This is a genomic window from Fibrobacter sp. UWS1, from assembly GCF_002300445.1.
Classification (GTDB): Bacteria; Fibrobacterota; Fibrobacteria; order Fibrobacterales; family Fibrobacteraceae; genus Hallerella; species Hallerella intestinalis.
Genome location: NZ_NSGW01000001.1, coordinates 1787247 through 1844216, shown reverse-complemented (window position 1 = coordinate 1844216; position 56970 = coordinate 1787247). Strand labels below are relative to the sequence as shown.

The window sequence follows — 56970 nt, the reverse complement described above, 5'->3', positions numbered from 1 at the left end:
CCACTTTTAGAGGAGAACCCTTATGAATCAATCCGCGGAATCAAACGCATTTAAAGTCGGTTTTTTTGTCGATGGCTTTACTTTGCGCAAAGTCAATGAATACTACCGCAATCAAGTCCCGGAATGCAACGGCATCAATTTATTGGGGCTTAAAAATTGGGCGGCTGCCCAGGCAAGTCGTTATTTTTGGGCGGGGCGTTCCATTGAAATGATGTCGCATTATTATCATCCCTATCGCAATCCCGAAGAGGACAACGATTTTCGTCATCGCGGAATGATGTTCTTTTCGGGGGAGCTTGCCAAAGCCGGTTTTGGCGTTCATTTTGCCGAAGTGAATTATGTGAAAAACCTGTGCCCCAACATGGCTCTGAAAGAAGACGTGTTACTTTATGCGCAATACAAGCAGCTGGACGCCTTGATTCTTGCCAGTACGCAGGGGCAGTTTGCGGGCCTTCCCGAACGGCTTGCCCGAATGAATGTCCCCACTCTTCTTTTGGGCTGGAACTTTACCTATTGCAATCAGAACCGCGAGGTCCATTGGCATACGGACAAGGATTTGCGCCGGGAATCGACTTACTACATTCCGATGGAACGGGTGATGGAAAAAAATAGAGCCAGCAGAGATGTGCTGACTCGAGAGTTGTTTTTGTCGCCTAGGGGAAAAGCTACAGCTTGTCGCGGAGTTTCTTCTGGTTTTCCGAAAGGAATGTCCAGGTTAGCTTGACGCCCATAAACCAGGTGTCGCCGTTGTTGTCCGGTTCGCCGAGAAGATAGCCTTCCACGTCAAATTCGTTGAAGCGGATAACGCGGTAGCCCGCATAAGCACCGATGGAGAACGGGTCCAAATCGACTCGCAGTTCGAGTTGGGTGTTGATGGTGGGCGAGAACACGCTGTAATAGCGATTGCGCACGGTTACGGTATCGCCGTCTTCGGTTCTGAAGGCGTAGTTGGAACCGAGGTGGATGTTCAACAGGTTGATGCCGAAGCCGACGGAGGGAATCAAATTGATGATGGTGCTTTCACCGAAGAGCTTCCAGCCGAACATCCAGTCGATGCCGTAAGAGAACCATTTGATATCGTAAAGATCGTGGCCGCTGCTGTTTTTGCTCGCCGGTTTTTCGGAAACTTGGGTGGGCATGAAGTTGATGTCGAACCAGGTCAGGAACTGGTGGTATTGCGCACCGACTTCCACGTGCAGACCGAGATAGTAATCGTTGAAATGCTCGTATTGGGAAATCGAACCGTCCTTTTCAAAAACGGTGACGGTCGAGGTGTCGTCTTCGACTTGATATGTTTCCAGATGCCCGAAATTTTTGCTGAACAGAATTTTGTTCAGGTAATTCGCATAGGCACTGCGCATTCCCCGGTAGTCCGCGTTAATGGAAATGAATCCGCGGATGTCGTGCTTTTCATAAAAGCCCTCTTCGGGTTCGGCAAATACGAAAGACGTTATCGCACAAAGAGTTGCGACAAAAAGGGTAAGGGAAATCTTTCTGTTTTTCATGTTGCTTAAAATAGCTTAAAAATTTTACATGGAGATATTTTTTCTAGGAATTTTAATCGGAAAAGGCAAAGCCCTTTCTGGATTTTGATATGTTTGGCGCATGAAAATGAGACGGATAACGCTGATTGGGCTTTTTTTCTTGGTAATGGCCGTCGTCATATGGGTTTGGGGCTTGCCGGGAGAAAGACGGGCTGATGCGAAAAATCGGGCCTATGCAGAAAGTGCCGCTTTGTCTCTTTCTTATGCGGCGAATTTTGGAGTGGATTCCTGCGGCGGTTTTCGGATCCTGTGGGTGCGAAACGGAAAAATGCCTCCTTTGCGCTGGCTCTTGCGGGATTCTCTTTCTCCGTCGAATGTGCCGCCGGATTTGGCGGAGCTTCCGCGTCTTGCGCTTCCCGTTGAACGGATGACGATACTTTCTTCGACCTATCTTGGATACCTTTCCGCATTGAAGGTGCCGGAGCGGATTGTCGGTGTGGATTCCAAAAAATACATTGCGGATTCGGCCTTTTACCGTCGAGTGGACTCTTTGCGGGTGAGCGAAGTCGGTGAAGGCGTGGAACTTTCTCCCGAAAAAATATACGGGCTGCGCTCCGATGCCATTTTTGCATTTTCGACAGGCGAGACAATTCACGATGCGTACCCCAAGCTTTCGCAGTTAAAGATGCCGGTCGTATTGACTTCGGAATGGCGGGAAAAACATCCGCTCGGCAAAGCGGAATGGATAAAGTTCTTTGGCGTTCTGACCGGTCGCGAAGCTCTGGCGGATTCCCTTTTTTCTCAAAGCGAAAAAAAATATTTGGCGATTAAAGGCCGGCTGGATTTGTTGAAAGACTCGGAAAGGCCCGTTGTTTTCACGGGAACGCCGTCTTCGGGAAGCTGGCTCGCTTCTTCGGGAAACAGCTTTATGGCCGCGCTTATCCGGGATGCGGGAGGGATCTATCTTTGGCGGTCGGACTCGGCTTCAGAAACGCTTTCTCTGCCTTTTGAAAGGACTTTAATCGATGTGCAAAAAGCGGATGTGTGGATCAATGCGGGCGGATACGCGACTCTCGACGAAATCAGCGCAAACGAGGAGCGGATTCGGCTTTTTCCCGTGTGGAAATCCGGTGAAATTTACGGTTATGATTTGCGAAAAGGGCCTGCGGGCGGGTTGGATTACTACGAAAGTGCGGTGGTAAAGCCGGATTCCTTGCTGCTGGACGTGGCGAAAATTCTACATCCAGCTCTTTTTCCGGGGATCTCTTCCAAATGGTATCGTAAACTTTCTAATATTTAATTTGATATGATTGGTCGTTCTGGTATTGGTGATTGGATCTCGGCGTCTTATGAAATGGAGAAACCGTTCCTTCAGCAGATTCCGCGTGAATCCGCCGATTTTTTCTTGTTGAATTCCCAAATTCGGGAATACGAAGCGGGAGAAGCGATTATTGTCGGTGGAGAAATGGGAGAAACGTTTTGCGTGTTGCAGAGCGGTCGCGCCCAGATTTGCGGTCGGATGTTTGCGGACGGCAGCTACAATGTCATCGCCTGGTTGGAAACGGGCGCTTGCTTTGGGGAAATATCGATTCTTTGCAACGAGCCAATCAACAATACGGTGATTGCTGCCGAGGATTGCACGGTGCTGCACCTCCCGCGGGAAGCGTTCATCAAGTTCTTGGAAAAAAATCCGAGCATTGTCGTCTGCCTGTATAAAATTGCGGCGGATCGCTTGCGGGCAAAAAATCAGGCCTTGGACGAATTTGAAAGCCTGTCTCTTTTGGCGAGCGCACGTGTTTTGCCTTTTATCGATTTTGCCCAGACGTTGGAAAAAAGCCGCATTACGGGAACGGTGCTTTTGGAATGCGAAGGCGTTTCGGGCTTTATCGCCTTTAGGGACGGTCGGATTTGCTGTGCGAAATGCGGACGCTTGACCGGGCCGGACGCTTTGGAAAAGATGCTTTCTTGGGACGACTCGGCTCTGTTCAAATTGGACACGCATCTGATGCCGGACGCTGTAAACATCAATCAACAGGCCGATACGACGAGTTTAATTCTGGATGCCTTGCGCAATATCGATGAAAAGCAGCTCCAGCAAAAAAATCAATAAAACAAACACAAAGGAAAAATCGTATGAATTATGCAGACGCTGGTGTTTCCCTTTCTCGTGCAGACGAAGCCATGGTCGGCGTGAAAAAGTCGGTTCGTTCTACGTTCAATGCGGGCGTTTTGGGCGATGTCGGCAATTTTGGCGGACTCTTCACCCTGAACCATTTGGGCCTGAAAGATCCGGTTCTGGTCAGCTCCGTCGATGGCGTTGGAACCAAGCTCAAGGTCGATATCGAAATGGGAACGCACACGTTGCCTGGACAGGACATTGTGAACCACTGCTGCAACGATATTCTCGTTCAGGGTGCGCGTCCGCTCTTCTTCCTCGACTATGTCGCCATGGGTGCTCTCGACCCGCAGGTGATGACAGGCATAGTGGAAGGTATGTCCAAGGCTTGCTGCGAAAACGATATGGTCCTTATCGGTGGCGAAACGGCGGAAATGCCGGGCATGTACGCAATCGGCGACTACGATATTTCAGGCACGATTGTCGGTGTTGTCGAACGCGAAAATATCATTGACGGTTCTCGCATTCATCCGGGCACCAAGATTTTGGGACTTCCTTCTACAGGATTGCATACCAATGGGTATTCGTTGGCCCGCAAAGCGCTGTTTGAAGTGGCGGGTTACAAGGTGGATTCTCGCGTGGAAGGCCTCGACAAGACAATCGGCGAAGCTCTCACGGTGCCGCACCGCAGCTATTACAAGAGCCTGATCGAACTCACCGATGCTAAAAAAATCGACGGCCTTGTCCATGTGACGGGTTCGGGTTTCCAGGGAAACATCCCGCGGATTCTTCCTGCTGATGTGGACGTGGTCATTGACCGCACTTCTTGGGAAGTTCCGGCGATTTTCAAAATCATCCAGCAGGCTGGCAGTGTTGAAAAGGATGAAATGTATTCGACTTTCAATATGGGAATCGGGATGCTCGTGTTTGTCGATGATGCGAACCTGGCGGACGTGGAAGCCCATCTGAAATCGAAGAACGAACCGTTCTACCATGTTGGCGAAGTGGTGAAAGGAACGAAAAAGGTTCTCTTCCGCGACTAGTTTCGGGATTTCGAAAGCATAGAAGAAAGGCTCCCATTTTTCGGGAGCCTTTGCTGTTGTAAAAAATCCTTTCGGAATCATAGATAAAGGCTATTTTTAAGAAAATCGTTCCACACTTAGCTTGGAATGACCGGAAAAAGTTATACTGACGCAACTAGTGGCTTATTACTTTTAAAGGAGGAACAGGCAATGCTCAAACCCGCAAATAAAGAAGAACTGAAGAGAATCATCAAAAACCGCATTCAGACAGAGGGAATCAAATGCGATCTGAACGACATTGACGTTTCGGACATCACGGACATGAGCGATATGTTCAGTGGAAGTCGGTTTGAAGGCGAGATCGCCTCGGCAATGTAAACATGCGAGCATGTTTACGCTGCACTCGGCTCACGGTCATTGCGCAACCCCCAAAAGGTAAAACAATGGCAAAAATCTACAAGCCGAGAGTCGCGAGCAAGCTTGCTTGCTCATGACCGAGGCGCAGAAATATAAATCACGAAGTGATTTTCGATGGCCTACAGGCGTGACTTCAAGGACCTCGAAGACGTGCGGGAGGCCGTTTTCAGGTACATCGAGCTGTTCTACAACCGCAAAAGACTCCACAGTTCGCTCGGGTACATGACCCCGGTCGAATATAGGCTGTCAAAACAGGCTGCCTAGACCACAAGGGTATACCACTTAACAAGAAAAAAGGATATATTTAGTCCTCCCTTAAAATCCCGCCCAGCCCGCATAACTATTGGGAAAAATTGATTTCTACCCTGTGAAAATATTGCAAGGTTTTCTAAAATATGACTGAAAACCTTGCAATTTTTCCCATGTATAGACCTCCGAAATCCCACGCACAGACAAGCCTTTTCTGTTCCCTTGAGGAGCAGTTGAACCACAAGCATCCCCTTTACGTTCTTGCGAACAAGATTGACTGGAACAAGTTCGAGACCGAGTTTTCGAAACTGTTTGACGACAAAATGGGTGCGCCGAACAAGCCGATCCGTCTCATGACCGGGCTCATCATCCTGAAGCACATCCGCAACGTATCGGACGAGTCCGTCGTGGAGCAGTTCCAGGAAAACGCCTATTACCAGTACTTTTGCGGAGAACGGTTCTTCTCGACGGAGCAACCCTGCGACCCGAGCGAACTTGTCCACTTCCGGCATAAGATCGGCGAGGAAGGCTTGGACATGATCCTCAAGGAAAGTATCCTCGTCAACGATGACCACGATAAACAAGGACCGACAGGATGCGGCACGGTCTTTCTTGACACGACCGTGCAGGAAAAGAACATCACGTTCCCTACAGACGCCAAACTTGCGAACAAGATAATAGATCAGGTGCAGAAAATTGTGGAAGAACGCGGCCTTCCGCAGAGACAGTCCTACAAGAGAACCTTGAAGAAGATTCATCGTGACCAGCGTTTCCGCAATCACCCGAAAAACGCCAAAAAGGCTCACAAGGCGGATCGCAGGCTGAAGACAATCGCGGGACGGCTCGTCCGTGAATTAGAGCGAAATCTCGCCAGCAAGAACTTGTTGAACACGTACAAAGGAAAAATCGAGCTTTTCAAAAAAGTTCTGGCACAGAAGAAATGCGACAAGGACAAGGTCTATTCGCTTCACGAACCCGAAGTAAAATGCATCGGCAAGGGCAAGGAACACAAGAAATACGAGTTCGGCAACAAGGTGTCAATCGCCCGGAGCTACAACGGTATCATTGTCGGCGCGGTCTCGTTCCGGGACGAGTATGACGGACATACGATAGACGATACGCTTGACCATGTTGAACAAATGCTTGGATTCAGGCCGAGCCGGGCCGCATGCGACCGAGGCTACCGCGGACAAAAGGAATCCGGAACGACAAAGATCGTGATACCGGACGTTCCGAAGAAAAACGCGACTTACTACCAGAAGAAAAAGGCTCACAAGCTTTTTTGCAAGAGGGCTGGCATCGAACCAATCAATGGTCACTTGAAGAGCGACCACCGCATGGGTCGCAACTTCTACAAGGGAATCTTTGGCGACATGCTCAATGCAAAGCTTGCAGCAGCGGCGTTCAACTTCAAGAGGGCCATGAGGCGCTTTTTTGTCCTGTTGGAATGGCTATACTGTTGCTTCCTTTGCCGGGAAGGGGTGAATAAAAACGGCGAACCTCCTTATCCTGCGCTCGCGAAGTGACTTTTTAAGGGTCAACTAATTATGAAACCATCTATAAGCGAACTTTACCAGGCTTTTGCAGATTTAACACTTGCTTTTAACCTTTTGCCAAATCCGGATATTTCCGTTATTGGTGTTGGCTGGTTTTTGGGCCTTGTGTTTCTTTTCTATATGATTTTCCCTTGATTTGCATTTTTGTTGCAAACTAAAAAACGCGCATGGTTCGCCATGTTATTGTCGATTGTCTTCCATGTAATTCTTGTGCGTTATTTCTTGACAAACGAGTTCTGTACAGCAAGTCAGATTAGCAATGCTCGCCATAATATGGTGTTCAGTTTTCCCTTTTTCATGGCCGGCGGCTTATTGTACTTGTACAAGGATAAACTGTCATTTGAAAAGTTTAGCAGCAAGGTCATTCTTCTTTTGGTGGCTTGCGCAGCAACAATCATTTACTTTACACCGTGGGCACCTAAACCCTTTGGCGAAAAATTTTTATGGATTGGTATAATATTCATACTGTGGATCATGTATGCCATGCGGCAATTTTCAGGCAATATGTCCGCTCGGTTAGTTTAGTTTAAAGTTAGTATGTCATACTGCTTTTTGCAAGTGGATTCGATGTTTTAGGCTGACGGTTTCATCAATTTTGTAGAACTTTCTCCTTCCCCCAAAGCGTTCAGGATGCAGTTCCCTGGACCTTTCCAGCAACGCATTTCTGCGGTCTAGAATCTCCTGGTGGTAGCCAAAATGAACGGCGCACGGCGGCAGCAAATCCAGTCCGGAGTGCAGATGTTCGTTGTTGTACCAGTCCACAAATTCCACGACAAATCGTTCTGCGTCCTCGATAGTCATGAAGTATTCCGGATATACCACACGACTTTTCATCGTAGCAAAAATGCTCTCGGCAAAGGCGTTGTCGTTACTCGTATGCGGCCGGCTATGGCTTGACATCACGTGGGCCCGCCTTGTCCTTGGGGTGGCGCACCCCGGCAATTTTCAGGCAATATGTCCGCTGGTCTTCTTGATATTCTTTAATGCTTTTTTCTCTATAAAAAGACTCCGATATTATACTTGGAAAATCTCTGCTTGAAAGTTTCCGTTGCAATCGAATAAAACTTTTTGGGGCTTGACGATTTCATTATGGGGACATTTGTCAATCATCTGTTGCCAAAAAAATTTGTATGCGTTAATTTGAGAAGAAGGATCTTTATGATTTATGAAGTCGTCAAAAAAAGTTTTTGCGTCGTTTCGCAGTCCATGCTGATTAATTGTATGCATGATGGAGGCAATCATGAGTTGGTCTGTGGAAACGAGAATTGGCTTGTCTAATTTCTCAATGAGTCTGGTTTCTTTTGCATTTATTTTTTGTATTTCTTGGTTGCTAAAGCGATTATGAATCTCTTCGACAAAAATAGATTTGTTTTTTGAGGAATCGTCTATTAGAGTAATGGGTCCTGTTTTAAGTTTATAATTGATAAGTGTTCCGTATTCTTTATGTCTTATCCTGTCTATCTTTTCATATTCGTTGGAGAAAATGGATTCTGCTTCAATATTTTGCACGATATAGTAATCAAATCCGAAGAATGAAATGAAAATAGAATCATTTAAATCTAATGGATAGGATACTTTCCGTTTCTTGGATGTGAATGTGTTGTAATCAAAAAGTCCCCATCTGTTTTGCATTTTCAAAGCTAAACACCACTCTGCTCCTAATTCGTCGGCGATTACTTTTCTTTTTGCTAAACTGGTTTCTGTAATATCATTGAATGTGTCTGACTCTTTGCTTTTTACTTCTATAAAAAATTTTTTCCCGTCTTTCTTTTTTAAGAAAAAATCAGGAGTTTTTGTGTCTGTCAATTTAGAAAACGATTCGTCAAATCCTAAAATAAATTCGAATTGTTCGGAGAAATGCGAAATTAAGGCAAATTCATATTCGCAGTTTAAACCTGAAATACGACGTTCAATACCATCTCGTATTCCTAATTCATCGATTAAGTTTTGATTGGTTTTCTCTGACAAAAATGATCTAATGGCATTATACGCGTGTATTTTTGTTATGCTGTTGTCGTTTAGTTCCATTGCTATTATTTCCTTTTTTGGAGAATTTGGGGAGAGCGAATTGTCTTCAATTTCGAATTTGCAAAAAAACTTGCGAACTTTTAATGTGATGCGACTCTTCGTTACCGAACAAGTGTCTTATTTTTTCATCATTTTATCAATAATGTCTTTAATTACGGAAGATTTGTAAAAATATGATATGCCGGAATGTCCTTTGTCAGAATGAAAATGACCGGCATTTATTCCTATAAGTTTCATTTCACGGAAGAAACCTTCCGGTGCCTGTAGACCATCACCAACAGGAAACCCTTTTTGTGCCGCGAAAACAGGACTACCCGATGATCCTCCCGATGAAAAACCTTCATAAGCGATCCGTGCTGCAACAGGATCATCTTGCTGATAACAATAATCAGTTCTCGGATCACTAGCAATCGTTCCCATACGGAATATTGGAATGTTCTTTTGGTGGTCAAACCATTCTGGAAATCCAGGATATGCAATGCCATCACAAACAGTTAGTTTTGTATTTATCCATTCTTTGTCGGCGAGAAGATTGTACTCGATTGCGCTATTGACTGTTAGACTGTCAGATAGGGTCAGGTTGGTTAAGCATACGACATCGTTGTGCTGATTTTCGGCAAAACCTACGATTGCATTTGTAATTGAGACTTTTTTGAATCCTAGTGGCTGACCATTCTGGTCGATGGATATGTTGTAGCGCTTAACCGCAACTTGGAAAAAATTGAGGAAGCTAATAAGGTGTATATTTCCAACCAAGGAGCCACCTTATGGCAGAAGAAAATAAACCTGAAAAACAGAAACGTCGCCGCCTGAGTGCGGAGGACAAAGTCAAAATCCTGAGCGAAATTCTCCTCAAGGGCAGGGGCTTATCTGAACTTGCGGACGAGTACAAGATACATCCGAACAAAATTCTCGAATGGAGGAAGGTACTTTTCGAATCCGCTACGGGGATTTTCGAGCAGAAACGCCCCGACATAACCGAAAAGGCGCAACAGCGTAAAATAGACGCTCTCGAGAAAACCCTGGCCGACAAGGATGCCGTCATCGCCGACATCGCTCAGGAGAACCTGGCCCTCAAAAAAAAATTAACTGGCCGTCCCTAGGAAAGAAGAAAATGAGCCTCTCCGAACGGACCGCCATCATTGCGGAAATCGACGCCATTTACGCAAGGACGGGAATCGCCCCGTCCAGGCTGGTATCCTTTTTGGGAATCCCGCAAAGTACATGGAACAACTGGGTTTCGCGGAGGAAGGCGGAAACGCGGCATAACCACGATACGCCGAAGTCCAACTGGATGACCCCGGAAGAGACTCGCGCCATCGTCGACTTCTGCAAACAGTACAAGGACCATCTGCATGGATACCGCTACCTGGCCTGGCTTATGGTAGACAGGGATATCGCATACGCCCGTCCATCGACGGTTTACAACATACTGAAGAGGAACAACCTTTTCGGCAAATGGGCTTTTCCTGCGGAAGCGCGGAAAAAGGGGTTCGACCAGCCGACACGTCCGAATGAACAGTGGCATACGGATTATTCCTACGTCAGAGTTTGCGGAGTGTTCTTCTACTTCGCCTGCGTCCTGGACGGGTTCAGCCGCAAGGTTCTCGTCTGGGACCTTTTCTCCACGATGGAAGGCTTGAACGTTGAAATTCTCGTGACCAGGGCGAAGGAACTCCATCCCGATGCGCATGCCCGCATAATCCACGATAACGGGAAGCAGTTCGCCTCGAAGGATTTCCTCGATCTGGTTTCGAAACTTGAACTCAGGGAGACCTCTACATCTCCCTTCCATCCGCAAAGCAACGGGAAAGTGGAACGTTTTCACAAGACCCTCAAGGCGGAGGAAGTCCGTCGTGACGCTTACCAGGACTATTCCGATGCAAAGAGGAAAATGTCGGACTGGATCAATTACTACAACTCGGAACGGCTACATTCCGCAATCGGATTCCTGACTCCTGACGAGGTTTTCGCAGGAAAGATGGAGGAACGACTTGCAGAACGAAGAACAAAATTGTATAATGCGACAAGAGAACGTGAGGACTATTGGGCTAACCAACCGACCTGACGGAATCCCTTATTAGCTTTGTTAAAATTTTCCAAGTTCAACTTGGGCGGGACAATGTGGCTTTCAATAGCCAATCTATCCATAACAAATCCTTTGAATTTTGGATCAGAGTATCCAGGATCGACAACATGCCTATTTGTTACTAAAAAGGATTGACTGTTGGCGGTTATAACAAAGAATCCTGTTCCTTGAAAATTTGCTGTTTCTGCCCCTCTACTGCACTGTACGCTTATTTTTTTAGCAGAATAAAGAAAACTGTTTTTTATTCCGTGTATCATTTTTTTCTCTGCGAATTTTTATTGCTAATTCCAAATAAATATATATTCCTTGATTTTTGCAGTCAAGTGGCTGTCCCCAATAGTCTGCCGTGGCCCCGGTGATGAAGACGTTGCGGCCTTCGCGAACGAACTCGCAGGAAGCGAGCCTGGCAATCAAATCCCGGTTCAGTTTCCTGCCCGACGAGTAGTCGATTTCGTTGATATTGTGATTATTCTGGAGCGGCGGAGCCGCCAGTCCGGAGAAGTGAGGGCCACTAGTCCGGCCTGACGGAGCCACCTGTTTTTTGCCCTACTGGGCTTCCGACGGGTTCAGCCCGTACACTTCCCTCATGGACTTGTCAACCGACTTGTCGATGTACTCGATGTTTATCTTGTACGAGTCGAACGATATCCGGTCCATGATGGCGTCCGCAAGGGTGCTTTCGCCGTCGCATATCTGGTTGTACCAGTCCTTTTCCTCGTACTGGGAACAGAATATGGTCGACGATTTCTTGCGTCTCTTGTGGATTACCTCCAGCAGCAACCTGGCCTCGTTCTCGCGGAGCTTGAACAGCAGCCATTCGTCGATGATGAGGAGCGTCGGCTTGGTGTACTTCTGCAACGCGTTTTCGAGGGAGTGCCTGTCTTCCGCGGCGGACAGGTCCATCAGCAGGTCGGGCAGCCTGGTGAACCTTACCGAGTAGAACCGCTTGCAGGCCTCCATCCCGAACGCGCAGGCCAGATACGTCTTGCCGCTTCCGGTAGCGCCCGTGATGAAGATGTTGCGGCACTGCGATATGTACTCGCAGCTGGCGAGTTTCTGGATCAGCGCCTTGTTCAGCTTGCGTCCCGAGTGGTAGTCGACCGTAGCGACTCCCGCGTCGTTCTGCTCGAGCTCGGCCTTCTTGACGAGCCGTTCGAAGGCGTGGCTCTTGCGGCTGGCGTGTTCGGCATCCACCTGTAAGCTTCCCCATAATTAGGACTGTTCATAACTAGACAAAAGGCAATTCCGCCTGCGTCAAAATGCTACCTTTGGTAGCAAAGGAACAGCCATGAAGAAACTGACTCATTCCGAATCGGAAATCGTCAAATGAATATTCCGGCGAAAATAAACCGGCATTCCGGAATGGCGGAAACCGCCAGACCGGAATACAGGAAACCGCTCTAGCGGCTTAACTTTTTATCCAGTCCGTAGATTTCCCGCATGGAGATGTCTTTGTGCGGGTCGGAACTGCGGATGTCTATCGTATAGGCGTTGTGGATTATCCTGTCAAGTATGGAATCCGTCAACGGGTTCGCAAGACCGCCCAACTGCTCGTACCATTCCGAGGAAGGGTACTGCGAGCAGAAAATCGTGGACGATTTCCCGCTACGCCGATGCAGGATTTCGAAGATGGCCTTCTGTTCGCTTTCGCTGGGTTTCAGCAGCAGCCATTCGTCGATAATCAGCAACGCCGGTTTCGTGTACTTCAGCATCGACTTCGTGAAGGTCCTGTTTTCGCGGGCCATCTCCAGTTCTATCAACAAATCCGGCAAACGTACGAATTTCGTGCTGTAGAACTGGCGACACGCCTCGTAACCGAAAGCGCAGGCCATGAAGGTCTTGCCGCTGCCCGTGGCCCCGGTGATGAAGACGTTGCGGCCTTCGCGAACGAACTCGCAGGAAGCGAGCCTGGCAATCAAATCCCGGTTCAGTTTCCTGCCCGACGAGTAGTCGATTTCGTTGATATTGGCTCCTTTCTGCTCAAGCCCGGCACGTTTCACGAGCCGGTGCAGGGCGTTGTTCTTGCGCTGGCAATATTCGATATCCACAAGCAGGCCGAAACGGTCGTCGAACGAAATGCTTGACATGTTCGGATCGTCCCGTTGCGCATCGAAGGCGTTCGCCATGGCGCTGAGGCGCATCTCGATGAGTTTGTTCCGTGTCGCTTCGTTAGTCATTGTCCCTCCTGTAGTATTCGGCCCCACGGGTTATCCCCCGCGGCCTTTCCGCAGGTTTCTTGGTCCTGTCGCCGTTTGCCGCAAGCAGGTTCTGGACGCTCTTGAAAGTCGGGGTAACCCCGAAAGAAATCATCCGTTCGCAGGCGGCTTCCAGCGAGACATCGGAGTAGTCCTTCGCCAGCGACAGGATCGCCATGCAGGCCTTGTACGTCTGCTGTTCAATGGGTTTGCTGGCCAGCACGCGTTCGATTACCGTCAGCGTGCTGTAGCCGATTTTGCGCGCCCAGTTGCGGAAACGGTCGCCATCCCATTCAAGGAACTTCTGGTGCTTTTCCGGCATGTGGACGGCCAATGTGCTATATTTTCCCTTGCAGCCGAGCATTTTTGCGTGCGACGCTATCCTGTTCCCGTCATCGAATATCTCGACGATGGAATCGGTTTCACGGACATCCACCTTCTTGCCGATGAAGCCGAACGGGACCGAATAGAAGTTGCCCTCGACGCAGACATGGTAGTTGAATTGGACCGTAAGACTGCGCCATGTGGCGTTCTCGTAGCGTGTCCGGGGCAGCGGCAAGAGGAACGTTCTTTCTTCCAGGTCGAACAACCCTTTTCTGCTGCCCTCCTTCTTTTGGAACGGCCTTTCGTTGTATTCCTCCAGCTTCCTGCGGATGGCACGGTTGAGTTCCCCGATGCCGAAGAACTCCTCGTTCCTCAACGCAGCGATGATCCATGTGGACACGTTGCCGACGGTCCCCTCTGCGCTGGCCTTGTCCTTCGGGGCCCGAACCCTGGCGGGAATGATCGCGGTGCCGTAATGTTCGGCAAGTTCCTGGTAGCTCGAATTCAGTTCGTCCGCGTATTTCCTGTTGTGCGTCACTGCGGTCTTGCAGTTGTCGGGCACGAGCATCTTCGAGACTCCGCCGAAAAACTCGAACATGTGGATGTGTGCGTCGTTCCATGACTTCTGTTTTTCGTCCGGGAAGGCCTCCGCGTAGGCATACATGCTGTAGTTGAGAACGCCTACGAACACGTAAGCCTTTTTCTGTTCCCCCGTTTCGGGGTCGATGATGTATGCGGGGTCTCCGGCCCAGTCGACTTCGATCTGCTCGCCGGGTTTGCGGTTGATGTGCATTGTAGCCCTGCGGACGCGTTCGTCCTGCAGGATGTAGTGGCAGAACTGCGAGTACATCAGCGGCTTGGTATTCTCGAGCCTGCATTCTTCAAGATATTCCGCCCAGAGGAGCTTCTTGTTCACGCCGTTGCGCAGCAGTTCGTTCTTAACGTGGTCGAAATCGGGCAACTTCCTGTCGGTGATTTTCCTGGTCTCTTTACCGTTCGGGTGTATGATCTTGTCGATTTCCCTGTCGGTGAGACGTTCTTCCAGGGGCCAGCGGAGATTGTACTCGTTGGCCAGTTTCAGGACCTTGTTTACGGTCTTTTTTGACACCTGGCAGCTTGCCGCAATGTCGTTCTGGCTTAATCCCAGGCTTCGCAGCCTGAGGATTTCGCGGTATTTGGTCATTAGACCTCCTGTCTATTTTGTTCGCACGGAATTGTGCAGGCCAAAATTAGACAGGTTTCCTTGTCTCCGGAATCGCGGTTTCCGTTTGACCGGTACGCCGGTTTCCATTACTCCGGTTTCATGGTGTAATTCACTCCGGAATACTCAGTCAAAAGCGTAAACGAACTTGAAGCTGGGGTGTCTGCAGATGAAATCTGCAGGCGACTCAACGTTTCCAGAGCCACGCTCTATCAATGGAAACGGAAGTACGGCGGTCTCGAGGTTAGCCAGCTTAAGAAACTGAAGGAACTCGAAGAAGAAAACGCCAAGCTCAAGAAGATGTACGCCAATCTCGCCCTGGATAACGAGATTCTCCGCGAGGTTATCGAAAAAAAACTCTGACGCCCGAGGCCCGCAAGGAAATTGTGGGCGAAATAGCAGAGGACCACGACATCAGCATTACTCGGGCGTGCAGATTGATGGGCATCCACAAGTCATACTTCTACTACGAATCAACCAAGGACGATTCCGAAGTCGAGGCTGCGATACGGCAGAAGGCCGAGGCTGCCAACGACGGCTTCTGGAAAATATTCAGGCTGATTCGCAAGGATGGGCATCCGTGGAACCATAAGAAGGTCCACCGCGTCTACGAGGCGATTCATTTCAACAAGCGAAAGCCGTTGCGCAAACGCTTGCCAGCCCGAGTCAAGAATCCGCTCGTGACACCGGACCAGGAAAATGTCACCTGGTCGATGGACTTCGTTACTGACGTTTTGCAAAGCAACCGCAAGTTCCGCGTACTCAACGTCATCGACGACAGCGACCGTGTGGCCGTTGCACAGAAGGTTGCGCATTCCATACCGGCATCCCGCTTGATTCGATTCATGGAGGAAATCATTTGGGAGAAAGGCAAGCCGAGCAACATTCGCTGCGACAACGGTCCGGAATTCATTTCGCATAAATTTCAAGATTGGTGCGATGGGAACGGAATCAAAATTTTGTACACGCAGCCCGGGTGTCCGACTCAGAACAGCTACATCGAACGGTTTAACGGATCGTACCGAAGGGCTGTTCTTGACGCCTATATTTTCAGGACTTTAGATGATGTAAGGGAAATTACCGAAAAGTGGACGGATTACTACAACAACGAAAGACCCCACGACTCCTTAAACAACCTCGCTCCAATGGAGTATCGGTTGATGAGAACAGGGTGATTTTGTATACTTTAAACCAGTCCTAAAAATGGGTAGCTGACAGATTCGATGTTTTAGGCTGACGGTTTCATCAATTTTGTAGAACTTTCTCCTTCCCCCAAAGCGTTCGGGGTCCGGTCTGGCGGTTTCCGCCATTCCGGAATGCTGGTTTATTTTCGCCGGAATATTCAGTTCGTGCAGCGTCATGTTAAGCCAAAGTACGACGAGGGCTGCATCTTCATGTACCAAGTTATTTAGCCTTGAAAAGGCTTTTGTCTTGACGAATGTATATTTTTGTTAGTGGGTGTGGACACGGCTTGAAGCTATTGCAGCATGACGGAAAATTCTTGCAAACTCTTCAAGATTAGTTTCGGAAAATCTATTTCTCGAAGAACGCTGAAATGCGAATCATTCGATACGATGAAGGTTGCATTCCCAGCAATGGCGCAGTCGACAAACTTGTTGTCGTCTGGATCATCCTTTATAAGGTTGAACCTGAAGAAAGTGTCGATAAGTTCTACGGAAGGCGCGTTCAATAGGGTTTGGATAACGTTCGAAGCAATTATTGAATTTGTCTTTTGTCCAATAATCTCTTCATATTCGTCAAGGATTTCGTTTGAAACACAAAGAGTGTATTTGCCTTCCTGTAAGCCGCGCCAGACATTGAAATAAGCACCCCGTTTAGAAAGGGATGCTAAAAGGCAATTCGTATCAAGAACAATTCTCATATGTTCTTGTAAGGCGTCCGAAGGTGTTCGTTCAGGACGGCTTCATTTTTTTCGTTGTCCCACTCGCCGGACTCCCATAGAGCATCCATGCCGTTCTCAACACGCTTGGCGAAAACATCCGTCAGGGCAACACGAATCTCTTCCAAAGATTTAGAATCCTTGGCAAAGGAAAACATCTTCAGAAGATGCAATTGAGTCGGGTTCAGGACGGTTTCCACAGGTCGCTCCATGTTTCTAAATAGGAATATACATTATTTATGTGCTGTTTGCCAACCCTAGTGTCCCGCCCAAGTTGAACTTGGACATTTTTGGCAAAGCTAATAAGATAGTCCATCTTGCCTGCAAAAACTTCATCGGGGGTCTGGTACCCGATAGCCGAGTGCAACCTTTCCGTTGCTGAGTATTCCGGAGTGAATTACACCATGAAACCGGAGTAATGGAAACCGGCGTACCGGTCAAACGGAAACCGCGATTCCGGAGACAAGGAAACCTGTCTAATTTTGGCCTGCACAATTCCGTGCGAACAAAATAGACAGGAGGTCTAATGACCAAATACCGCGAAATCCTCAGGCTGCGAAGCCTGGGATTGGTAGTGTCAAGGGTTTTTCGCAAAAATAGTTTATTCCAACATCAGATTCTAGGCTAGTCGTCCCTTAAAATCCCGCCCAGCCCGCATAATTATTGGGAAAAACTGATTTTTACCCTGTGAAATTATTGCAAGGTTTTCTAAAATGGGATTAAAAACCTTGCATTTTTTTTCATGTACAGACCGCCAAAATCCCACGCCCAGACAAGCCTTTTCTGTTCCCTTGAGGAGCAGTTGAACCACAAGCACCCCCTCTACGTTCTCGCGAACAAGATTGACTGGAACAAGTTCGAGACCGAGTTTTCTAAACGGTTTGACGACAAAATGGGTGCGCCGAACAAGCCGATCCGTCTCATGACCGGGTTCATCATCCTGAAGCACATCCGTGATGTGTCGGACGAGTCCGTCGTGGAGCAATTTCAGGAAAACGCCTATTACCAGTATTTTTGCGGGGAACGCATCTTCACGACGGAGCAGCCCTGCGACCCGAGCGAACTTGTCCACTTCCGTCTTCCGCAGGCTGAAGACAATCGCGGGACGGCTCGTCCGTGAATTAGAGCGAAATCTCGCCAGCAAGAACTTGTTGAACACGTACAAAGAAAAAATCGAGCTTTTCAAAAAAGTTCTGGCACAGAAGAAATGCGACAAGAACAAAATCTATTCGCTTCACGAACCCGAAGTAAAATGCATCGGCAAGGGCAAGGAACACAAGAAATACGAGTTCGGCAACAAGGTGTCAATCGCCCGGAGCTACAGCGGCCTCATCGTCGGCGCAGTCGCGTTCCGGGACGAGTATGACGGACATACGATAGACGATACGCTTGACCATGTTGAACAAATGCTCGGTTTCAGGCCTAGCCGGGCTGCATGCGACAGGGGTTACCGCGGACAAAAGGAATCCGGAACGACAAAGATCGTAATACCGGACGTTCCGAAGAAAAACGCGACTTACTACCAGAAGAAAAAGGCTCACAAGCTTTTTTGCAAGAGGGCTGGCATCGAGCCTATCAACGGCCATCTGAAAAGCGATCACCGTATGGGCAGAAATTTCTACAAGGGAATCTTTGGCGACATGCTCAATGCAAAGCTTGCAGCAGCGGCGTTCAACTTCAAGAGGGCCATGAGGCGCTTTTTTGTTCTGTTGGAATGGCTATACTGTTTTTGCCTTCTGTGGAACGGAATGAACAAAAAATGCGAACGTCCTTATCTTGCGTTCGCAAAGTGGCCTTTTTAAGGGCTGACTAAGTAGTCCTCCCTTAAATCCCGCCCAGCCCGCATAATTATTGGGAATATTTGATTTTTACCCTGTGAAATTATTGCAAGGATTTCTAAAATGGGATTAAAAACCTTGCATTTTTTTCATGTACAGACCGCCAAAATCCCACGCACAGACAAGCCTTTTCTGTTCCCTTGAGGAGCAATTGAACCACAAGCACCCCCTCTACGTTCTCGCGAACAAGATTGACTGGAACAAGTTCGAGACCGAGTTTTCTAAACGGTTTGACGACAAAATGGGTGCGCCGAACAAGCCGATCCGTCTCATGACCGGGTTCATCATCCTGAAGCACATCCGTGATGTGTCGGACGAGTCCGTCGTGGAGCAATTTCAGGAAAACGCCTATTACCAGTATTTTTGCGGGGAACGCATCTTCACGACGGAGCAGCCCTGCGACCCGAGCGAACTTGTCCACTTCCGTCTTCCGCAGGCAGAAGACAATCGCGGGACGGCTCGTCCGTGAATTAGAGCGAAATCTCGCCAGCAAGAACTTGTTGAACACGTACAAAGAAAAAATCGAGCTTTTCAAAAAAGTTTTGGAGCAGAAGAGGTGCGACAAGGACAAGGTCTATTCGCTTCACGAACCCGAAGTAAAATGCATCGGCAAGGGCAAGGAACACAAGAAATACGAGTTCGGCAACAAGGTGTCAATTGCCCGGAGCTACAACGGCATCATTGTCGGCGCGGTCTCGTTCCGGGACGAGTATGACGGCCATATGATAGACGATACGCTTGACCATGTTGAACAAATGCTTGGATTCAGGCCGAGCCGGGCAGCATGCGACCGAGGCTACCGCGGACAAAAGGAATCCGGAACGACAAAGATCGTGATACCCGACGTCCCGAAGAAAAACGCGACTTACTACCAGAAGAAAAAGGCTCACAAGCTTTTTTGCAAGAGGGCTGGCATCGAACCAATCAATGGTCACTTGAAGAGCGACCACCGCATGGGTCGCAACTTCTACAAGGGAATCTTTGGCGACATGCTCAATGCAAAGCTTGCAGCAGCGGCGTTCAACTTCAAGAGGGCCATGAGGCGCTTTTTTGTCCTGTTGGAATGGCTGTACGGTTGTTTCCTTCAGTGGAAAGGAATGAATAGAAAATGCGAACGTCCTTATCTTGCGTTCGCAAAGTGACTTTTTAAGGGACGACTATCTACGCGAGTTCGATTCGTTTGTCCCATCCCTGGACGGGTATGGCGGCAAGTTCAAGCCGTTTTTCGGCAAGTTGTTCTCCGTGGGTCAAATTGATTATTACGCCCCGATTTCTTCTGGAAAACAGAAGCATACGGAGTTTCGAGAAACGAACTTGTTCTACAAGGTTTATCTGCACAATGAGACCGATGCGGAAAAAATGGTCAAGAAACCTGTGGCGGTCATTGATTTGAAACATATTGTTCCTGTGCCTTCTGCTCAGGCTGCTCCACTTGCCCACGAGTCTATTTTGAACAATGATGCCTATGGAAGTCCGTCTGAAAAGAGCAAATACCTTGTTTTGTTGAGGCAGGAACTCGCGTGGGTCAACCAGAATGAAGAAAGAATTGTTGAAAATGCAAAAATTCTACACAAGAAGTGCATGACCATCGAATCGTTTCATATCCGCAAGCGGTGCCTGAACCTGCGGCTTTTGGAGCAGAAGGCCAGGGACTTCTCACCGTAAAGGGTGGTCACCGCTCTGTCCGTTGCGTCAAGGACTCTGACTAACCCGCCGATAAACAATCATTCCACACCCCACACTACACATTTCACACCCGCGTCTGCGTTAGGGGGCGTCGCACCGCCACGCGGTGGCGAGACGCGCAAGCGGCTCGATGAGCCGACCCCGGATCAGGTCCGGGGTGACGAGAGGCGAACAGCACCCGCCCCGGCCCCCCTTCGGCAGGCTCAGGGACCGGGCCGGGGAACGTCCAAGAAAAAAATTCAAATATGTTTGAAATTTTTGCTAAAATTATATATATTTTAAGATATGGTTGAAATTATTGATTCTATATCCAAATACAACTTATGGGGTGGAAACAGCCCGTTTTTGGGCTTTAATCGGCATATTTATCAGGAAAAAGTCATGAAAAGTGTCGGAAACAACCTGGTCAAGGTTGTTGTCGGGCAGCGTCGTGTCGGAAAGAGTTTCGTTTTGCGGCAGGTCTTGTCGCAAATCGTTGCAGGCGGGGTTCCCGCCGAGAACACCCTATACATCAACAAGGAATTTCTTGAATTCTCCGCCATAAAATCCGCAGAGGATTTGCAGTCCCTTTACGCTGCTTACAAGAGCCGGTTTTCACCCCAAGGCAAGACATATCTTTTCATTGACGAAATCCAGTATATCGATGGATGGGAAAAATTTGTGAACGCCCGTTCGCAGGATTTTGCCGAGCCTTGCGAAGTATTCATAAGCGGGTCCAATTCGGATATTCTCTCCGGGGAACTTTCAACCATGCTTTCGGGCCGATATGTCCGGTTTGAAGTGTTTCCATACAGTTTTGGCGAGTTTTGCGAGTTGACCGGCAAACCGCAGGATGCGTCGTCTTTTACGGATTATGTCCAGCATGGGGCCCTGCCCGAACTGTTCAACCTTGATTCGGAGGAAATGCGACGGAACTATGTCGAGAGTCTGAAGGATTCCGTGATGCTTCGCGATGTCGTGCAGCGTTACAGAATCAAGGACGCTACCCTGCTGAACGATCTTTTTGTCTTTCTTTCGAATAATGCCTCGAACTTGATTTCTTTCACGAATGTGGTCAAGAGCCTTAAGGGGCAAGGGCGGAAAACAAATTACGAGACTGTCTCGACCTATGCGGGATATTTGGAAAACGCCTTCTTGATACATTCCTGTCCGCGCTTCAACATTCGTGGCAAGGATTCGCTGTCCGGTCCTGCCAAATACTACATGAACGATTTTTCGTTCCACAATTACCTGTATGCGGGTTTTGGGTATGGAATGGGTTATCTTTTTGAAAATGCCATTTATCTGGAACTTCGCAGGCGTGGCTACGATGTATATGTCGGGGAATTGGATGGGAGCGAGGTCGATTTTGTCGCAATCAGGAACGATGCGCGCATTTACATCCAGGTAGCCTATAAGATGGACGGCGAGTCGACCATTGCAAGAGAATACGCGCCGCTGGAAAAAATCAGGGACAGTTATCCAAAATTTGTTGTGTCGTTGGATGAGTTCCGGCTGCCATCGAATAACGGAATTTTGCATGTCCGCCCTTGGGAAATACCTTGATTCCCTTGTTCTGTTTTGCTAGGCGAAAATGTCCGCTTCTGCCTGTTGATTCTGGGTAAAAAATTTATATTGACGGTATGGCGCAGCCTTTGTCGAAAATCAGCATCCTTGAACCCCTTTGCTGGGATTCAAGCGTGAGTGCCGAGACGCTCCTTCCCCTGGTGGACGGGACGGTGTCTTCGGTTGGGGGCTTCTCCCGTGAAGCCCTGTTCCTGCGTTCGCTGGAGCGGGTGCCGTGGCACAACCTGGTAGTGCTGTGGGGCGGGGCGGAAAACTGTGCAAAACTTTATACAGAAAAGATCCGAAGGGGGCTTCGCAATGACGACTTCAGACAAAAATACGATTTCGCTTTCGGAATTCTACGAGGAGAACCTGTACAGGCTCCAAGATGGGGTTCTGAATATTGTGAAAAACTGCGGCACACCTTTGTATCTGACCGGTGGAACCGCGCTTAGCAGGGCGTATTACCGCCACCGCTATTCAGACGACCTGGATTTCTTTGTCAACAACGACAATTCCTTCAATCAGTATGTCGACGCCGTTCTAGATGGGGCTGAAACTCGATTTCGTAAACGATGTCGCCGCACACTATGGCGAGATAACCGAAACGGACCTGTTCTACAGGACGGATTCTGTCAGGAATATTCTTTCGAATAAGGTGACCGCGATTTTCAGGATGTCGGCAAAGGACATTGTGGATATCCATCGGATATGCCTGAACGAAAAATTCGAATGGCGGGAAGTCTTTGAAGAAGTCAGGGAAAAGGAACTGGGCGTAGAACCATTAGATGTTTCCCAGGTCATGCAGGGAATAACGCAGGCTGCGTTTGAGAGTATCAAGTGGAAATGCGGATTGACCTTTGCCGAGTTCAAGCGGGACATCGATATGATTGCCGCCGACATGCTTTGCCTGAAGGACAACGGCTTGAACGACAGGAGTATGAAATGAAAACGATTAAGAAAATTGGCTTTGTGAGCGCTGTAGCTTTTGCAATGCTTGCGTTCTCGGCTTGCGATGACTCTTCGTCGGCGGGTGGCGACGATAATGAAACATCCGCTGTTGAATCGTCTTCAAGCGTAAAGGACTCTGATTCCACCGAAGAGTCATCCTCTTCGATTGACAAGAAGTCTTCGGGTAACGAAACCAAAGACAAGTCATCGAGTAGTGAGAATAAGTCTAGCAGTTCCACAAAAGAAACAAAAGTCTCTTCTGATTCCAAGAGCTCCAGTTCCATAAAGTCAGGAGATTCTTCTAGCAGCAAGAAGGATGTATCTAGTTCGTCGGTCAATTCTTCGTCAAGTGTCAAGTCTAGCAGCAGTTCTTCCGTGAAACAATCTTCGTCGTCAGTTGCTTCGAGTAGTAGCGAATATGTGCCGTTTGATCATTCCCAGACACTTGGAAGTATAGGGCAAGAGGGCGTTTATAAGACATTTACTGATTCGCGCAACGGACGCAGTTACTATTACATGGAGTTCAAGGGTGTAAACAGGCAAGGCGACTCGGCGACGGTCACTGCCATGGCTGAGAACTTGAATATTGGAGAGATGGTCGCCGGCGACAAGGACCAGGCTGACGATTCGAAGGTAGAACGCTATTGTTATGACAACGACACCATCAACTGTGACCGCTATGGCGGTCTCTACCAGTGGGCGGAGATGATGAAATTGCCCAGCGAATGCAATACCAAGAGCTGTGCCGACAGTATAAAGCCAAACCACCAAGGTATCTGCCCCGACGACTGGCGCCTGCTCACCTACGATGATTTCGTTGTCATTCTCAATTCCAACGGCAACAACCATGGCATCGAGGGAGTCCGTTCCACCTTCGGCTTCGGCGGTTACAACACCACTGGGTATAGCCTTGTGGGCGCGGGGTATAGAAAGAATGATGGATCTTTTAAAGATATAGATGACGGGACCTATTGGATGTATCCCTTAGAACATGAAACTAATGTTACAAGGGTAAGGTCGAGCTATACGTCTATCCATCAAACAGCTTTTGCTGGCTTGGGTGTAAATGATAAGTCATATGGAGTCTCCGTCCGTTGTGTTAAGTCAAAATAAAATTTATAAGTAAGATTACAAAATGAATATGAAAAAAATAAAGAAATCCGTCAAGAAGTCCACCAAGAACAACTACCGTATTGAGGCTCTTGAACCTCGCCTGATGATGAGCGCTGTCGAATAATCATTCCTCACTTCACACTACACATTACACACTGAAATCGCGTTAGGGGCCGGGGAGCGCCCAAGGAAGGGCCAAACTTGTTGGTCACCCTTCCACAACCTTCCATTCGCCGATGGTGCGCTTTTCCTGGTCGAACGTAACACCAATCTTGAACAACTTCTTTGGGTTGCCGTCCTTGGCCATCGTGACGGAATATGGAATCAGGTAACCCTTGTCGTCGATTTGTTTTAACGCATCATCCACAGTCGCGGAAGAGTCCAACTTGAACTCGAAAATGTAAACAGCATCGGCGGTCTCCACGACGGCATCGGCGCGGCCCGCGGCACTGCATTCCTCGGTACGCACGACGTATGGCGTACACAGCTTGAAAATCAGGAACAGCACCGTCTTGTAGTGGTTCTCGTCCTTGCGTTCCGCATTGTACGGGATGCCGCTCATGAACGCGCGGATGTGCACCAGTGCCTTTTCAATGTCCTTTTCTTCCAAGGCATCGACAAAGCGCAATAAGAACGAATCGTTTTGAACAACATCGTCCATTGCACGCGAATTTTCACCGTCAATGCGACTGATATAGGTTGAATCGGGAAGAAAAAAAGTTCCCTAGGGCTAGCCCCTGGGGAACCTGGCCGAAACTTTTCTACCTTGCCGATTCTACCAAAAAAGGACATGGCGGTGAGTCTCAACCAAGCACAAAGATACGAAATACGAGCGCTCAATGCGGCAAAGATCCCCCCGAAAAACATAGCCTTGCAGCTGAAGGTCCACAAATCCACAATCTACAGGGAACTAAACAGGGGCGGCGGCCGCCAGCATTACGACCCGGTCAAGTCGCAGGAACGGGCAGACCTCCTTGCCGCGACAAGTCACCTGCATTACGACTACGACGAGGACGACTGGAAAATCGTGGACGGGAAAATCAAGGAAGACTACTCTCCCGAACAGGTGAACGGACGCGCGAAACTCGATGGGATGGGTGTCCCTAGCGTCGCCACGATATACAGGCATGTGAACAAGGACGAGGACCTGAAGAAGCACTTGCGGCACGGCAAGAAACCATACCGTAAGCGCGGGGAGAAGAAGGACAAGAGAGGCCAGATTGTAGGCCGCGTGCCCATCGAGGAACGTCCGGCAATCGTGGACGAGAAATCACGCGTAGGCGACATCGAGATAGACCTGATAAACAGCGCGGACCATGACGCGAACCTGCTCACGATCAACGACAGGATGACGAATTACAGCCTGATAAGGTATCTTCCGACGAAGAACGCGAAAGACCTGAAGAGAACGCTTGTGAGGGCGCTGAAGGACTTTGAGAAAACGTTCGAAGTCAAGATTCTCACAATCACTTCGGACAACGGGAAGGAGTTCGCCTGTCACGCAGAAATAGCGAAAGCTATGAAGGCGGATTACTACTTTGCGAACCCGTACCACTCCTGGGAGCGCGGTGCCAACGAGAACATGAACGGTCTAATACGCCAATATCTTCCCAAGAAGGAGTCGTTCAAGGGAATCTCTCCCCGGAAAGTTCGCTGGATACAGGATAAACTGAACAACAGGCCTCGAAAAAGGCTTGACTTTATGACCCCTTTAGAGTATATTTATACGCAAGTTAAACTACAAACCTAAGTCGCGTTAGCGACGAAAATCCGCCGCATAATAGGGCATCAGGGCCTTCAGGAACCCGAGGCGGACTTCATCGTTCGGGAATCCCAGCACAAAACGACTTCCCGGTTTGGAAGATTTTATCGTCAGGTACCCGCTCTGGTAAAGCATCGGGATAGGGTTCTTGGCAGTCTCCGTCGGGGCATCGAACATGTCAAGAGTTGCCTCGAACCCGGTATCGAAAGGCGTCGGGTCCACCTTGTACTTGCGCATGAGCCTGGTCAGAATCGTCGGCGTTCCCGTGGAAAACCAGTAGTTGGCAAGTTCTCCATCACTTAGCGAATTGATTAGGCTGAACGGATTGAACACGTCCGGCGAATTCTTGCTGAAGTGGTAGCCGTCGTATTGCTTTTGAAGAGCCTCGCAGGCCCCGTCGTAAGTCAAGCCGTTCTTGTCGGCGAGGGCCTGGATCTCGGGCTGCATCTGGGTCAGCACTTCTTCCTTCGTGATACCGCAGATGGCCGCGTAGTCATCGTTCATTGTGATGACCTTCAAATTGTTGAGTTCGCTGAAAATCGAGAGCTGGCTGAACTTGCTGATGCCCGTGAGGAACACGAAGCGGAGGATGCCGCCCAAATCCTTGAGCGGGCTGAAAAGCTTGCGCATCTCGTTCTTGAGCGTGAGCTGGAGTTCCGGATTTTCCATGGAATCCAGCAGCGGGGCGTCGTATTCGTCGACAAGCACTACAGGGGGAGTATTCGTAGCATTGTAGGCCGCCTGGAGAATATTGCCGAGTCGGACACCCCATTCAAACTTCGCCATATTCTTGATGCCCAGCAGTTCTTCGAATGCGGCCATCATATTGCCGAGGGAGATTTGCAGGGATTCCAATGTATCAAACTTGTTCCCCGCGAAACTCAGCTTGAACACCGGGTACTTTTTCCACTCGGTCTCGAGTTTTTCCATCGCGAGGCCAGTGAACAAGTCCTTGCGCCCTTCAAAATAGTATTGCAGCGTGCTGACCAGCAGCGATTTCCCGAAACGGCGCGGACGGGACAAAAAGAAATACCTGTCCGCTTTGACCAATTTATAGATCAAGTCGGTTTTATCAACGTAATACTTGCCGTCTTCGCGAATCACCGCGAAATCCTGCACGCCGATGGGGAATCTCTTTAACGCCATGGCAACAATATACATTTTTTCGGCAGGGCAGGCATTACTCCCCGATGGGGGTGCCGTAGGCAGGCTGGGAATGTGCTATATTTCGGGGATAGCGAGGTACCGCCCGAAGCGGTTATCGAGGCCCCGGCGGTGATTGGTGTGTGGGTGGCAAGGGCAACACAAAAGTTTAATAACAGGAGAATGGATAATGAAAACGATAAAGAAACTCGGCTTGGTGAGCGCTGTTGCTTTTGCAATGCTTGCGTTCTCGGCATGTGATGACTCGTCATCAGCAAGTTCCGATGAAACAAGTGTTTCCAGTTCGTCGGTAGAGTCATCTGATTCAGAAGAGTATTCATCTTCTGTTGAAAAAAAATCATCGGAAAACGAAACCAAAGACAAGTCGTCTAGTAGTTTTAAGGGCTCAGAGCCTGTCGAAGTATCGAGTAGTTCCGCAAAAGAAACAAAGGACTCGTCCGACTCCAAGAGTTCCAGTTCCGTGAAAACGGATGACTCATCCAGCAGCAACAAGGACAAGTCCAGTTCGTCGGTTAGTTCGTCTTCGAGTGAAAAGCAAAGCAACAGTTCTGAAGGGTCATCTAGTTCTTCCGTGAAACAATCTTCGTCGTCAGTTGCTTCGAGTAGTAGCGAATATGTGCCGTTTGATAGGACAGAGCCTTTTGATGGAACACATTGGCGTAATGGTGATTATGTGAAGTTTGTCGATGGACGAAATAATCGAGAGTATTACTATATACAGATAAGCGGAAAAGATACTGCCGGTCGAAAAGCTACGATTAAAGTTATGGCAGAAAACTTGAATATTGGCGAAATGGTCCGTGGAAGGAAAAGTCAGGAAGATGATGATAAGATAGAGCGGTATTGCTATAATAATGATACGACAAATTGTGACCGCTATGGTGGTCTTTACCAATGGGCAGAGATGATGCAACTGCCTAGCGAATGCAACCAAGAAGATTGCCGAAATCAATATGATACTGTAACATACCATCACCAAGGAATATGTCCCGACGGTTGGCGACTGCTTACATACAATGACTTTTATATTGTTGTTCATGCCGATGGAAATACCCATGGTGTTGAGGGAACCCGTTCTGCATATGGCTTTGGTGGCTACAATACCACAGGGTATAGCCTTGTTGGGGCTGGCTACAATTGGAATGGTTCCTTTAAGGGCATAAATGACGAAACTTATTGGCATTACCCTGAAGAAAATCCAGAAAATTATGCAGAGAAATCTAAGGCATCGTATCAATACACTCTAGCAAACGGCAACCCTATTTCAAACACTTTTAAAACGCATGGTTTTTCAGTTAGGTGTGTTATGGATGAGTAAATTGTAATTCACAGGAAATGCGGAAAAAGAGCTTATTAAAAAAAGAGGATAATATGTCCAAGGAAAAGCTAAACAAAAAAAATCAGAATTATACAATTGAATCTTTAGAACCTCGCTATATGATGAGTGCTGATGCCCCGATTGATCTTTCTGTTCGTTGCCTCAAGGACTCCGACTAACCCGCCGACGGATTATCAAATCCGAATGGCAATACTGCCTTAAAAACCGCGTTATCTTGCCAAATCTATCATAAAAAAGATACTTTTGGTGAATTATGTCGTATAATTTGCCAAATCCATGTGCTTTTATATATATTTGGTAAAGTATAGGGAGGTCCTATGTCCGAAAAACTGATTGTTGGCAGAAAACGCGAAATATCCCTGTTGAACAGGTTCATCGATAGCGACGAAGCTGAATTTGTCGCTGTCTATGGTCGTAGGCGAGTCGGCAAGACTTATCTCGTGAAGGGCCTTTTCCAAAAAAACTTTTCTTTTTACATGACGGGGTTGGCCAATTCCGATCTCAAAAAGCAATTGCAGAATTTTACGGACGCCTTTTCGCAATATTTTTCAAAGAAGGCAACCGTCAAAAATTGGTTTGACGCGTTCAATCTCTTGCGCGACGAACTCTCAAAATTGCGTAAAACCAAGAAAATCATTTTCATTGATGAACTGCCGTGGTTCGATACCGCACGGTCTGACTTTGTAAGCGCCCTGGAACATTTCTGGAATTCGTGGGCCTCCGATGACCCGACCATAAAGTTGATTGTCTGTGGTTCTGCCACGTCGTGGATGATGAACAAGCTCATCAACAACAAGGGTGGTCTGCATAACCGCGTAACGCACCAGATAAAACTTTCTCCGTTCACCCTTGGCGAATGCGAAGAATTTTTGAAGGCAAAAAATTTCACCATGGAACGTTTTGAAATCGCTCAGTTCTACATGGTTTTTGGGGGGATTCCGTATTACTTGAAACTCCTGGACAAAGGCGAAAGCCTTGCACAGAATGTGGACAGACTTTTGTTCAGCGAAGATGGCGAACTCCGCAACGAATTTCACAACTTGTATCACGCGTTGTTCCGCAATTCCGAAAAATACATTGCCATCGTAGAAATTCTTGCTCAAAAGAAAAAGGGGATAACCAGGAATACGTTAATCAAGGAACTTTCGGTCGAGAGTAGCGGGGGCGTGTCCAAGGCCTTGGACGATCTTGAAAATTGCGGATTCATTAGGCGTTATAGTCCCTTTGGCAAGAAGACCAAAGACGAACTGATTCAACTCGTCGATTTCTACACGCTTTTCTATTTCAGGTTCCTCGCGAAACGGGCGAAGGGTCGCCGCAACCAATGGCTGCAAATCCAGGGTAAGCCTGAATACAACGGTTGGTGCGGCTACGCATTCGAAATGCTGTGCCTTCAGCATTATCCGCAAATCCTGAACGCACTCGGAATCTCTGGAATAGAAAGTGCCCCATGCAGTTGGATATATACGGGGAAAGAGGGCGCACAATTCGACCTTCTGATCGACCGCATCGACAACGTCATCAACATCTGTGAAATGAAGTTTTCGACCAGTCCCTACGAAGTCACGCAGCATTACTTGACGGAACTCCTTGAAAAAGTCAAGCTGTTCAAGGAATCCTCTAAGACCCGCAAGTCACCGATGCTTACCTTCGTGACATCGCTCGGTCTAAAACCCAATTCCTGCGCCAGGCAGATTCCAAAATCAATCACTTTGGATGTCTTGTATAATTCGCCAAATCTACCATAAAATGCCTACATTTGGCAAGTTATAACTCCTATATGTCTCAATTTGAGTCATATAGGAAATTTCTGATAGAAAATGAAAATCTTGAAAAAAGTTGTTTTTCTGCGTTATTCTGGACTTTTGTCTTGTTTTCTAAATTTTATAATGGGGGGGTATGGACTTTGGCAGGGGCATTACCTATATTTAACAAGATAAACTATAGACGGGGATGTTTTATGAAGAAGTCTTTCCAGCGTGTCATTGCGACCCTAAACTTGTTTCAGGGGAAGCAATCTCTAACCATCTTTATGTTGGCGGCATTCTTCGGCCTTTGGGGCTGCGATGACTCGTCGTCGGCTAGTTCCGATGAAACAGGTGTTTCCAGTTCGTCGGTAGAGTCTTCTGATTCTGAATCGTCGTCGTCGGTTGATAAAAAGTCATCAGGCGAAGAAGCCTACGAAAAGGACAAGTCATCTAGTAGTTTCAAGGGCTCAGAACCTGCTGAAGTGTCGAGTAGCTCAGCTAAAGAAACAAAGAACTCGTCCGACTCCAAGAGTTCCAGCTCTGTAAAGTCGGATGATTCTAGTTCATCTTTATCGATATGTCCTCCCGAAAAAGAAGGGAAGACCAAAATGGTGGCGTTTACTGGTGTTACGTATATTTGCACGGATGGCTATTGGATTGAAGTTTCGTCCAGTTCTGCGGCTTCTAGCAGTAGTTATTTCGATATGACAAATCAGTTTAACTCTGATATAAAGTATGGAACTCATACGGACTCTCGTGATGGGGTAACCTACAAGACGATTACGATAAAATATGGATACTATGGTGTAGACTCCCTTACTTTTTTTGCAGAAAATCTAAACTTTGGCAAGATGGTTCAGTCTAGTGAGCAACAGGGTGATTCGACAAAGTATTGCTATGATAATGACCCTTGGTATTGCGAACACGGTTTTGGTGGCTTGTACTCATGGAATACGGTAATGAAGTTCCCCGCCGCTTGCAATAACGCTTCCATTGGTTCTGACGATTGCCCTTCCAATTATGACTACCCGAAGGGATCTTTATCGAAGCATGATGTTTTTCATAAGGGTATATGTGATGAAGGTTGGCATGTTATGCATGAAGGTGAATGGGCTCTTCTTTGGGAAAGAGCTGGCATATCGAGCGTCGCTAGTGCCCATGGTTCCTATGTCTTTGTTTTGAAACCGACTTATTTTGGTTTAAACAAGTCTGGTTTTTCCATCTTGCCTGCGGGTCGATTTGTCCCGTCTGAAGGTGGTTTTTCCGATTTGGGTGAAGGGGCCCGATTCTGGAGGCCAGAGCAAGATGAAGAAAATAGTCAAAAAGCTTCTTTTATATATGTTCCTCGTTTAGGTGATGATTTTTCTTTACAACGAGTTGCTGTCAAAGAAAATGCTTATTCTGTTCGTTGTGTAAAAGATTACAAACCGGAAAATTAACTGAAGTATAGAATTTATCATGTCAATTTCAGAGAAAGGAAACCGTATGTCCAAACTCAACAAGAAGAATGGCAAAAATAATAACCAAAACAACTACCGTGTTGAACCCCTTGAACCTCGTTTGATGATGGATTTTGCGGTATAAATTCCACATTCCATATTTCACATTGCTTGGTTTGTGGGTGGTGAAAATTTTTACAGGAGATAATGGTATGAAGTGTGTCAAGGGTCTTGGTTTCTTGTGGGTGGCGGTGCTCGCGGCATCCTTCGCCCTTTCCGCCTGCGATGACTCTTCGTCGGCTAGTTCCGACGAAACCGGTACTTCCAGTTCATCGGTAGAAACTTCTGATTTGGATGAGTCGTCATCTTCTGTTGACAAGAAGTCGTCGGGAAATGAATCTACAGAAAAAGACAAGTCTTCCAGTAGTGTCAAGGGATCTGAGCCTGTCGAAGTATCGAGTAGTTCCGCAAAAGAAACAAAGAACTCTTCCGACTCCAAGAGTTCAAGTTCTGTAAAGACGGATGATTCTTCTAGCAGTAACAAGGATGTGTTCAGTTCGTCGGTTAGTTCTTCATCTAGTGAAAACCAAAGTAGCAGTTCTTCAGTGAAACAATCAAGTTCTAGTTCAAATGATGTCCAATCGTCAAGTAGTAAACAGAATCCTTGGGGGACAGATGCTGAATGGTGGCCGTTTAGTTGTAATGCCCACGGAGGTTGTCTCGAATTTACAGATAAACGAAATGGTAGAACGTACAAGTATTTGAAGTTTGATGGCAAGGATACGTCTGGAAAAAACGCAACAATTTATGCGATGGTGGAAAACCTAAATGTTGGTGAAATGGTTCGTGGATTCAAGGATCAAAAAGATGATTCTAAAATCGAACGCTACTGCTATGACAATGATACATTAAATTGCCACTATTATGGTGGACTTTACCAGTGGGCGGAGATGATGAACCTTCCGTTTGAATGCAATAGTAAGAGCTGTGCCGACTCCATTAAGCCGAATCATCAGGGAATTTGCCCTGATGGTTGGCGTCTTCTGACTTATAATGATTTTTATATCATAGTCAATAGTAACGGGAACCAAGATGGAGTAAAAGGAACTCGCTCAACATTTGGTTTTGGGGGAAGTAACGATACCGGCTATAGCCTTGTTGGAGCCGGTTATAACTGGCAGCACACATTTACACGAATGAATGAATCGACATACTGGCATTATCCACAAGAGGGAACTTTAGGTGACAATACATCTTTTGTGGGATGCCAGAGTAGAACGGAAACTACACTATGCAGTCAAAGTACTTATAAAACAAATGGATTTTCAGTCCGGTGTGTGATAGTCAATCAAAAATAATTGTTTGAGAAGGGTGAATTATGTCCAGAAACGAGAAAAATCTTAACAATTACAAAATTGAACATCTTGAACGCAGAGAGATGTTTAGTGCTGATGCTCCGATTGATTTTTCTGATGACACGAATCTTGATACGCAACTATCCTCTGCGTGCTCTATTATAGAAAACGCTCTTAATGGCGAAGCGTCATCAATAACAGGAAATATCGCATCAACAGGTTTGGAATTAAGGGGAAATGATGATGCGTTGTATTCAAGTTTTCATGACTTGTTGGGTAATGTTGGCTCAGATATAAAAACAACAATTCAAAATGCGCTTAGTCAAGCAAAAATTGACGCACAAAATGAAATTGCTGCCATTAATGCGGCTCATCCGAATGATCCACCTGTAACTTCGGTCAGCTCATCAAGTTTTCTTAGCCTTTTGGAAAATCGATTACCAGAATTTTTTACAACAGAGGTTAGCTGTTCTAAGATTACGATTAGCTAGTCAGCCCTTAAAAAGTCAATTCACGAGTGCGGGACAAGAGCGTTCGCATTTTCTATTCATTCCGTTCCACAGAAGGAAACAACAGTATAGCCATTCCAACAAAACAAAAAAGCGCCTCATGGCCCTCTTGAAGTTGAACGCCGCTGCTGCAAGCTTTGCATTGAGCATGTCGCCAAAGATTCCCTTGTAGAAGTTGCGACCCATGCGGTGGTCGCTCTTCAAGTGACCATTGATTGGTTCGATGCCAGCCCTCTTGCAAAAAAGCTTGTGAGCCTTTTTCTTCTGGTAGTAAGTCGCGTTTTTCTTCGGGACGTCGGGTATCACGATCTTTGTCGTTCCGGATTCCTTTTGTCCGCGGTAGCCTCGGTCGCATGCTGCCTGGCTCGGCCTGAATCCAAGCATTTGTTCAACATGGTCAAGCGTATCGTCTATCGTATGTCCGTCATACTCGTCCCGGAACGAGACCGCGCCGACAATGATGCCGCTGTAGCTCCGGGCGATTGACACCTTGTTGCCGAACTCGTATTTCTTGTGTTCCTTGCCCTTGCCGATGCATTTCACTTCGGGCTCGTGTAGCGAATAGATTTTGTTCTTGTCGCATTTCTTCTGTGCCAGAACTTTGTAGAAAAGTTCAATTTTTCCTTTGTACGTACCCGACAGATTTTTCTTCGAAAGATTCCGTTCCATTTCGCGGACGAGCCGACCCGCGATGGTTTTCAGTCTGCGGAAGACGGAAGTGGACAAGTTCGCTCGGGTCGCAGGGCTGCTCCGTCGTGAAGATGCGTTCCCCGCAAAAATACTGGTAATAGGCGTTTTCCTGAAATTGCTCCACGACGGACTCGTCCGATACGTTGCGGATGTGCTTCAGGATGATGAACCCAGTCATGAGACGGATCGGCTTGTTTGGCGCACCCATCTTTTCGTCGAACAATTTGGAAAACTCGGTCTCGAACTTGTTCCAGTTAATCTTGTTCGCGAGAACGTAGAGGGAATGCTTGTGGTTCAACTGCTCCTCAAGGGAACAGAAAAGGCTTGTCTGGGCGTGGGATTTTGGCGGTCTGTACATGAAAAAAATGCAAGGTTTTTAATCCCTTTTAGAAATCCTTGCAATAATTTCACAGGGTAGAAATCAATTTTTCCCAACAGTTATGCGGGCTGGGCGGGATTTAAGGGACGACTAGATAGAGTGCATTTAAACATACCCAAACATCCCTTTTTCTCTTAGTGTTTCATCAACTTGAAGATATACTTTCCTTTAGACAGTCCCTGCAGCGACACTTCAGATTCCATTCGCACAGTTTTCCGAGCCATCAGCTGCCCCATCGGATTCATCACGAAGATTTCGTAATTGCCGGGACGATCAAAATGGAAGGTATAACCGTAAGCATTCGTCGTCATTTTGTAGCTGGTGTTCAAAGACTTTGCCTGCGCAAGAGCCGTCGAAATTTCGCTAGAACTAGAAACTTCTGCAACACTGGAGCTAGATCCTTCCGAAGTCTCACTGGAACTCGAAACAGACGGTTCAGCAACCTTGCCGAAGCGGATGTTGCCCACCAGCACTTCGCCGCTCATACCGCTACCCGTGAGGTAGAAATCCTTGACGCCCGAAAGCTTCTTGGTAGCAGAGCAGTTCACTTCGGTCCAGGCACCATTTGCGCAGCTCGAAGGAACCGTGCACTTGGAAAGTTCCGTACCCGAAGCGGAACCCTCGCGGATGCTGAGCGTACCGCCGCTGCACTGCTGCAGTTCAACCTTGACTTCGGTGCTCCTGATGGAATCCGTCACCACATTCTCGAAGATGGCATAACCTCCGTTCTTGACAGCGAGCTTGTCGTCCACAGTCAGGCGCACCTTGATGCCGTTATCGAATCCGTTACCCGGAATGGTATCGCGAATCACGCGCAAGAAATCGATACGGTCAAGTTCCGCAAAATTCTGGTCGGGCTCCACCTCGATAAAGTTGCCGCCGCGCTCGAGTGTTGCAGGAATCATCGCTACAGAATTTTCGGGGAAACTGCCCCAGGTGCCCGTTTTCGGGAGCTTTACCGTCTGCGACTTTCCGTTGACGGTTACCTTGTGCGTTGCGTCGGCATCGCCACCGTTCGCATAGCGGTAACGCATAATATAGTCGCCCGCCTGCATAATGTTCATGGGCAAGCGAATCTTGGTTCCCTTCGTATTGATATAGCCCACGTATTCGCCGTTCGAGGCATTCTTCGTATATTCGAACGTGATGTCGCCCGAAACTGCACGTGTCATGATACCATGTTCCGCCTCGGCACTCAGGTAGCGTCCGAGGAAAGGCTGCCCCATTTCGGGCCAGTTGTCGTCGGTAAACACCAGGTCGCGAATGTGGATGTGGTTGTACTTGTCGCCGGTCAGGTCGTAGTAGTGATGCACAAAGCGGATGCGGTTCAGGTCCTTGAAGGCTTCGCCGCCGCCCGGGCCCACGTAACGGCTGTAACGCTGCATCAAGATGGTTCCGCCACTCTTGTTGAGTTCCTTGCCGCTGCGGTCCTTGTAAGTCCCGTTCACCTTGTCGGCGCGGCCCATGGCCGTCTTGTAAGTGGTCTGTTCGATTTCGTTACCCTGCTTGCAGCACACGTCCCAGGCGGTAAACAAGAAATACTGCCCGCCGTGCTCGATGAGACTCGGGCCTTCGATACCCGTACCGCCGCGTGTCGCAATCTGGTAGTTCGTCTTGTCGTCGCTCGCCTGCTTGCCCGTCTTGGGGTCAAGCTTAATCAAACGAATACCGCCCGCATTCCAGGAACCGTACGTCATCCAATACTGCCCTTCGGGAGTCACCACCACGTCAGCATCAATCGCATTGTAGTTGTTGCTGTTCGTGGTGCGCGTCACCTCCCCCTGATCCGTCCAACCCTTCGCCGGATCCGAGAAGTTCAGGTTCGCATTCGTCGCGACACCGATTGCAGACGTGCGCTGGCCAAAAACGGAACCGCAGTAGAACACGCCATACTGGTTATTGAAATGGAACAGGTCCGGAGCCCAGATGCCGTCGGTCTTGCCGCCCACGGCGTCCTTGAGCCACTGCGGGCTGTCGTTAAAAATTTGCCCTTTCGCGCTCCACTTGACCATATCCGTCGAAGTCCACATCGCGAGGTTGTTATTCGTGGACATGAGGATGTAGCCGTTCTCGTCCCTGTACATCGAGGGATCGTGCCCCGGTTGACGCGAATCAGTCGCATACCACGACTGTGCAAAGGCTGCTTGCCCCGCCAGGGTAAGCGCGAGAATAGAAGCGGACACCACTCCGCGAGAATTCAATCCCATTTCACCAAACATATTCATCTCCCTGTTTACTATAAGATTTACTATTTAAATTATTAGTGTCCGGTAAAACTTTTTAATTCAACTAGAAATCTAACAAAAAAAGGCGACTTCCGTTTCCGGGAGCCGACACTTTTGACTATTGTTCAGTTTGCAATCAAAAACAAGCTCAAAAGTACCATGGAAAGTAGAAATTTTACCGGACAGCAATAAAAAAACAAACATTGTCAAGGCTTTTACGAAAAAAAACGCTTATCAAGAAGAAATTTTTACGGGATCGGGGTCAAAGTATTGAGTGCGTAACAGAACGGCAATCGTTTCACCGAGCGGGGTGTGGATTTGTGCCACCTTCAGCGCAAGCGAAAAAAAATTCCGCGAGTGTGATTTGTTGTCTCTCCGTCGCCTGCGATGAGCGTAATTCAAGGCGAATGTCGTAACCTTGTTCGGAACTTAGAACTCAGTTCTCAACTCTCATTTAACCGATGCCATCCAAAATTTCGAAACGTTCGTAGGCGACTTCGAGTTGTTTTTCCTTTTCTGCCAGGTCTCTTTGGATTTCGACGAGTCGGTTCGCATTGGTGTAAACTTCTTCCGTGCCGAGGGCTGTTTGCAATGCCGTGATTTCTTTTTCCAGCACTTCAATTTTTTCGGGAAGTTCCTGATATTCGCGCTCTTCCTTGTAGCTGCGTTTTTTCTTTTCTCGTGCTCGTTTTTCGGTCGGCGTTGAATCTTTTTTGACTACGGCCTCGTTTTCTTTTTCCCGAAGTTTTTTGTTGGCGGCGTAATCGGAATAGCCCCCCACGCTTTCGTGGATGTAGCCATTTTCTTCAAAGCCTAGAATTTCGGTGGTGACGTTGTCCAAAAAATCGCGGTCGTGGCTAACGGTGATGACTGTGCCGTTGTATTCGGCGAGCAAATCGGTAAGCAAATCGAGGGTCTCCATGTCCAAATCGTTGGTGGGTTCGTCGAGAACAAGAACGTTGGACGGGTGCGAAAATAGGCACGCTAAAAGCAATCGGTTGCGTTCTCCGCCGGAGAGAGCCGAAATGGGCCCGCGGGCGCGCGATGCAGTGAACAGGAAATCTTGCAGGTAGCTTAAAACGTGGCGTTTCTGGCCGTTGATGACGACGTATTCTTGGCCGTCGCCGATATTTTCAACGAGCGATTTGTCTTCACGAAGCCTGGTTCGCATCTGGTCGAAGTAGGCGATTTGCAGATTGGTGCCCAGTCGGACGGAACCCGTTTGCGGCGTTAGTTCTCCGAGAAGAATTTTGAGCAGTGTCGTTTTTCCGCAGCCGTTTGCCCCGACGATGCCGATGCGGTCGCCGCGGGAAATTTCGGTGGAAAAATTTTGAAACAGAAGCTGATTTTCGTAGGCGTAAGAAATGCCTTCGGCTTGAATGACGATCCTTCCGGAACGTTCGGCTTCGGTTATTTGCATTTTGACATTGCCGGTTCGATTTCTGCGCTCGGCGCGTTCTTTGCGCATTTTTATCAATGCTCGCACTCGGCCCTCGTTTCGCGTTCTGCGGGCTTGAATGCCTTTGCGAATCCAGATTTCTTCTTCTGCGAGTCGTTTGTCAAAAAGTTTGTTCGCTTTTTCTTCTTCGGCGAGAGCTTCGTCTCGATGACGTACAAACTCATCGTAGGGGAATTCCCAGGAGCGGACGCGCCCCCTGTCGAGTTCCAAAATTCTGGTGGCGAGCCTGCGGACAAAAGCTCTGTCGTGGCTGATGAAAAGGATGGAACATGGCAAACGGGCTAGAATGTTTTCTAACCATTGAACGCTGGGAATGTCCAAATGGTTTGTCGGCTCGTCAAGCAAAAGCAAATCGGGTTCTTGCGCGATGGCTTTGGCGAAAAGCACCCGCCGTTTTTGACCGCCAGAAAGGGAGTCGTAAAGCGCTTCGGGATCAATGCCGGTTTTCCCAAGAATATCTTCGCCAACGGAATGACGCTCTGCCGTTTTGCCGATGACGATGTCGCGGACTGTCCCTTCGATATGCGCGGGAATTTCTTGAATCAGCCGAGCCGTGCGCAAACCGTTTTTACGGATGATTTCTCCGGAATTGGCATCCATTTCTTCGGCGAGGATTTTGAGCAACGTACTTTTTCCTTCGCCATTTCGCCCGATAAGGCATACGCGTTCGCCTTCGTTGATGTCAAAAGAAACTTTGTCGAGAAGTGCGGGATTGCTAAAACGGAGAGTCAGATTTTTGACAGAGATAAGAGCCATGCCGTAAAAGTAGAAAAAGGAGTTTTGGAAAAGGGAATGGAGACTTTGCTTTGAAAATTTTTCCAGAGGGGAATGGGGATTTCTCAGAAGCGTACTCCATTTGGCGTGCTGATTTTTGTATTTTTGGTTTTAAAGATAAAGGGTAGATCATGTCCGTTTTGATGCGTTCAGTTTCTGGAATACGAGGCGTTGTCGGAGATACGCTTACGCCTACGGTTTTAACGAATCATGTAAAAGCTTTTTTGGAAGTGACCGGGGCGCGCAAAGTCGTGATTGGCCGGGACAGCCGCCCGACGGGAGATGCCATTATTTCGTATGTTTCGGGGCTTTGCCGCCTTGCCGGAGCCGATGTCATCGATGTGGGGCTTGCGACGACTCCCAGCGTGGAGCTTTTTGTGACGCGCCTTCATGCGGATGCGGGAATCATCATTACGGCAAGCCATAATCCGCTGGAATGGAATGCCCTGAAATTTTTGGACGAACGGGGCATTTTCCTTTCGCCGGAGCAGGTCAAGGATCTTTTCGATATCGCGGATTCGGGCGAGTTTATTTATCCGGATTATCGGCAGATGGGCGTGGCGAATGTTTTAAAAGACGCGGACGCTTTTCACATTGATGAAACGCTCTCGATTCCGTTTATCGACGTGGAAGCCATTCGGCGGAAGCATTTCAAGGTGGCGGTCGATGCGGTGAACGGTGCCGGATCGTATATTGTTCCGAGACTTTTGGAATCCCTTGGCTGTGAAGTGGTGCGAGTGCATTGCAAACCGGATGGCACTTTTCCGCGAGGGCCCGAACCGATTCCTGCGAATCTGAAGGACTTGGGAAAAGCGGTTCGAGAAAATCATTGTGCGGTGGGCTTTGCCGTGGATCCGGACGCTGACCGCTGTGCGCTTGTCGATGGAAACGGAGAAGCGATTGGCGAAGAATATACGCTTGCCATTGCGACCGAAGCGGTTCTTGCAAAAAAGAAAGGAGATGTTTGTGTAAACCTTTCGACTTCCCGGATGTGTGCCGATGTTGCCGAAAAATTCGGAGTCGGATTCTCTCGGGCGAAAGTCGGCGAGGTGAATGTCAGCATCCAGATGATGCAAAACAATTGCGTGGTCGGCGGCGAAGGAAACGGCGGCGTGATTTTGCCCGCTTTGCACTATGGCAGGGACTCTCTTGTTGCGGCGGCGCTGGTGCTTTCTTGGATGGCTGAAAATCACGGCGGCCCCGAAAAATTCAAAGCGGAACATCCCAGCTATGCAATGCCCAAAAAGAAATTCCCGCTGGGCGGCAAACCGGTCAAAACCATTTTTGAAGAAGTGCAGAAAGATTTTGCGGGCTGGTCTGCCGATACGCGCGACGGTCTTTGGCTCGGCAAGGACAAAAGTTTTGTCCATGTGCGCGCATCCAATACGGAACCGGTGATTCGGGTGATTGCTGAAGCGCCGACGGAAAATCAGGCCGAAGAACTTTGCGCCAGAGTGGAAGCGAAAATACAAGGGTAATGTGAAATAAAAGCGATAAGGAAAAGGATATGTGCGGAATCGTTGGATACATTGGGCAGCGGGATGCGACAAGCGTTTTGTTGAATGGACTCAAACGCTTGGAATATCGGGGCTACGATTCTTCGGGAATAGCTGTTGCGCATGAAAATCACACCTTGGAAATGGAAAAGGCGACGGGAAAAATCGCGAATCTGGCTTGTAAACTTTCCCAGAAGCCCATGCCGGCGACAATCGGAATTGCCCATACCCGTTGGGCGACGCACGGCGCCCCTTCAGAAAACAATGCACATCCGCAGGTTAGCTATGATGGAAAAATTATGGTGGTGCATAACGGCATCATCGAAAACTATTCCCAGATAAAAGCGACTCTGCAATCGGAAGGAATCCGGTTCCAGTCGGAAACCGATACAGAAGTCGTCGCCCATTTGATTGCGAAATTGTATAAGGGCGATTTCAAATCGGCGGTTCTGGCGGCTTTGAATAAATTGGAAGGAACTTTCGGTTTGGCTATTCTTTGTGCCGATGAACCCGATGTGCTAATCGGTGCTCGGCGAGGCAGCCCTCTGGTTTTGGGCTTGGGCGAACAGGACGAATTCTTTTTGGCAAGCGATGTGTCGGCGATAGTGGACTATACGCAAAAGGTCGTGTATCTGGACGACAATGATGTGGTGATAGCGGATCGCAATGGATACAAGATTGTAACCGTTTCTAGCCGGGCGGTAAACCGCTGCGTTGAAGAAGTGAGCTTTGATGCGGATGCGGCGAGCAAGGGCGGTTTTGAACATTACATGCTGAAAGAAATTTTTGAACAGCCGGAAACCCTTCGCAACACGATGCGCGGGCGATTGTTGCTTTCAGAGGGATCTGCGAAATTGGCGGGACTGGATTCAAATCGAATTGAATTGCGCAACCTGAATCGCATCATTATCACGGCTTGCGGAACCAGCTATTATGCAGGAATGGTCGGCGAATATCTGATAGAAGATTTGGCTGGCGTTCCTGTCGAAGTGGAATACGCTTCGGAATTTCGTTATCGGAATCCGATTATCAAACCGGGAACTCTTGTTTTGGTGATTTCTCAATCCGGTGAAACGGCGGACACTCTTGCTGCTTTACGGGAAGCGAAAACCAAGGGCGCTACGGTTTTGGGAATATGCAATGCGGTCGGTTCTACGATTGCGCGAGAAAGCGACGGCGGCGTTTATTTGCACGCCGGTCCCGAAATCGGAGTGGCGAGTACGAAGGCTTTTACTTCGCAGGTTGCGGTTCTTGCGATGATCGCCCTTTTGCTCGGACGGGAACGCCGCGTGTCTGCGGAACAGGGAATCGAATTCGCTCGGGCGATTTCCAGCATCCCGCAGCAGATAGAAGAAACTCTGAAACTTTCCGACCAGATTCGCATAATCGCCAAAAAGTATGTCGATGCGAAAAATTTCCTTTATCTGGGACGCCATTACAATTACCCAGTCGCCATGGAGGGCGCATTAAAGCTCAAGGAAATCAGCTACATCCACGCAGAAGGTTATCCTGCGGCAGAAATGAAGCACGGTCCCATCGCCCTTATCGATGAAAAAATGCCCGTTGTTGTGATTGCTCCTAAAGACAGCCTTTTTGACAAGGTTCTTTCCAATGTCCGGGAAATCAAAGCGCGCGGTGGCCGCATTATTGTCGTAACGACCACGGACTGTTCAGAAATTTCCGAATTTGCTGACGATGTGATTTTTGTTCCCAAGGTAGAAAAGTCTTTAATGCCTCTCATCACTTGCGTTCCGTTGCAGCTTTTAGCGTATCACATTGCCGTTCTTCGGGGAAACGATGTGGATCAGCCTCGCAATCTGGCGAAAAGCGTGACGGTGGAATAATTCATGCCGGAAATTCCCGAATCCTACGAAGTTCATATCGGCGCTTTTGATGGCCCGATGGATCTTTTGCTGTATTTAGTGCAGCAGAGCGAAGTCAAGCCCGCGGACATTTCCATTTCGGAAATCACGGACCAGTATCTGGAATGGATGAAGGACGTTTCGCAGGCGGATCTTTCCCAGGCCGGCGATTTTTTGCTGATGGCGAGCCGCCTCATGGCGATGAAAGTTCGGGAATTGTTGCCCAAAGACCAGCGGACGGAAGAAGAGATTGAAGAATTCGATTTCTCCCGGGACGAATTGTTTCGGAATATGCGGGAATACCAGTTCCACAAGCAGAATGTCAAAAATTTCCAGCAGATGGAATCCCAAAATTTTGGCACTTGCTATCGCGGGCGCATGGAAAAAACGGAATCCGACGACACTCTCGCTGACGCAAATATCTGGCAGCTTTTTCGCGCCTATCAGAAAATGCTCAAAACGCATCGCAGTGAAAACGTCCATCACATTGAACTGGATGACGTGAAGATTGAAGACCGCCAGCAATATATTTCCAATACTTTGCGCAGGGAAGGGCGCGTACTTTTTGAAGATTTGCTCGGGCGTGCACCAATGCCCATCGTCACGGTCGTTACATTTATGGCTTTGATGGAAATGATTAAAACGGATGAAGTCGTCTTTCGTCAAAGTGAACTTTTTGGTGCCATTTGGATTTATCGAAAAAAAGACAACAGCGAATTTGCCGAAGAGATGGCGAATGAAACCCGGATTTTTGAACCGGAACATGAATACAAGTCGGGAATCTTGGAAAAACTTCGCGAACGGGAATTGGTCCGCCACAACAACCAGAAGGCGACTCTCGATCAGGTCATGCGAACCGCTTCGCTTTTGGCAACTCGTGGGCGTGCCGTGAACGATAACGACATTGCCGCCATGTTGAATGGAGAAATGGATTTGTCCGCTTTGGAAGCGGAATTTTCGAGTGCTGCGGAAAATGAAAGTCCGCAAGCGGATGATGAAAAAAAGGATGCCGCGGAATCCGTTTTTGAAGAAGAGGCCAAAGCTCAAGAGGAATCGGCGTTGCAAGTGGAGAATGCGGAAATTTCCGAAATACTTGCCCCCAACGAAGAACCGCCAGCTCTTGATCCTTCCGAGCCCTCGCAGATGCCGGAAGACGCCGAGGCTCCCATGTCTTTAGAAACCGCAGAAAAAAAATCTTCCGAAGAAACGCCTTCAGAAGATTTGCCGGATTAGCGAAATTCAATCCCACTGGATTGTCGGAGGTGGTTTGTTTGCCAGATCGGGATTGTTTTTTGCCGCCTGAAATTTCTTTTCGATTTCTAAAAGGCGATTTTTTTCCCGTTCCCGGGCTTCGGCAAATTTTTTATCTAAATCCGCTGTTCGCGTTTTTTCTTTTTCCAAAAAATCTTCCAGCGATTGCTTTTCTTTTTTGAATTCCTTGTGTTCCAGGATTTTTCCGGTTTCTTTATCGACGACCAGAATACCGTGGCACATCGGACATTCGATTTCCAAGTGGGTTCCCATTAGTCGTCTCTCCGTCCTAAAAGTCCTGCCCGAAGAGCCCAGTACAGGAGTTGCATAATGGAAGAGATGGCTGCGGCGACGTAAGTCAGTCCGGCGGCGAGCAGAACTCCAGCGACAATCCGTTGCTCGCGTCCCGGAGCGAGAATGTTCAATCTTGCCAGGCACTTTTTCGCGCGGGAAGAAGCGTCAAATTCCACGGGAACGGTCACCAGAGTAAAAAGGGTGGCTATGCCGAATAAAAGAACGCCGACAATAGCGACGTTTTGGCCTAGGGCGGCCTTGCCGGCGGAAGCGAGAATGATTCCCAAGATGACTAGCCATGGTCCAAAATTGGAACCGATATTCGCAGCGGGGACGATGAACGAGCGCAGCCACATGGGAAAATAGTTCTGGGCGTGTTGAATGGCGTGTCCGACTTCGTGAGCGGCAACTCCGGCGGAACTCGCGCTGCGTCCGTGATAAACGTCGTGGGAAAGGTTCAGCGTCTTGTCCATCGGGTTATAGTAATCGGACAGGAATCCGCCGGTTTCTTGGATGCGCACATCAAAGATGCCTGCATCGGCGAGAATGGCGGAAGCGACTTCTGCGCCGGAAAGTCCGCTTTGAATTTGGACTTTTTGCCCCGCTTTGAAACGGGAATTGACCACGGCGGAAACAATGCCGGACAGAACAAGTGTCACAAGCAGAATGCCCATGTAGAGAGGGTCGAACATCATAGATTTATGAATCTCCTTTTTCCTTCAAATTACACAAAATCAGACGAAAAAAAGGAGTGTTTGTGAAAAATCGGCTATTTTACCGACCAAATGGGTTTGTTTTCTGCCGCTTTGAGCTTTATTTGTTTGGCGGCAACCTGTTCTTTCAGGGCTTTGTCCATGGCTTCGCCGAATTCGGTCCAGCTTTTCCCGATTCCGTTCAGAATGGTGTTGATTTTCGGTAAAGTCGTGGATTCTTTGCAATTTTCCAACCGGCTGATGTGCGTCCGCGATGTGGCGCAGAGGTCCGCCATTTTAAATTGGCTTATGTGTAATTCGGCTCGCCATCGCATTATCACCTCACGGAACGCTAACCGAATAATTGCAGAATCTTCCATTGACATTAAATGGTATCAAAAAGTAACGCAAAATCCCGCAACCAATTAGTATCAGATTTTTTCCGATTTTAAAGGAATTATATACAATCTTCCTCCAAATTCCCTCAAATAATTTTTTTCAAAGCGTGGATTTCTTTTTCTCAAGGGAAACTCAGTTATCAGTTGTCAGTTTTCACTTCCAATTCCCAATTCCCAACTCCCAACTTTCAACTAATCCCTAATCCCTAACCATGGTTTGACTAGTTCGACAAGCGGTTACCGAGCTTGCCGAGGTGCACTAACCGACGGCCCCTGAGTTTATCGAAGGGCACCAACCAAGCAAATCGGGTGGAGTTTTGTATATAAGTCCCCATTTTAAAGAAGAAAGAAACGCCGTCCGAGTTCTTTTTTTGCAAAATTTTTATTTTATAGACATTCTTCATCATTTTTGTAAAGGACTTTGTAATGAAAAAAACGATGATTCTCGGACTTTCCGCTCTGCTTTTCCTCGGTTGCAATGAACCGGGCAAAACTTCTCTGGTGACGGAAAAAGACAATTACAGTTATGCGCTCGGAGCGAATTTTGGTTCGCAGGCGCATTACCAGCTTGTCTCCAGGGATTCCATTGATTTGGACGCTTTCTATCAGGGATTTAAGGATCGCTATAATCAGGACAGTGCGCATTGGATGATGTCGGACTCCATGGTTTTTGCTGTGCTGAACGAATTTTCGCAGAACCTGCAAAAGAAAAAGATGGAAAAGGACAGCATTCTCGCTGCAAAGAATGTCGCGGAACAGGACGCTTTCTTGGCCAAGAACAAAACGGCTGAAGGCGTGATTACGACCGAAAGCGGACTCCAGTATAAGGTGATTACCGAAGGAACTGGCGAAACGCCCACGGATTCGTCGATTGTCTCGGTGCATTATGCGGGCACTCTTTTGGACGGTTCCGAATTTGACAGCTCCATCAAGCGCGGGCAGCCTGCGGAATTTCCGGTGACGGCTGTGATTCCGGGATGGACGGAACTTCTCAAGACGATGAAGGTCGGCGGAAAGGTACAGGCCTGGATCCCGAGCAATCTCGCTTATGGACCGAGCGGACGCCAACCGATGATTCCGCCAAACAGCCTTCTGGTTTTTGAAGTGGAACTGTTGGGAATTCAGGCTCCAGCAGCTTCGGCGAAGAAATAAATTTTTAAACCCGCCCTTTTTTGGGCGGGCTTTTTTGTAAAGCGGTATGCAAATTCGACTATTGTGTTGTTTGGGACTTTCGATTCTTTTTTCTGCCTGTTTTGAATCGGGAAAAATCGAAAAGCTGGATGCGCAGATTCAGGAAGCTGAACGGCAGCTCTCGGCGGCGCAAAAGGAATTGGCTTCTTATGCAAGCAGTCGCCCGCAGACTCTTGAAATTTCCAGCGATTCAGTTCGTGCTGGCGAAGGCCTTTATCAGGTTTTGGAACGCTTGCAGGTGAATTTCCAGGATAGGCGCTCTGTTGTGCTTGCTATTCAAGACAGCGTGGAACTTTCGAATTTGCGTGTCGGAGAAACTTTCCATGTAGCCAAGGATTCTGCGGGAAATGTACAGGCGTTCCGCTATGCGCCTAATCCGGCGACGGTGCATTTGCTGTTAAAAAATTTGCAGAGCGGCTCTTTTGAATACCGATTGGCGGCGAAACCGTTGGAAATTAAACAATCCGTTTTTGAAGGAACGATTGCTGCTGGCGGAACGTTGCACCAGACCTTGTTGTCGGTCGGCATTCCGGCGCGAATGGTGGGGGTTGTTGCTGGAGTCTTGCAGTGCAAAATCCCGTTTTCGAGCGTTCAACCCGGAGACCGATTTCGCATTATGCTTGAAGAATCTTTTTTTCAAGACAGCGTGTGGATTTCGGGAAAGGTTCTTTATGCGGAGTTTGATGGGCGCGTTGTCGGGCATCACGAAGCTTTTTTGTATGCGGATCCCGACCCGAAAAGCACTTATAACGCCCACTATACGGAATCGGGCGAGGCTCTCATTTTCGACGGTCTGCGCTACCCGCTAGATCGCTTGCATATTACGAGTCCGTTCGGTTCTAGGATTCACCCGATTACGGGACAGCGCAAAATGCACAGCGGTATTGATTACGGAAGTCCGCGGGGGGCTCCTGTTTATGCGGTGGCCAAAGGGAAAGTGGTCGTGTCGGGCTTTGACAATCTCAGCGGCAACAAAATTGCCATTAGGCACGCCGATAATTCTACGAGCTATTATATGCACTTGCAATCGCGAGGTGTAGGAGTGGGACAGCAGGTGACCGGCGGACAAGTGATAGGACGTGTCGGCAGTACGGGGCGCAGTACGGGACCGCACTTGCATCTCGGATTTAAAAATGCCCAAGGCCAATGGATAAATCCGAAGTCCAAAACGATGATTGCGACACCCAAGCTTCAAGGCGAACGGTTGGCTCGTTTGCAAAAACAGGTCGTCGCCATTCGGGAAGATATTCAAAAAACGGAATCCGAAATTCCGCGGGAAATCGATGGAACTTCGGTAAAAGTCAAGCAGCGAAAGATTTAGGTGACTTTTAACAATAGCCAGACTATCAAATGTCGCCAATTTTTGGAGATTTTAATGGGCGTCTAGGTAATCTAGTTTTTTGAGTGCCATCCCTCGAAGCAAGAGTTTTAAACTTTCTTCAGGAGTGCGGGGAATGGCCTTATACTTCGAAGATGTCCAGTAGGTCTGCACTTCGGGATTGTAGCCCGCCTGCCTTTTGAATGTTGCGGCTTTTGCCAGTTCAACGGCTTTGACTAAAGCAGAAACGCTGTCGGGAATGTCGAAATCCGGAACAAAACCATAGGAATGGAAAGATTCGCCGTTCTTGTCTAGAATCTGGATGGCGGTGATGACGCCAAAACCGTTTTCGGGAGTTTGAATATAATACTGCCCAATGCCCTTGCCAAAGGAATTCGTGCCGACGATCGGCGCTTTGATGTTGGCTGTTAAAGCGGCGGCAAACATTTCGGCGCAGCTGGCGCTGTTGCTATCTAGCATCAGTACAACGTAGCGGTCTTTTGCCATGCCGTCTTTTTCATTGACGGTGTATAGGGTTGAGAATGTTTTTTCGGGAGATTCTCTTTTCCAATTCTTTTCGACGATAATCGTGTCGCCTTTAGAAAGGAGTTCGCCGGCCATTTGAGTGCACAGGCTTATGGAGCCTCCGGGATTTCCCCGCAAATCCAATACGGTAGATTTGGCTCCATCTGTCTGGTTTAAAACATCTTGAAATTCCGCATAGCTGCCATCTTCACCAAACCCGTTTGTGATATTTGAAAATTCCGTAATCCGAATAACGGGGACGCTGTCGATGGAATCCAGATAGACGGTCGGCGTCAGCAGGCTTTCGCGAGTCAGCGAAAAATCCCGCGCTTCGCCGTTTTGCAAAACGGTCAGCAGAAAGTTGTCTTTCGTTTTTTGCTCTAGAATGGAGTTGTATTTGTCGAATGCGTTAGTAGAGTCGTCGTTTAAAGGAATGCTGTCGAGAGCGATGATTTGATCTCCCCGATGCACTCCCGCCGTGGCCGCCGGGCCGACCCGGTAAACGTATTTGACTTGCAGAGAAGAATCCACTTCCATGCCGAACGATTTGTCGTTTGTCTTGGATTCCGTAATCGAGGATTGGATGGCATCAAAGTATTGGCTCGGATAATAGAATGTAAACAAGTCCGACATTCCTAGATACATCGCTACGACTTCGGCAACATCGGCGTATTTGGGATTCACCAGAATCGTGTCCGGATTGTTCAAGTAGTATTCGGGAGTGCGGAGCTCTTCTTCGGCTTTATAATAATAGTAATGGAGAATGTTGTAGTTGAATTTGAATTCTTCGTTTCCCTCTTTGGCTATGGAAGGAATGGAAATGGTATCGGTAGAACATCCCGCCATCCAAAAAATGGCGGAGCTGAAAAAGAGGATGAATTTTTTCATAGGGTTGCTTTCGCTTAAACGTCTATCCGCAGATTTTCTTTTTCGGCAAGAACCGCAGGCAGCGTTCCAGAAAGCGGGTTGTTTACGACGGAGAGCGACTTGAGCGCTTTGCAGTCTGCCAGATTTTCGGGAAGCGCGTCCAGGGAATTTTCGTCGAGAACCAGTTCGACAAGTTTCTGCAAATCGCCGATGGATTTAGGCAAAGACGACAGCTTGTTGCCGGAAACCATCAGAATTTCCAACTCTTGCAGATTGCCGATGCTTTCGGGAAGCACTTGCAACTCGTTATTGTCCAGATAGAGCTTTTCCAGCTTTGCCATATTGCCGATGGAATCCGGAATTTTAGACAGCATATTGTCGTGCAGGGAGAATTTTTCCACTTGCGTCCAGTTGCCGATGGAATCCGGGAGTTCCAAAAGCTGGTTCCTGGCGATATTCACTTTTTTCAGATTTTTAAGCATCCCGAGAGATTCAGGAATTTCGGAAAGGCTGTTGTAGCCGAGATACAGGTTTTCCAAAAGGGAAAGCTCGGCAATGGACTCGGGAATTTCCATCAAATCGTTCTCGCTGACGGAAAGGCTTTTCAAATTTTTGAGCCTACCGATACTTTCCGGAAGTTCCACAAGAAGATTTTGGTCCAGAACCAGCTCTTCCAGATCTTCCAGGGCAAACAGCTCTTGCGGAAGTAAGCGCAAGTGCAGGTCTGAAAGATCCAATTTTTTTGCTTTTTCGGCCTTTGCTTTTGCAATTACGTCAAGAATGTTCATAATCCGGCTCCATTTTTGGAATGACAGCTTTTGTAAAATGATAGCATTTTTGTGCAGATTGTTGGGGGAAAATCGCAAAAAGAAAGGATAAGATGTTTTTCTATCGTTCCAAATCGGAATAGTCGAATAGCTTGTGAATTTCACCGAGAGCCGGCACGATGAAGCTGGAATCGGGAACGTCCATTTCTTTTTTGGCTCTTTTTAAATCCTTTGGCGGATCATCCATACGTTCATAGACCATGCTGAACGTGCCCCAGTGCATGGCGAAACTTTTTTGCGACCGAACAAGAAGGTGCAACTGGACGGCTTGCCTAGGACTGATGTGAACCCGGGTGTAACGAGAGGGCTTGTAGCTGCCGATGGGTAAAAAAGAAACGTCTATCGGGGCAAATTTTTGGGCGATTTCCTTGTAATAAGAGCCGTCGCCCATGGCGATGTCTCCAGCAAACCAGATTTTGCGGCTCCGAAATTCGACAATCCAGCCGCCCCAAAGAGTCGAATTTCTGCTCGAAGAAAAAGCGCCTCTTCGGCTGGTGTGGTGCGCAGGAACGCACGTCAGGCGTAATGCGTTCCCTTTGGCATGAAGCTCTTGGGATTCCCACCAGTCCAATTCTATGATTTGCGCCCGGGGAATTCCCCAGCCTTCCAGAATTTCCGCAATTTTGAGAGGAACGGCGTAAAGGCAATGCGGCCATTTTTTGTGGATGTTTCGGATGCTGGTGTAATCGAGATGGTCGTAATGGTCGTGCGAAATCAGAACCAGGTCCACGCCGGGGAGCGAATCCAGGCTTCTTCCGGGCGGCGAGCCGCGTTTGGGTCCAAAGAAAAGCTGCACTGGGGACGCTCTTTCGCTAAAGATGGGGTCGCATAAAATACCGAAGTTTCGCAGCCGAATGTAATAAGTACTGTGCCCGATCCAGGTGGCGGAAGCGGCGGAGGAATCCGCCCAGATTTCCTCTTTGCCGCGAACGATGGGCAAGGGGTGCAGAACGGTTCTGTGCGTCGGAACCAGCGAATCGATTTCCATCGTGTCTCGAACGGGTTCTGTCAGGGTGTCCGTGTTGCGAAAATGCCCGTCAGGAAGGTGATGCAAAGGCCGTTGCGAAATTTGCTCGGAAGCGTCCGGAATGTTGTGGGAGCAGGCGATGCAAATCCAGACGGCAATGCTCCAAAAAGCGGTATAGATGCGTATTCTGGCGGGCATTTTTTGAAAATACAAATTTTGGGTACGGATGCGCAAAATTCCTCCTGATTTGCTCGTAATCGTTTCGCCTTTCTAGTGATTAGAGTTCATTGGAGAAACGGCTGCTTGTCGTTTTGCTTTTCAAGGCGGCGGGCTGCCGCTTCCCTTGTGTTCAAGCTAAAATGCAATTTCCCAAGATTTGTGTGCGGCAAACGAGCATCTCGCTGTCTGCGAGAAAAATTTACGGTATGAAGAAACATTGAAGAGTTCAGCTTGGGAAAGAAAGTTCACACTTTGAAAAAGGATTCGCCCTTGAGAAAGAAAAAGCCCCGTTTGAAGAAGGGTTCAGCTTGGGAAAAAGATGTTCGCCCTTTGAAAAAATTTTAATTGTGATATTGTGGTGGAGGATTGGATATAGTTCCCCAGTGGGTGTCTTTTGCGGAAATTTTTGTCAAACGGCTTGCTTTGGAAAATCGATGCGTCCGTTGTTTTTTTTTGTGTAAGTAAAAAGTAGTTTCAGAAAATGTCAGAACTTATCGGGTGCGGGCGATGGCAAAATGCAAGTAGGAATTCAGAAAAATTTGGCGAAGAGCAAAAGAAAACCTATATTATAACGCAAAGGCTAAAAATCGGAAAAATCGTGTCCCCATTTGAATGTAAAAATAATGAAACATGATTTTTTTGGTTGGGAGTCCTCTAAAAAAGTAATATTTAATTACTATGTATATGAATTTCAAAAACTCTAGTGTTTTGGAGTTTTTAGAGGAATAAAATGGATTTAACGAAAGCACAAGAACGCAGACTTTCCTTTGTAGCGAGTTTGCTCAGCTTGAACCCTAACGACCCGACGGATCGCATCAAGGCTTTAAGGCATTTGAATTTGGATGAAGAAGGATGCTTTCACGGCTTCCAGTATTCCCAGGGTTTTCTCGAAATTTTCATTTTTATCGATGAAACGACCCCATTAGAAAAGGTGATGCACAACCTTTCCTACGATCTGAAACAATTGCAGATTGCTGTATTCCGCACTAGCGACCCGGACAATCCGTTCTTTATGTCGCTCCGTGAAGAAGCGGATCCGTGGGATGTGCTGAAAATGGATGCGGCGGATGCGGACGATGGCAACGACCAGCCGGCCAGCAGACCTTACATGGAAACCTTGGAAATTACGGTTTTGCGGACTCTTTCTAGCCGCTATGTGACGGATGCCGAAATGGAGCGCACTTTGAAAGATATGCGCCGCAAGCTCAGCATTTGGAAATCCGATATCCGCGCGAAACTGGAAATTCGTGCGGAACACGATGATTTGGCCAAGGATTTCCGCAATAACGACGACAAGCTCGACATTGTGATGCAAGACGATCCTTTGCACATGACCAGCAAGAGCGGTGAACTTTTCGTGGGATTCTGCCCGATTCGCACGATTTTTGATTACCACCAGTCTTTGGGCAAACGCTTGAAGACAAAGCACAACATGGCGATTGTTTCGAGTAACATCCGAACTTATTTGGGTAAATTGACCCACACCAATGCGGCTCTTATCGAAGCATTCCAGGAAATGGAAAAGGCGAACGATGCCAGCGATTTCCCGTTTTTGCACAACGGCATGACTTTGACCGGCGACGATTTGCGTTTAAAAGATCGCGATGGCAAAAAAGTTTTGCAGATTGAACGCCCGAAAATCATCAACGGTGCGCAGTCTCTGTTCACTTATGAAAGCTATTTCAAAACCAGCAAGAATCCGGTAAATCCATTCGTTCTGGTGAAAGTTGTCGTCCCTTATCCCGATGCGGAGTCTTTCTTGCGTCAGGTGACGATGGCGAATAACCGCCAGAATCCGGTGTTCAGCTACCATCTGCGCGCTGCGGACGATTTGCAGTTCTTTATTTGGCAGCGTTATCAGGAAGAAGGTTTTACTTATGTCTATAAGGACGGCGTGCGTTTAAAAGCGCGGACCCGCAAACTGGAAGTCCGGATGCGGCCAGAACTCGCCAAGACGCTTTTTATGATGGACGGAAAAATTTCGGAAAGCCGTTCCAGCGATTGCATCTTTGACAAGGAAGGCCTGTACCAGCACTGCTTTGGTGCATTCCTGCGAGTGGCTCCCGATAAGGAAAGGGATTTTGTCCGCAAGACAATCGCCTTTACAAAGGCGTGGCAACTTTTGACCCGCTTGCCGATTAAAATTCGCAACGTCGTTCCAGGCAAGGGAGTTTCCATTGAAGCGAATGACGGAAACCCGCTGACCAAAATCACATGGAATGGTCGTCTGGAAGACAAGTTCCTCTTCCGCAGCGCTGTTCGCGACGTTGTTGTGGCCATCGCCCTTCGGCATTGGCTGGTTTACGGCAATCCGATTCAGGATTTCGAATATCTGGTCAATAATGAATTGGATTTCAACGAATCGCTTCTCAAATACGCTTCTCGTATTTACAGCGACTATCTGAAATCGATTCTGGTCAATGAATTCAAAGACAACAAGGACTATTACGATACGATTACCACAATCGACAAAGATTCGGGTGAAAACGTGGAACGTCGCTTGTGGAAAGGCTTTGGAACGACTGCCACCTATGAAAAGATTATGCAAATGCTTGTTGCCAAAGACAAGGCGTGGGAAAAATGCCTTGGCGATATCGACATATTCTTGAAGTAGGATTTCTTCGGTTCTAGGATAAACGAGTCTGGATACTTTCAGGCTCGTTTTTTTTGTGTCGGGGAGAAAAAGAATGGAAAACGTGACCGCTAATCACTTCTCCCTTGCCCTTCGACAAGCTCAGGGATCGATTGTCGAAGCATGGTTGTTGAGCCCGTCGAAGCATACTAACCAAAACTCAGGGATCGGTTGGTGCGCTTAAAGAACCGAAATTTCCAAGACGGCAAAGATTTCAAATGAAAAAATTGTTAATTTCTATCGACTTTTTGTGGGCAGTGGCGTATTGATTCTGTATTTTTAGTGCGTTTATTCTGCATAGCAAAGGATGTTCTGAATCTGGTCTAGAATGGAAAAATTTTTGACCGTATTGGCTTTTTTGGTTGCTCTTTCGTTTGCTGAAGAGTCGGCGGATTCCGCTGTGTCTTCTGCTGCGTCGGGGTCCGCTAAAAGCGCAGTGCAGTATATGCCGCTTCCTCCAAATGCGACGCCGCTTTTGGATTTGGTGCCCAAGAGCGGGATTGCCCAAAAATCGCAGTTGATGAAACCTCCTCGAAATGAGCAATACGAACACGACATCGATTTTGAAAATCGCGAAATGGAGGTGACAAAGAAGTATGTGAATCCGCTCAGTCGGGACACGATGGAAATGTGGTCTTCGATTTATCCGGAAATTGCCGCTTACGTCTCGGATATGTACGACGTCGGCTTCAATCGTCTGTGGCTGAACTCTTTTGCGGGGCAAAGCAGCGGGGGATATTCTAAACCGGAGAGTGGAACACTTTACGATATCGACATTCCCATCAATATGCCGTCGTGGATGAAGGATTTTGGATTTGATAAGCCAAAGCTGATGCTTCAAGGAACGATGGATATTCGGCTTTCCGGTCGAGGCGAAAAGGACGACGCACCTGGCAGCACCAAGGACAACCTTTTCCCGAGCCCGACGTTGCATTACGACCCGAGCTTCATGGTGAAAGGAAAAATCGGGCCTTACATTACCGTGGAAGTCAATAATGTCGAAAGCGGGTTGGGGGCGAAAAACCAGATCCGGGTGGTTTACGAGGAATCTTATAAAGGCGAATTTGAAGACTACATTTTACAGCGCATTGAAGCGGGAACGACTTCTTTGGCGCTTCCGGGGACGGAACTGACCGGATATTCCGAAAACCACAAAGGACTTTTTGGCATTAAAGCGGAATGGAAACTGGGAGACTGGTGGCTGACGACGATTGCGTCTCAAGATGGAGGGAGCCAGGAAAAATACACGATTAACGCCAGCTCCAGTACGACGGAGTTCCAGATTCAAGACAAGCAGTTTATCGCGTACCGCTACTACTTTATCAATCAGGAAGCCCGGAGCAATTATATTAGCGCGGGACTCGCTGGGCGCAGCACGGCTCCGTATGCGGCGACGAATTTGAAACTTTACCGGCGAGCGCCGACGAATACGACGACCAATGTGGTGGAAAATATCACGGCGGTTTATATTACGCCGACGGGTGCCCGAATAGAAAAGACCATCGACCGTTTGGTGCCGATGTCCATTAACGATTATTCCTATGACAGCAAAACGGGTATCGTCAAAGTTCTTGGAGCAAACAAGAATACGCTGATTGCGGCCAGCTGGTCGGATGATGGCACGGGCAGGTCGGGGACGACGGTCAATGATGGATCGCGCGTGGCGTTGATTCAATGGGATGCGACCCTTTCGGAATTGACGGACATCGACAAGCTGATGCTTCGCAACGTTTATTCCGTCGGCATTTCGGACGAAAGCGCATCCAGTTTCGTGTTGCGCCTTAAAAATAAGGCGGGAGTTTCGAGTTCGTATTTGAAAACGCTCGGGCTTGTGGATTCGACGACGAATGTGATTTTAACGGGCGATGCGACGATTTTCAAGAAGGACGCTTCGGGCTCTTATACCGGCGAAATGTGGTTGCCTTGTCGCCCGCTTTCTTGGTATAGCGGAGCGAATTCTTCGGCGCGGGCTCGGGAGAATTGCTTGGAGCCGCTTCGGAACATCGACTCTTCGGCGACGATGGCAAAGCTATATACGCTGCCGGTTTCCAATCTGGGAACGAAGTACACGAACCGTTTTTATTTTGAAAGCGTCGGGAAAAAACGCAATTCCGTGATCAGCGTGCGGGATCCGAGTTCCAGCTATTCGGTAAGTTCTGGAACGTGTATGGATATTTCAGAAGGCTCCGAAAAATTGAAAGCGGGCTCGACGATTTTGACTCGCGGCGTGGACTACGATGTGAATTATGAATTGGGGCAGATTGAACTTTTAAGCGAAACGGCGTTGGATCCGAACAAAGAAATCTCGGTGGAATTTGAATGCGAACCGCTTTTTGAAATCGACAACAAGGTTTTGCTGGGAGCCAGAGCGGAGTTGCCGCTGACGCGTTACGGCTTTGGTGAAGGCTCGCTCTTTGGCATCACCGCATTGTATAAAAGCCAGAGCACGACGGCCAGTACGCCGACTTTGGGAAGCGAACCGTATTCCAGTTTCCTGTGGGGCATGAATTTGCGCTTGCAAGACACGACGAAGTGGATGACGGATCTGGTGAACATGATTCCGGGCATCAACACGTCGGCGACTTCCAATTGGAAGTTTGAAACGGAATTTGCCAGCAGCTATCACGATGCGAACACGAGCAGCGGAAAAACGGCCTTGCTGGAAGATTTTGAAAGCAGCGAGTCGGGACTGGTTTACCCGTTGTCGCGTCTTTCCTGGTATTTTGCGTCTCCTCCTGGCGGCGTGGATACGGATCCGGGAACCTACATTGAAAATCAGGATTACAAGCACAAAGGTGAATTTATTTGGCATAGCAACAATACGGTCCTGTATAAGCATATCTATCCCACGGTTGGGAACAGCGATGTGGATAACCAGCGCTTGACGGTGCTCAAGTTTACGTTGCGCCCGAACGACAATCTGGCGGGGAACAGCTGGGGCGGCGTGATGCGTCCGAATTCCAGCTACTATCAGGACTTGAGCGATATGAAATATATTGAAGTCGTCGCTCGAGGAAATGTGGGCAGCCTTTATTTGGATTTGGGGCTTATCAGCGAAGACTTGTCGATTAATGGTGACGCGCCGAACGGACAATATGACGGCGAAAATGATTTGGGGACGACGACCGCTTTGCACGACAAAGGTTTGGACGGGCTTTCCGGTTCGGAAGAAGTTCGAATCGTGTGGGATTGCCGCATGAATGGCTGTGTGAGTACCTTAAAAACGAGTGCCAATTCGGACGCGACTAATACGGACATTGCCCGCGATAACTTTGACGACGATTTGGATGATGAAAGCGACCCGCCCGTGGCGATTAACGGCACAGAAGGCAATAATGGCGAACGGGCGTATGATACGGAAGACATCAATAGGAATGGCTCGTTGGATACGGATATCAGCTTTGTCCGCTATCGCATTGATTTGTCCTCTAATGACGATACGCAATACGAGGTTTTAAAAAATGGTTGGCGTCGCTGGAAAATTCCGGTCGATCAGTTTGATACGCTGGTGACTTCCAGCGGGGAAAGTTATTCGGTCATCCTTTCGCAGGCGCAGTTCTCCCGTCTTTGGCTGGGAAAACTCAACAACGGCGTTGCCGAAGCGAAGGTGCAAATCGTCAAATTGGGAGTGATGGGAAATTCTTGGGAATCCTCGGATGTTTCCAGCAAGTATGTGACGTCTTCTACGGGAAATTCCCAGACGGCGATAGTCGATGGCAGCGAAGTGGACATTTCTTCCGATGCGTCGTCCAGTGCGGATTCGTCGCAGTTGAGCGTTTCGACCATCAATAACCGGGAAAATTCGGGAACGTATTACAAAAGCCCGAACACCAAAACGGAACGCGATTCGGAATCGAATGCCGCTTTGAAAGAG

52 protein-coding genes and 5 pseudogenes (1 of these 57 cut by a window edge) are annotated in these 56970 nt (G+C 48.2%); 35 read left to right on the top strand and 22 right to left on the bottom strand.

The genetic code is table 11. The features are described 5' to 3' along the window. Positions 1–22 precede the first annotated feature (22 nt). Positions 23–724, top strand: a complete 702-nt coding sequence (locus BGX14_RS07940; protein ID WP_095879557.1) for a hypothetical protein — start codon at positions 23–25, stop codon at positions 722–724. Here the strand turns inward: BGX14_RS07940 and BGX14_RS07935 are convergent. Next, positions 666–1505, bottom strand: coding sequence for a hypothetical protein (locus BGX14_RS07935; protein ID WP_073305969.1), 840 nt, complete (start codon positions 1503–1505; stop codon positions 666–668). The genes BGX14_RS07940 and BGX14_RS07935 overlap by 59 nt on opposite strands. A gap of 145 nt (positions 1506–1650) precedes the next feature. On the opposite strand from BGX14_RS07935, the gene BGX14_RS07930 reads away from it, so the two are divergent. From BGX14_RS07930 to BGX14_RS15525, 7 genes are all read left to right on the top strand, one after another. Next, positions 1651–2784, top strand: a complete 1134-nt coding sequence (locus BGX14_RS07930) for an ABC transporter substrate-binding protein (RefSeq protein ID WP_158223267.1) — start codon at positions 1651–1653, stop codon at positions 2782–2784. 6 nt (positions 2785–2790) lie between these two features. After that, complete coding sequence (locus tag BGX14_RS07925) at positions 2791–3594, top strand: cyclic nucleotide-binding domain-containing protein (protein ID WP_095879555.1); 804 nt, start codon at positions 2791–2793, stop codon at positions 3592–3594. A gap of 23 nt (positions 3595–3617) precedes the next feature. Further along, on the top strand, positions 3618–4643 hold the full coding sequence (gene purM / locus BGX14_RS07920) for a phosphoribosylformylglycinamidine cyclo-ligase (protein ID WP_095879554.1): 1026 nt from the start codon (positions 3618–3620) through the stop codon (positions 4641–4643). Positions 4644–4832: 189 nt separating this feature from the next. Next, positions 4833–5000 (top strand): hypothetical protein, encoded by a 168-nt coding sequence (locus BGX14_RS07915; RefSeq protein ID WP_233126448.1) that lies wholly within the window; start codon positions 4833–4835, stop codon positions 4998–5000. Between the two features lie 153 nt (positions 5001–5153). Next, positions 5154–5303 (top strand): IS3 family transposase, encoded by a 150-nt coding sequence (locus BGX14_RS07910; RefSeq protein ID WP_083545887.1) that lies wholly within the window; start codon positions 5154–5156, stop codon positions 5301–5303. A 158-nt stretch (positions 5304–5461) separates the two neighbouring features. Beyond that, positions 5462–6814: an IS5 family transposase gene (locus tag BGX14_RS07905; protein WP_198951155.1), complete on the top strand. Its 1353-nt coding sequence runs from the start codon at positions 5462–5464 to the stop codon at positions 6812–6814. 21 nt (positions 6815–6835) lie between these two features. Then, positions 6836–6979, top strand: a complete 144-nt coding sequence (locus BGX14_RS15525) for a hypothetical protein (RefSeq protein ID WP_158223266.1) — start codon at positions 6836–6838, stop codon at positions 6977–6979. A 405-nt stretch (positions 6980–7384) separates the two neighbouring features. Here BGX14_RS15525 and BGX14_RS07895 read toward each other — a convergent pair whose 3' ends face one another. The 3 genes from BGX14_RS07895 to BGX14_RS07885 all read right to left on the bottom strand — a co-directional run bounded on the left by BGX14_RS07895 (position 7385) and on the right by BGX14_RS07885 (position 9628). Further along, entirely contained in the window at positions 7385–7744 is a 360-nt protein-coding gene (locus BGX14_RS07895; protein ID WP_143394188.1) for an integrase core domain-containing protein, read from the bottom strand. Between the two features lie 114 nt (positions 7745–7858). Beyond that, entirely contained in the window at positions 7859–8872 is a 1014-nt protein-coding gene (locus tag BGX14_RS07890; RefSeq protein ID WP_095879551.1) for a hypothetical protein, read from the bottom strand. Between the two features lie 117 nt (positions 8873–8989). Further along, positions 8990–9628 carry a hypothetical protein gene (locus tag BGX14_RS07885; RefSeq protein ID WP_095879550.1) on the bottom strand — a complete coding sequence of 213 codons (639 nt, stop codon included), beginning with the start codon at positions 9626–9628 and terminating at the stop codon, positions 8990–8992. Positions 9629–9639: 11 nt separating this feature from the next. Between BGX14_RS07885 and BGX14_RS07880 the strand changes: the two genes are divergently transcribed. Both BGX14_RS07880 and BGX14_RS07875 read left to right on the top strand, forming a co-directional pair. Further along, positions 9640–9975, top strand: a complete 336-nt coding sequence (locus BGX14_RS07880) for a transposase (RefSeq protein ID WP_095878959.1) — start codon at positions 9640–9642, stop codon at positions 9973–9975. A gap of 11 nt (positions 9976–9986) precedes the next feature. Beyond that, the gene (locus BGX14_RS07875) at positions 9987–10940 is read left to right on the top strand and encodes a DDE-type integrase/transposase/recombinase (RefSeq protein WP_095878958.1); all 954 of its coding nucleotides are present in this window, start codon (positions 9987–9989) and stop codon (positions 10938–10940) included. Here the strand turns inward: BGX14_RS07875 and BGX14_RS07870 are convergent. The 5 genes and pseudogenes from BGX14_RS07870 to istA form a co-directional block, all read right to left on the bottom strand. Next, on the bottom strand, positions 10916–11218 hold the full coding sequence (locus BGX14_RS07870) for a hypothetical protein (RefSeq protein ID WP_095879549.1): 303 nt from the start codon (positions 11216–11218) through the stop codon (positions 10916–10918). The two genes, BGX14_RS07875 and BGX14_RS07870, sit on opposite strands and share 25 nt — an antisense overlap. An 88-nt stretch (positions 11219–11306) precedes the next feature. Next, positions 11307–11420: pseudogene (locus BGX14_RS16505) on the bottom strand (AAA family ATPase); the annotation flags it as partial. Between the two features lie 87 nt (positions 11421–11507). Beyond that, positions 11508–12155 carry an ATP-binding protein gene (locus BGX14_RS07860; RefSeq protein WP_095879547.1) on the bottom strand — a complete coding sequence of 216 codons (648 nt, stop codon included), beginning with the start codon at positions 12153–12155 and terminating at the stop codon, positions 11508–11510. A 206-nt stretch (positions 12156–12361) separates the two neighbouring features. After that, entirely contained in the window at positions 12362–13138 is a 777-nt protein-coding gene (gene istB, locus BGX14_RS07855; protein ID WP_095879299.1) for an IS21-like element helper ATPase IstB, read from the bottom strand. Then, positions 13131–14663 (bottom strand): IS21 family transposase, encoded by a 1533-nt coding sequence (gene istA, locus BGX14_RS07850; RefSeq protein ID WP_095879300.1) that lies wholly within the window; start codon positions 14661–14663, stop codon positions 13131–13133. The genes istB and istA overlap by 8 nt, the downstream gene beginning before the upstream one ends. 141 nt (positions 14664–14804) lie before the next feature. On the opposite strand from istA, the pseudogene BGX14_RS07845 reads away from it, so the two are divergent. Together BGX14_RS07845 and BGX14_RS07840 are read left to right on the top strand one after the other, a co-directional pair. Beyond that, positions 14805–15044, top strand: a pseudogene (locus BGX14_RS07845) (transposase); the annotation flags it as partial. Between the two features lie 23 nt (positions 15045–15067). Further along, a complete protein-coding gene (locus tag BGX14_RS07840; protein ID WP_158223265.1) occupies positions 15068–15856 on the top strand; it encodes an IS3 family transposase in 789 nt (262 codons plus the stop codon). A 302-nt stretch (positions 15857–16158) separates the two neighbouring features. On the opposite strand, the gene BGX14_RS07835 is transcribed toward BGX14_RS07840, so the two are convergent. Together BGX14_RS07835 and BGX14_RS07830 are read right to left on the bottom strand one after the other, a co-directional pair. After that, complete coding sequence (locus tag BGX14_RS07835) at positions 16159–16563, bottom strand: putative toxin-antitoxin system toxin component, PIN family (protein ID WP_095879545.1); 405 nt, start codon at positions 16561–16563, stop codon at positions 16159–16161. Continuing rightward, complete coding sequence (locus BGX14_RS07830) at positions 16560–16793, bottom strand: hypothetical protein (RefSeq protein ID WP_095879544.1); 234 nt, start codon at positions 16791–16793, stop codon at positions 16560–16562. The genes BGX14_RS07835 and BGX14_RS07830 overlap by 4 nt, the downstream gene beginning before the upstream one ends. A gap of 530 nt (positions 16794–17323) precedes the next feature. Between BGX14_RS07830 and BGX14_RS16090 the strand changes: the two are divergent. From BGX14_RS16090 to BGX14_RS07795, 9 genes and pseudogenes are all read left to right on the top strand, one after another. Then, positions 17324–18383, top strand: a pseudogene (locus BGX14_RS16090) (transposase). A 127-nt stretch (positions 18384–18510) separates the two neighbouring features. Next, positions 18511–19561, top strand: a pseudogene (locus BGX14_RS16085) (transposase). Then, positions 19545–20084, top strand: a complete 540-nt coding sequence (locus BGX14_RS07815; protein ID WP_158223264.1) for a type III toxin-antitoxin system ToxN/AbiQ family toxin — start codon at positions 19545–19547, stop codon at positions 20082–20084. Before BGX14_RS16085 ends, BGX14_RS07815 begins: the two are co-directional and overlap by 17 nt. 306 nt (positions 20085–20390) lie before the next feature. Beyond that, positions 20391–21650: an ATP-binding protein gene (locus BGX14_RS07810; RefSeq protein ID WP_073305962.1), complete on the top strand. Its 1260-nt coding sequence runs from the start codon at positions 20391–20393 to the stop codon at positions 21648–21650. Positions 21651–21727: 77 nt separating this feature from the next. Next, positions 21728–22105: a hypothetical protein gene (locus tag BGX14_RS16080; protein ID WP_233126447.1), complete on the top strand. Its 378-nt coding sequence runs from the start codon at positions 21728–21730 to the stop codon at positions 22103–22105. Next, a complete protein-coding gene (locus BGX14_RS16500) occupies positions 22056–22307 on the top strand; it encodes a nucleotidyl transferase AbiEii/AbiGii toxin family protein (protein ID WP_353889918.1) in 252 nt (83 codons plus the stop codon). Before BGX14_RS16080 ends, BGX14_RS16500 begins: the two co-directional genes overlap by 50 nt. Next, positions 22198–22599 (top strand): hypothetical protein, encoded by a 402-nt coding sequence (locus BGX14_RS15285; protein ID WP_181949980.1) that lies wholly within the window; start codon positions 22198–22200, stop codon positions 22597–22599. The genes BGX14_RS16500 and BGX14_RS15285 overlap by 110 nt, the downstream gene beginning before the upstream one ends. Next, the gene (locus BGX14_RS07800; protein ID WP_158223263.1) at positions 22596–23714 is read left to right on the top strand and encodes an FISUMP domain-containing protein; all 1119 of its coding nucleotides are present in this window, start codon (positions 22596–22598) and stop codon (positions 23712–23714) included. The genes BGX14_RS15285 and BGX14_RS07800 overlap by 4 nt, the downstream gene beginning before the upstream one ends. Positions 23715–23736: 22 nt before the next feature. Further along, positions 23737–23838 carry an LEPR-XLL domain-containing protein gene (locus BGX14_RS07795; RefSeq protein ID WP_095879541.1) on the top strand — a complete coding sequence of 34 codons (102 nt, stop codon included), beginning with the start codon at positions 23737–23739 and terminating at the stop codon, positions 23836–23838. Between the two features lie 84 nt (positions 23839–23922). On the opposite strand, the gene BGX14_RS07790 is transcribed toward BGX14_RS07795, so the two are convergent. Further along, the gene (locus BGX14_RS07790; RefSeq protein WP_095879540.1) at positions 23923–24375 is read right to left on the bottom strand and encodes a PD-(D/E)XK nuclease domain-containing protein; all 453 of its coding nucleotides are present in this window, start codon (positions 24373–24375) and stop codon (positions 23923–23925) included. Between the two features lie 129 nt (positions 24376–24504). On the opposite strand from BGX14_RS07790, the gene BGX14_RS07785 reads away from it, so the two are divergent. Further along, positions 24505–25464: an IS30 family transposase gene (locus BGX14_RS07785; RefSeq protein ID WP_095878741.1), complete on the top strand. Its 960-nt coding sequence runs from the start codon at positions 24505–24507 to the stop codon at positions 25462–25464. 6 nt (positions 25465–25470) lie between these two features. Here BGX14_RS07785 and BGX14_RS07780 read toward each other — a convergent pair whose 3' ends face one another. After that, positions 25471–26622, bottom strand: a complete 1152-nt coding sequence (locus BGX14_RS07780; RefSeq protein ID WP_158223262.1) for an AAA family ATPase — start codon at positions 26620–26622, stop codon at positions 25471–25473. A 187-nt stretch (positions 26623–26809) separates the two neighbouring features. On the opposite strand from BGX14_RS07780, the gene BGX14_RS07775 reads away from it, so the two are divergent. From BGX14_RS07775 to BGX14_RS07750, 6 genes are all read left to right on the top strand, one after another. After that, positions 26810–27958, top strand: coding sequence for an FISUMP domain-containing protein (locus BGX14_RS07775; RefSeq protein ID WP_095879538.1), 1149 nt, complete (start codon positions 26810–26812; stop codon positions 27956–27958). Positions 27959–28011: 53 nt separating this feature from the next. Continuing rightward, complete coding sequence (locus BGX14_RS07770) at positions 28012–28137, top strand: LEPR-XLL domain-containing protein (RefSeq protein ID WP_157798012.1); 126 nt, start codon at positions 28012–28014, stop codon at positions 28135–28137. Positions 28138–28296: 159 nt separating this feature from the next. After that, positions 28297–29727, top strand: coding sequence for an ATP-binding protein (locus BGX14_RS07765; protein ID WP_095879536.1), 1431 nt, complete (start codon positions 28297–28299; stop codon positions 29725–29727). 32 nt (positions 29728–29759) lie between these two features. Further along, positions 29760–31166 (top strand): FISUMP domain-containing protein, encoded by a 1407-nt coding sequence (locus BGX14_RS07760; RefSeq protein ID WP_095879535.1) that lies wholly within the window; start codon positions 29760–29762, stop codon positions 31164–31166. A 212-nt stretch (positions 31167–31378) separates the two neighbouring features. Then, positions 31379–32524 (top strand): FISUMP domain-containing protein, encoded by a 1146-nt coding sequence (locus BGX14_RS07755; RefSeq protein WP_095879534.1) that lies wholly within the window; start codon positions 31379–31381, stop codon positions 32522–32524. Between the two features lie 20 nt (positions 32525–32544). Then, positions 32545–33012, top strand: a complete 468-nt coding sequence (locus BGX14_RS07750; protein ID WP_073305955.1) for a hypothetical protein — start codon at positions 32545–32547, stop codon at positions 33010–33012. Between the two features lie 15 nt (positions 33013–33027). On the opposite strand, the pseudogene BGX14_RS16075 reads toward BGX14_RS07750, so the two are convergent. The 3 genes and pseudogenes from BGX14_RS16075 to BGX14_RS07735 all read right to left on the bottom strand — a co-directional run bounded on the left by BGX14_RS16075 (position 33028) and on the right by BGX14_RS07735 (position 38539). Further along, positions 33028–34078 (bottom strand): annotated as a pseudogene (locus BGX14_RS16075) (transposase). Positions 34079–34233: 155 nt separating this feature from the next. Then, entirely contained in the window at positions 34234–36318 is a 2085-nt protein-coding gene (locus tag BGX14_RS07740; protein WP_095879803.1) for a family 43 glycosylhydrolase, read from the bottom strand. A gap of 460 nt (positions 36319–36778) precedes the next feature. Continuing rightward, on the bottom strand, positions 36779–38539 hold the full coding sequence (locus BGX14_RS07735) for an ATP-binding cassette domain-containing protein (RefSeq protein WP_095879533.1): 1761 nt from the start codon (positions 38537–38539) through the stop codon (positions 36779–36781). Positions 38540–38688: 149 nt separating this feature from the next. Between BGX14_RS07735 and glmM the strand changes: the two genes are divergently transcribed. The 3 genes from glmM to BGX14_RS07720 are packed head-to-tail and all read left to right on the top strand — an operon-like array spanning position 38689 to position 43148. After that, entirely contained in the window at positions 38689–40035 is a 1347-nt protein-coding gene (gene glmM, locus BGX14_RS07730; RefSeq protein WP_073306250.1) for a phosphoglucosamine mutase, read from the top strand. A gap of 29 nt (positions 40036–40064) precedes the next feature. Continuing rightward, entirely contained in the window at positions 40065–41897 is a 1833-nt protein-coding gene (glmS, locus tag BGX14_RS07725; protein ID WP_073306251.1) for a glutamine--fructose-6-phosphate transaminase (isomerizing), read from the top strand. A 3-nt stretch (positions 41898–41900) separates the two neighbouring features. Beyond that, positions 41901–43148: a ScpA family protein gene (locus tag BGX14_RS07720; RefSeq protein ID WP_095879532.1), complete on the top strand. Its 1248-nt coding sequence runs from the start codon at positions 41901–41903 to the stop codon at positions 43146–43148. 6 nt (positions 43149–43154) lie between these two features. Here BGX14_RS07720 and BGX14_RS07715 read toward each other — a convergent pair whose 3' ends face one another. The 3 genes from BGX14_RS07715 to BGX14_RS07705 form a co-directional block, all read right to left on the bottom strand. Then, on the bottom strand, positions 43155–43439 hold the full coding sequence (locus BGX14_RS07715; protein ID WP_073306253.1) for a hypothetical protein: 285 nt from the start codon (positions 43437–43439) through the stop codon (positions 43155–43157). Then, positions 43439–44155, bottom strand: coding sequence for a zinc metallopeptidase (locus tag BGX14_RS07710; protein WP_073306254.1), 717 nt, complete (start codon positions 44153–44155; stop codon positions 43439–43441). Before BGX14_RS07710 ends, BGX14_RS07715 begins: the two co-directional genes overlap by 1 nt. Before the next feature lie 74 nt (positions 44156–44229). Beyond that, on the bottom strand, positions 44230–44448 hold the full coding sequence (locus tag BGX14_RS07705) for a hypothetical protein (RefSeq protein WP_073306255.1): 219 nt from the start codon (positions 44446–44448) through the stop codon (positions 44230–44232). A 528-nt stretch (positions 44449–44976) separates the two neighbouring features. Between BGX14_RS07705 and BGX14_RS07695 the strand changes: the two genes are divergently transcribed. Both BGX14_RS07695 and BGX14_RS07690 read left to right on the top strand, forming a co-directional pair. After that, positions 44977–45702, top strand: a complete 726-nt coding sequence (locus BGX14_RS07695) for an FKBP-type peptidyl-prolyl cis-trans isomerase (RefSeq protein WP_095879530.1) — start codon at positions 44977–44979, stop codon at positions 45700–45702. A 46-nt stretch (positions 45703–45748) separates the two neighbouring features. Then, a complete protein-coding gene (locus BGX14_RS07690; RefSeq protein WP_073303925.1) occupies positions 45749–47062 on the top strand; it encodes a M23 family metallopeptidase in 1314 nt (437 codons plus the stop codon). Between the two features lie 51 nt (positions 47063–47113). On the opposite strand, the gene BGX14_RS07685 is transcribed toward BGX14_RS07690, so the two are convergent. The 3 genes from BGX14_RS07685 to BGX14_RS07675 all read right to left on the bottom strand — a co-directional run bounded on the left by BGX14_RS07685 (position 47114) and on the right by BGX14_RS07675 (position 50443). Further along, a complete protein-coding gene (locus BGX14_RS07685; protein ID WP_073303928.1) occupies positions 47114–48472 on the bottom strand; it encodes a S41 family peptidase in 1359 nt (452 codons plus the stop codon). 14 nt (positions 48473–48486) lie between these two features. After that, a complete protein-coding gene (locus BGX14_RS07680; protein ID WP_073303931.1) occupies positions 48487–49239 on the bottom strand; it encodes a leucine-rich repeat domain-containing protein in 753 nt (250 codons plus the stop codon). Positions 49240–49339: 100 nt separating this feature from the next. Beyond that, on the bottom strand, positions 49340–50443 hold the full coding sequence (locus BGX14_RS07675; RefSeq protein WP_095879529.1) for an MBL fold metallo-hydrolase: 1104 nt from the start codon (positions 50441–50443) through the stop codon (positions 49340–49342). A 751-nt stretch (positions 50444–51194) separates the two neighbouring features. Between BGX14_RS07675 and BGX14_RS07670 the strand changes: the two genes are divergently transcribed. Beyond that, positions 51195–53078: an AIPR family protein gene (locus tag BGX14_RS07670; RefSeq protein ID WP_073303937.1), complete on the top strand. Its 1884-nt coding sequence runs from the start codon at positions 51195–51197 to the stop codon at positions 53076–53078. Between the two features lie 346 nt (positions 53079–53424). Beyond that, on the top strand, positions 53425–56970 hold the 5' portion of the coding sequence (sprA, locus tag BGX14_RS07665; RefSeq protein WP_095879528.1) for a cell surface protein SprA. The gene runs 3237 nt beyond the window's last position; the window shows 3546 of its 6783 coding nt (coding positions 1–3546); the start codon lies at positions 53425–53427; its stop codon lies off the right edge, out of view.

What these genes read in the sequence shown, in the direction of transcription:
- BGX14_RS07940 (WP_095879557.1), top strand. Translation starts at nt 23, where the DNA reads ATGAATCAATCCGCGGAATCAAACGCATTTAAAGTCGGTTTTTTTGTC.
- BGX14_RS07935 (WP_073305969.1), bottom strand. Translation starts at nt 1,505, where the DNA reads ATGAAAAACAGAAAGATTTCCCTTACCCTTTTTGTCGCAACTCTTTGT.
- BGX14_RS07930 (WP_158223267.1), top strand. Translation starts at nt 1,651, where the DNA reads ATGGCCGTCGTCATATGGGTTTGGGGCTTGCCGGGAGAAAGACGGGCT.
- BGX14_RS07925 (WP_095879555.1), top strand. Translation starts at nt 2,791, where the DNA reads ATGATTGGTCGTTCTGGTATTGGTGATTGGATCTCGGCGTCTTATGAA.
- purM (WP_095879554.1), top strand. Translation starts at nt 3,618, where the DNA reads ATGAATTATGCAGACGCTGGTGTTTCCCTTTCTCGTGCAGACGAAGCC.
- BGX14_RS07915 (WP_233126448.1), top strand. Translation starts at nt 4,833, where the DNA reads ATGCTCAAACCCGCAAATAAAGAAGAACTGAAGAGAATCATCAAAAAC.
- BGX14_RS07910 (WP_083545887.1), top strand. Translation starts at nt 5,154, where the DNA reads ATGGCCTACAGGCGTGACTTCAAGGACCTCGAAGACGTGCGGGAGGCC.
- BGX14_RS07905 (WP_198951155.1), top strand. Translation starts at nt 5,462, where the DNA reads ATGTATAGACCTCCGAAATCCCACGCACAGACAAGCCTTTTCTGTTCC.
- BGX14_RS15525 (WP_158223266.1), top strand. Translation starts at nt 6,836, where the DNA reads ATGAAACCATCTATAAGCGAACTTTACCAGGCTTTTGCAGATTTAACA.
- BGX14_RS07895 (WP_143394188.1), bottom strand. Translation starts at nt 7,744, where the DNA reads ATGTCAAGCCATAGCCGGCCGCATACGAGTAACGACAACGCCTTTGCC.
- BGX14_RS07890 (WP_095879551.1), bottom strand. Translation starts at nt 8,872, where the DNA reads ATGGAACTAAACGACAACAGCATAACAAAAATACACGCGTATAATGCC.
- BGX14_RS07880 (WP_095878959.1), top strand. Translation starts at nt 9,640, where the DNA reads ATGGCAGAAGAAAATAAACCTGAAAAACAGAAACGTCGCCGCCTGAGT.
- BGX14_RS07875 (WP_095878958.1), top strand. Translation starts at nt 9,987, where the DNA reads ATGAGCCTCTCCGAACGGACCGCCATCATTGCGGAAATCGACGCCATT.
- BGX14_RS07870 (WP_095879549.1), bottom strand. Translation starts at nt 11,218, where the DNA reads ATGATACACGGAATAAAAAACAGTTTTCTTTATTCTGCTAAAAAAATA.
- istB (WP_095879299.1), bottom strand. Translation starts at nt 13,138, where the DNA reads ATGACTAACGAAGCGACACGGAACAAACTCATCGAGATGCGCCTCAGC.
- istA (WP_095879300.1), bottom strand. Translation starts at nt 14,663, where the DNA reads ATGACCAAATACCGCGAAATCCTCAGGCTGCGAAGCCTGGGATTAAGC.
- BGX14_RS07835 (WP_095879545.1), bottom strand. Translation starts at nt 16,563, where the DNA reads ATGAGAATTGTTCTTGATACGAATTGCCTTTTAGCATCCCTTTCTAAA.
- BGX14_RS07830 (WP_095879544.1), bottom strand. Translation starts at nt 16,793, where the DNA reads ATGGAGCGACCTGTGGAAACCGTCCTGAACCCGACTCAATTGCATCTT.
- BGX14_RS07810 (WP_073305962.1), top strand. Translation starts at nt 20,391, where the DNA reads ATGGTTGAAATTATTGATTCTATATCCAAATACAACTTATGGGGTGGA.
- BGX14_RS16080 (WP_233126447.1), top strand. Translation starts at nt 21,728, where the DNA reads ATGGCGCAGCCTTTGTCGAAAATCAGCATCCTTGAACCCCTTTGCTGG.
- BGX14_RS15285 (WP_181949980.1), top strand. Translation starts at nt 22,198, where the DNA reads ATGGGGCTGAAACTCGATTTCGTAAACGATGTCGCCGCACACTATGGC.
- BGX14_RS07800 (WP_158223263.1), top strand. Translation starts at nt 22,596, where the DNA reads ATGAAAACGATTAAGAAAATTGGCTTTGTGAGCGCTGTAGCTTTTGCA.
- BGX14_RS07795 (WP_095879541.1), top strand. Translation starts at nt 23,737, where the DNA reads ATGAATATGAAAAAAATAAAGAAATCCGTCAAGAAGTCCACCAAGAAC.
- BGX14_RS07790 (WP_095879540.1), bottom strand. Translation starts at nt 24,375, where the DNA reads ATGGACGATGTTGTTCAAAACGATTCGTTCTTATTGCGCTTTGTCGAT.
- BGX14_RS07785 (WP_095878741.1), top strand. Translation starts at nt 24,505, where the DNA reads ATGGCGGTGAGTCTCAACCAAGCACAAAGATACGAAATACGAGCGCTC.
- BGX14_RS07780 (WP_158223262.1), bottom strand. Translation starts at nt 26,622, where the DNA reads ATGGCGTTAAAGAGATTCCCCATCGGCGTGCAGGATTTCGCGGTGATT.
- BGX14_RS07775 (WP_095879538.1), top strand. Translation starts at nt 26,810, where the DNA reads ATGAAAACGATAAAGAAACTCGGCTTGGTGAGCGCTGTTGCTTTTGCA.
- BGX14_RS07770 (WP_157798012.1), top strand. Translation starts at nt 28,012, where the DNA reads ATGTCCAAGGAAAAGCTAAACAAAAAAAATCAGAATTATACAATTGAA.
- BGX14_RS07765 (WP_095879536.1), top strand. Translation starts at nt 28,297, where the DNA reads ATGTCCGAAAAACTGATTGTTGGCAGAAAACGCGAAATATCCCTGTTG.
- BGX14_RS07760 (WP_095879535.1), top strand. Translation starts at nt 29,760, where the DNA reads ATGTCTCAATTTGAGTCATATAGGAAATTTCTGATAGAAAATGAAAAT.
- BGX14_RS07755 (WP_095879534.1), top strand. Translation starts at nt 31,379, where the DNA reads ATGAAGTGTGTCAAGGGTCTTGGTTTCTTGTGGGTGGCGGTGCTCGCG.
- BGX14_RS07750 (WP_073305955.1), top strand. Translation starts at nt 32,545, where the DNA reads ATGTCCAGAAACGAGAAAAATCTTAACAATTACAAAATTGAACATCTT.
- BGX14_RS07740 (WP_095879803.1), bottom strand. Translation starts at nt 36,318, where the DNA reads ATGTTTGGTGAAATGGGATTGAATTCTCGCGGAGTGGTGTCCGCTTCT.
- BGX14_RS07735 (WP_095879533.1), bottom strand. Translation starts at nt 38,539, where the DNA reads ATGGCTCTTATCTCTGTCAAAAATCTGACTCTCCGTTTTAGCAATCCC.
- glmM (WP_073306250.1), top strand. Translation starts at nt 38,689, where the DNA reads ATGTCCGTTTTGATGCGTTCAGTTTCTGGAATACGAGGCGTTGTCGGA.
- glmS (WP_073306251.1), top strand. Translation starts at nt 40,065, where the DNA reads ATGTGCGGAATCGTTGGATACATTGGGCAGCGGGATGCGACAAGCGTT.
- BGX14_RS07720 (WP_095879532.1), top strand. Translation starts at nt 41,901, where the DNA reads ATGCCGGAAATTCCCGAATCCTACGAAGTTCATATCGGCGCTTTTGAT.
- BGX14_RS07715 (WP_073306253.1), bottom strand. Translation starts at nt 43,439, where the DNA reads ATGGGAACCCACTTGGAAATCGAATGTCCGATGTGCCACGGTATTCTG.
- BGX14_RS07710 (WP_073306254.1), bottom strand. Translation starts at nt 44,155, where the DNA reads ATGATGTTCGACCCTCTCTACATGGGCATTCTGCTTGTGACACTTGTT.
- BGX14_RS07705 (WP_073306255.1), bottom strand. Translation starts at nt 44,448, where the DNA reads ATGGCGGACCTCTGCGCCACATCGCGGACGCACATCAGCCGGTTGGAA.
- BGX14_RS07695 (WP_095879530.1), top strand. Translation starts at nt 44,977, where the DNA reads ATGAAAAAAACGATGATTCTCGGACTTTCCGCTCTGCTTTTCCTCGGT.
- BGX14_RS07690 (WP_073303925.1), top strand. Translation starts at nt 45,749, where the DNA reads ATGCAAATTCGACTATTGTGTTGTTTGGGACTTTCGATTCTTTTTTCT.
- BGX14_RS07685 (WP_073303928.1), bottom strand. Translation starts at nt 48,472, where the DNA reads ATGAAAAAATTCATCCTCTTTTTCAGCTCCGCCATTTTTTGGATGGCG.
- BGX14_RS07680 (WP_073303931.1), bottom strand. Translation starts at nt 49,239, where the DNA reads ATGAACATTCTTGACGTAATTGCAAAAGCAAAGGCCGAAAAAGCAAAA.
- BGX14_RS07675 (WP_095879529.1), bottom strand. Translation starts at nt 50,443, where the DNA reads ATGCCCGCCAGAATACGCATCTATACCGCTTTTTGGAGCATTGCCGTC.
- BGX14_RS07670 (WP_073303937.1), top strand. Translation starts at nt 51,195, where the DNA reads ATGGATTTAACGAAAGCACAAGAACGCAGACTTTCCTTTGTAGCGAGT.